The organism is Flavobacterium esculini, from assembly GCF_048284325.1.
Lineage (GTDB): Bacteria > Bacteroidota > Bacteroidia > Flavobacteriales > Flavobacteriaceae > Flavobacterium.
In genome coordinates, this window is record NZ_JBLVPI010000012.1 from 57,672 (window position 1) to 115,342 (window position 57,671).

The window sequence follows — 57,671 nt, forward strand, 5'->3', positions numbered from 1 at the left end:
TAGAATGGAAAATTTCAGAAACAAAATTTCCGTCTTTATCTAGTTCTCTTTTATCTGTAAATGTGATTGTAATTCCTTTGTTCAAGTATGACAATTCACGCATACGAGCCGACAACGTATCGTAAGAAAACTCAGTAGTTTGAGTAAAAATGGTTTCGTCCGGGTAAAAAGTGACAATCGTCCCTCTTTTTGTAGTTACACCGATTTGTTTTACCGGATATAGCGCTTTTCCTTTTTCATATTCTTGTTCGTATACTTTTCCGTCACTACTATGAACAGTAGCTCTCAAATGGTTTGACAATGCATTTACCACCGAAACCCCAACACCGTGAAGTCCACCAGAAACTTTATAGGAATCCTTATCAAATTTTCCTCCGGCACCAATTTTAGTCATTACAACCTCTAATGCCGAAACTCCTTCTTTTTTATGAATCCCTACTGGAATCCCACGTCCGTTATCTTCAACAGAAACAGACCCGTCTTCATTTATATCAACTATTATTGTATCACAATGGCCTCCCATTGCCTCATCGATAGAGTTATCTACTACTTCATAAACTAAATGATGCAGTCCTCGAACACCCACATCTCCAATATACATCGATGGACGCATTCTTACGTGCTCCATTCCCTCTAATGCTTGAATACTATCTGCTGAATAATTGTCCTTCTTGATTTCTTCGCTCATATATTTTATTCTAAAAAAATGTAATTTTTGTCTAACACGCAAATATATAAAAACGCAAATTATATTACCGTTAAAATCACTTTTTAAGCAGTTAAGTTATTAACATTATGTTGATTTTTTAACACAAAAAAACGCTCTCGAAATGGAGAACGTTTTCTTATTTGTAAATTCTAAAAGTTATTTATACCAAAAAAATATTTTTATGCTTTTACATAGGCATCATCATGTACACTCGCAACTGCCCTTCCTGAAGGATCATTCATGTTTTTGAATGCTTCATCCCATTCTAATGCAATTTTTGTGCTACAGGCCACACTTGCTTCTTGCGGTACACACAATGCTGCGGCATCGCTCGGAAAATGCTCATGAAATATAGAACGATAATAATATTCTTCTTTAGAAGTTGGCGTTTGCAAAGGAAACCTGTATTTAGCATTTGCTAATTGTTCGTCTGAAACTTCCACGGCCACTACTTCTTTCAAAGTATCAATCCAACTGTAACCAACTCCATCGCTAAATTGTTCTTTTTGTCTCCAAGCTACACTTGGTGGCAACATATCTTCGAAAGCTTTACGAACCACCCATTTTTCCATTGGATGCTCTTTGTTTATCATTTTATCTTGTGGGTTGATTCTCATCGCCACATCCATAAATTCTTTATCTAAAAATGGCACACGTCCTTCAATTCCCCATGCCGCTAAACTCTTGTTTGCACGCAAACAGTCATACATATGTAATTTACCTAATTTACGTACGTTCTCTTCGTGAAATTCTCTTGCATTTGGCGCTTTATGAAAGTATAAATAACCTCCAAACAACTCATCCGCTCCTTCACCTGACAATACCATTTTAATACCCATTGATTTAATAACTCGCGCCATTAACCACATAGGCGTTGAGGCTCTAATCGTAGTGACATCATAGGTTTCCAAGTTGTAAATTACATCTTTAACCGCATCCAAACCTTCTTGAATAGTGAATTTTATTTCGTGATGAATGGTTCCAATATGATCTGCAACTATTTGAGCTGCCGCTAAATCTGGAGAACCATCTAATCCTACCGAAAATGAATGCAATTGAGGATACCAAGCATCCGCAACATCACCAGATTCTATTCTTTTTTGCGCATATTTTTTGGCCACCGCCGAAGTAATAGAAGAATCTAACCCTCCTGAAAGCAATACTCCATAAGGCACATCACTCATCAATTGTCTGTGAACCGCTGCTTCTAGCGCTACTTTAATTTCGTCAATGCTAGTTACGTTGTCTTTTACAGCATCATAATCAACCCATTCTCTTTTGTACCATTGTACAAATTCTCCGTCTTTGCTTGACATATAATGTCCAGGAGGAAACAATTCGATTTTTGTACAATATCCTTCTAAAGCTTTCAATTCTGAAGCTACATAAAAAGTACCGTGTTGATCCCAACCGATGTACAATGGAATAATTCCCATGTGGTCACGAGCGACAAAATACTCATCTTTTTCTACATCATAAATAGCAAATCCAAAAATTCCGTTCATTTCATCTATAAAATGAGGTCCTTTTTCTTTATAAAGTGCTAAAATAACTTCACAGTCACTTTCCGTTTGAAAGTTATATTTTCCTTCAAATTGTTTACGCAATTCTCTGTGGTTGTAAATTTCACCATTAGCTGCTAAAACAAGTTGTTTATCTTCACTAAATAAAGGTTGTTTCCCTGAAGCTGGATCAACAATTGCCAAACGCTCATGAGACAAAATAGCTTTTTCATTACTGAAAATTCCACTCCAGTCCGGTCCACGGTGACGGATAATTTTAGACATTTCCAATACTTGTGGTCTTAAAACTTCCGCTTTTTGTTTTAAATCAAAGGCACATACTATTCCGCACATAACTATATATTTTAATTTGTTTTTTCAATTTGATAAGGCAAAGATGCAGCAACAGTTACATTCCTAAAACACTAATGACTATTTCAGTTACAAATTTAAAATGAAAATTATATTTTACATTTAAAATGTAACTAAAAATACTTAAAAAAACAGTTTTTGAAGTTAAAAACTTTAATTTGATTCCAATCAAAACTTCTTTATTAAAATCTAACGCATCTAAAACAAGCTAAATGAAATGTATTTACTGAATCTCTTCAATCAAATACTTCGTATTATTAATTTCGAAGGTAAATCCAATTGTATTTCCCATTAGTTTATTTCCCAAAGGCGATTGTGGTGATAAAGCGATAATATTGATTCCTTCTACACTAATTTTAGGAAGTGCCGCACTTAAATAGAGATAAATTCCATTGGCTTTAACCAAACTGCCCAGAATGATAGTTTTAGCAATTGTAGTCGAATCAATTTTATCTAAAACAGCTTTTTGAGTCAACACTTCTCTAAGTTTGGCATTGAGTTTCTCCTGCTCAATATGCATCATGGACAAGGCTGTTTCGTGTTTGTCTCCCGCGGAACCTTTAGCATCGTTTTTAGAATCTTCGGTAAGTGCAACTATCATGTCTTTGAAAACATCGATTCGATCCTGAACTAATTGCAGATAATGAGTATGTATTTTTTGTTTGAAAGTCATAGTTAAATGGGAAAATAAAAAAATCACCACAAAAAGCACAAAGAAATTAAAAAAGACACAAAGATAGTTTCGTTATTTTGAATTATCCTTTTGCGTCTTTTGCGTTAAACTTTGTGCCTTTTGTGGTTAAAAAAACCTAAAAATCAAATTTATAGTTCGCTCCTACAATCACTTGAAAACCTTGAACCGGATAATTCAACCATTTTTCATAGGCTTTATTGGTAATATTATTGGCTTTTAAAAAGGCTGTCAATCGGTCGCTATATTTGAATCCAACATTTGCATTTACATCAAAATAGGAAGGCAAAGTAAAAGGATCCGGCTGAACTGCATATACGACATCAGTATTCAACTTTTGATCTTTACGCTCGCCTACGTAAAATACATTTGCACCAGCGAACCATTTTGGCGTAATATTAAAGTTAATGTTTGAATTTATTTTTACGGTTGGTAAATTCCAAGCTTCACTTTGAAAATCATTGGTATAACTATTAAAAGTCCCGTTGACTCCAAAAGATACCGTTGAAGAAAAATCAGCTTTTAATTCCCCATAAAAACTCAATGTTCTCATATCGTCATAAACCACTTGAAAGGAATTCCCAAAAGCGTACTCCTGATTTGTAGCATTTTCATTATAGTCATTGCTTTTAAACAACGCTTTATTTCTTTCATTAACATACGAAGCTTTAATATTATAACTCACGTTGTTAGTCAGTTTCCCTTTTAATCCTGCAAAAATATCATATTGCTTATCTGTTGGCGCAATATTTAATGTTGGCGATAGAAACGGATTTTTATTAACAAAATCCATGTAAGAGTTTTGCTCTAAGTTTCCTTCGGCTCCAGCGTAGAAAATCATTAAGTCGCCAACGACTTTGTAAGAAGCATTGAATCTTGGATAAACTAAAAATTTATTATTGCTGTTTTGGTTGTCCAAACTATAAAACACAGCCGCTCCAATATTCAGCGTCCAATCCTCTTTTTGCATTACAAAACTTGGTGCAATTCCAAAATTAGTAAAACCATATTTCACAGCTTGCGTATTCGTATTAGAGTAATCTTTCTTGAAGCTTCCACCAACATAATCAACAATTAAATCTGTTTTTACAGCGCTTTCCATTACATCAAATTTCACTATTGGCTTAACATAAAATCTATTTTCAGAAGATCCGAAAAGATCCGAAAAATGATTGAATTTAACACTCATTTTATTTAAGATACTCTCGTTAAAATCTATTTTACCTCCAAGTGATATTGTATTATACGTTTGTTGTGGATTGATTCCATTAATCAACGTCCTCCTATCCTGAGGTGTCAAAGTAGTCCCAAAATCGGCAGGCAATCCGTACCAATTGTAAATTTGATTTTGATAACCCAAATCTAAATTCCATGAAACCTCTTTTCGATTTGATCCGTACGTTAAATCAATCGCAGTATCATAAAAACGATCATCTAATGCCACACTTTTAATACCGCCTTGTGACGAATGATGACGAAACATTCCGCCAACATAATCCGTACTATTTAGATCGTGATTTACAAATAATTCCCCAATGAAGGTTCCGTAATTCCCCACGCCAAAAGTGGCATAATTTTTAAACAAATGTTCCTGTTTTTCTTTCTCCACTCCTTCTGCTTTCCCTTTAGACGGAGTAAAAGTTGAGGCTACCGGAAAAGAGAAAATGGTGTATTTTATCGTTTCTTTTTTGGCATTTCCTTCCTCTTCAAGTGCAGGAGTTTCTTTTACTTTGAAAGCATCCGAAATTGTTGGCGTATAAGGCTTCACAACATTTACCGTTTCTGTTCCTATTTGCTCCTTTTTTTGTGCAAACGAAAATTGAAATGCAATAAGCAACAGACTGATAATTATTTTATTTTGGAAATTGATTCTCATGTTTTATTATTGTTTTTTTTGATAAAGAAGAAAGAAACAAGATTTTTAAAAATTGTTTAATCACTACCCTTCCTTCTTGTCTCTTGACTCTTTTTTACTTCTTATTTATAACTCGTAACCTTGTAATTAAACTTCCCATTCGCCTTTTGCAATAAATTGCGTCTTCCCACCAATCTTTATATCAAAATGATTTTCCGTTAATTTTCCGTCAAAATAAATTTGAGATGATCTATTAATAAAATCGCCCTGATGATTGACAATCTGAATTTCTGCGGAATGATATTTTAAAAGAAAAGCTTGTAAACAAGTACTGGCACTACCGGTGGCTGCATCTTCTTTAATTTGATTATCTTCTATATACAACATTCTACTACTGAGCTTTGTTTCTTCTAAACAATAAAAATACAAGGCTCTATGATTTGTTTTACAATGCCCATGCAACCATTCATTCATTTTAACCTTGTCAAGAATTAAATTCTCTAATGCTTTTTTATTTTTGATAGGAACAATTACAAAAGCACTTCCTGTAGTAACTTCCTGAATTGGGAATTCATCATCAAAATCAACACTCTTTAAATTGCTGAAGGATAAAAAATCTTCTGCTAAAAAAGTATCCAAAAACTGGGGTTGAGCCGCCTGCAACCATACTAAATCTCCCGATTGATGAATTGGAATTTCGCCAATTGGAACTGACAAAGCAATTTTTTCAGGTTGATTTTCAAATATCTTATTCATCAAAACCCAAGAAGTTCCTATAATTGGATGTCCCGCAAACTTCATTTCATGCTCTGGAGTAAAAATTCTAATTTCTGCAACGCTATTTTCCGGCTTAAGCTTAGTTATAAAAGTACTTTCCGCAAAGTTGATTTCACGGGCAATTTTTTGCATCTGCTCAGAACTTAAGGTATCAGCACCTAAAAAAACAGCCAGTTGATTGCCTGCGTATTTTTTCTCTGCAAAAACATCAACGATGTAAAAAGGTATATTCATTCCGTTTATTTTTTGGCTTTCAATTATTTTAAAAACTTCACGCCTATTTTTCTTGTTTTCTTGGTCCAATCTCTTACTTCAGAATTCTTTACTTGGAAATTGATGAATTTGTCTTGGATTCTTCCGTTTTGATATAGTCCAATTCTGTTTGTGCTTCTGAAATAACATCTGGAAAATCAGTGAAATTTTGAATCACATTTTCTAAAATGTAGGTTGCCTGATAACTGTCTTTCAATCCGTAGAAATTCTTTGCCATCAAGACTAACCCTTTGGCCCCAAAATATTTATAACTCGAATAATTCTTCGCTAATTTTTGAACCGCAACATTTGACACTTCAAATTTTCCATCTTTATTTTTAAAATAAGCGTCATAATACAACGCTTCGGCAGCTAATTCTCCTTTGGCAATCGTCATTAGTTTTGCGTAAGCAGTTCGGGCTTTTGCCGCATCACCCGTTTGAATTGCGGCGCGGGCGATGATGATTTGTGCATCACTTTTTACATTATCATCCGTTTTAGGGTTCATTAAAACCTTCTCAGCATAAATAACTGAATTTGGATAATCTTTCTTCTCGTAATACGACTTCATCAAATTCGATTGTGCGAATGTTTTATTCTGAGAAATGTCAGCTTCGGTTTCTAAACGAGATAATACCGGTATTGCTTTGTCATAGTCTTTATTTTTAAGAAAAATTTGAGCCAATCGCAACAACGATTGTTCCGTATATTCACTTCGGGATTGTGCAATTACAAATTCATAATTAGGAATAGACTTGCTTTCTGACCCATCGGAAAAATAAGATTGCGCTAAGTAATAATTAGCCTGTAAAGCATGAATCCCTCGTGGAAATTTAGAAACATAACCACTAAATCCTGCAATCGCATGCTTCGTGTTATTCTGTTGAAATTGTTTTTCAGCAGCTTCATAAGTATCATTATCAAGTTCTGCATCAGTAACAGCGACAAAATCCAAAGTACGAACCCAGTTCGCATATTCATCCACTCTTCCGCTATCTACATAAATCAATCGAGCAGTTGCAACAGCTTCCAATGCCTCCGGAGTTCTAGGAAAATCAGCGGCTACTTTTTTAAATTTAACCAATGCTTGTTCATCTTTATCTGAATTGTAATACACTAAACCTTGTCGCAAAATTGCTCTGGAAGTAAAAGAACCTCTTTTGAATTCCGTATTTAGTCGGTCGTATGTTTTTACAGCAAGATCCGTTTTATTTTCAGCTACGTATGTATTTCCAAGTTCAAAAAGGGCGTCATCTCTGTATTCTGATTTTGGATACAATTGTAAAAAAGCATTCAGTTCTTCTATTTTCTTCTCATTTTTAGCAATAAATCCATAACAAATTGCTTTTTGGAAATACGCATAATCCGCATCAACACTTTTAGATTCAATCACTTTAACATACGCATCCATGGCTGGACCGTATTTTGAAGTCACAAAACGACAATCCGCTAAACGCAAATACGAATCATTCAAACGCACTTTATCTCCGGGTGCTTTTTCTATTTGACTTTGAAAATAATTCCCCGCCTGGTCGTACTCTTTCAATTTGAAATACGTGTAAGCAATATTGTAATTACTGTTTTTATATTCCGGTGTAGTTGCGGCTTGCGATGAAGCTACAAATTGTTTAAAACTCAACAAAGCACTTTTGAAATCATCCAAAACATATTCTGTTTCTCCTTTCCAGAAAGTAGCTCTTGCAGTAAAAATTGCATCTCTTTGTTCGCTAACAGATTTCGAAAACATTTTCAACGCTTCTTCATAATTCCCATCGGTATATAATTCTAAACCTCTGTAAAAAAGTACTTTTTGGTAGGCTAATTTATTTTCTGGTGATTTATTTTTTTCTAATAAAACCAAGGCTTCCTTGTAGTTTTTAGAAGAAATATAAGAATCAATCAACAATTTCTCAATCTCCGAACGGCTTGCATTATCAGGGTATTTATTCAAGAAAGCTTGTAAAACTGCCGGTACACTCTGATAGGAATTCCCTAATTCATAACTCAATTTTACATAATTTAAACTAGCATCTTCTTGAATAGCGGCATCAAAATTCATTTCTGAAGCATTTTTAAACGCATTCAAAGCTTGTTGTTTCTTATCGGTATTCAGGTAACTTTCCCCCAAATGATAATAGGCATTTTGTGCCACAAAATCTTTTCCTCCTATAATTTTATTAAACTGAGAAATGGCATTTTCGTAGTCTTTCTGTTTGTGATACGCATAGCCCAATTGGTAAAAATCTGTATTATTCCATTTTCCTTTTTTCCCTTTATAGGCAACCAAATAAGGGATTGCAGTATCGTATTTTTTTAAATTAAAATAGCTTTCGCCAATGATTTTATTCAATTCTGATTTTTCAGCAGGATTTGATTTAGCCATGGCTTTTCCGCCTAAATCAATTGCTTTTTGAAAATTTCCCAACTTAAAATTCATATCGGCTTGGTAATACGAAAGCTTTTCTTTGTATTTTTCTTCGCCTGAAACTTCGTCGAAATATTTTGTGGCTTGTTTGTAATCGTCTCCTTCATAAGCCATGAATCCCAAGTAATATTTGGCTTGAGAACCATATTCAGCTGAATTAACCACTTTATTAAAATAGATTGTTGCTTCTTTTTTCTTTTTGGCATTAAAAAAACTATAGCCTTTCTGGAAGTTAAATTTATCTCGGTCGCTAGTGCTCAATTGGCTTTCATCCACTTTATCAAACCATTGTAAGGCTTGCGGATAATTCCCTTGATCAAAATGATAATGAGCCACTTCTATATACGCCTGATTCTGTTTTACGCTTGTTGGATAATCCGAAACAAATCGTTCCATCAATTCATCAGCGTTGGCTTGATTGGTTCTGATGGCACAATTAGCGGCATAATACGCACAATCCGATTTCAGTTCTTCAGTAGTGGCAGTTTCTTCAACTTTATTAAAAATAATTTGCGCAGATGCGTATTGCGCATCATTAAATAAGGAAACCGCTTTATTGAAATCTTTTGAATCGCTAGTATAAATAGTTGATTTTTGTGCTGAAATAGTAGCAGTTATAATGAAAAGTGGTAAGTAGAAGAGCCAAGAAATTTTACGCATTGTGATTTTATTTTAATAATTCAAATGTATTATATTCTGAACTCTATAACGAATCGCAATTCGTTTTTATTATGAACATTCTTTTAAACACTGCAAAATTTAACTTTCATGCAATACATTCATCGCTTTAAACTATTTGGCTTTCCAATAATTATTATAATTACCGGAATTCTATTTAATTGAACAGAATTTATTTTGAATACAAGCGTTATCTTATTACTTTTACCCCATAAACAAACGCTAATTATGTCACAATCCGTACTGTCTCTACAAAATGTAAACATTTATCAAGGAGGAAAAACTATTTTATCCCACGTAAACTTAGATGTAAAACATGGTGAATTTCTTTACATCATTGGGAAAACAGGTTCCGGAAAAAGCAGCTTAATGAAGACTTTGTATGCCGATTTACCTTTGACTGAAGGAGAAGGTCATATCGTAGATTTTGATTTAGTGACTTTGAAAGAAGATGATATTCCATTTTTGAGAAGAAAGATTGGAATCGTTTTTCAAGATTTCAAATTACTGCCAGACAGAACTGTAAAAGACAATATGTTATTTGTTCTCAAGGCTACAGGCTGGATTGACAATGACGAAATGCAACGAAAAATTGACGAAGTTTTAGATAAAGTAGGCATGAAAGAATTTGGCAATAAAATGCCACATCAACTTTCTGGAGGAGAACAACAACGTGTTGCAATCGCTCGAGCTTTACTTAACGATCCTGAACTTATCCTTGCAGATGAACCAACAGGAAACCTTGATCCTCAAACCAGTGTCGAAGTATTGGAAGTATTAAAAAACATCAATGCCAACGGAAAAACCATTATTATGGCGACTCACGATTATGCTTTGTTAATGAAGTTCCCTTCAAAAACATTGAAATGTGAAGATGAAAGAATTTTTGAAGTGGTTCAGCAGCGAACCGCATAATGCTTTCTATTCTTGTTCCAATATACAATTACAATGTTTATCCTCTCGTTTTAGAGCTACACAAACAATGTACAGATTGCGGAATAAATTTTGAGATTTTATGTCAGGATGATGCCTCGCAATCAGGTTTGAACGTATTCAATGAAAATATAAATACGTTATCAAATTGTAGTTTTGTTTCCTTAAAAAAAAATCTGGCGCATCGCGAAAACAGAAATTCACTTGCTGAAAAAGCAAAATTTGATTATTTGCTCTTTATTGATGGCGACTCCATAATCATTCATAATAATTACATCCAGAAATACATCGAAAATTTTACTGATATTGATGTTCTGTACGGAGGTCGTTTACATCCTGAAAAATGCCCTTCGGATAATCAAAAACTACGATGGAAATACGGACGACTCATTGAAGATAAAACTACAGCAAACAGAAATAAAAACCCGTACCAATCGTTACTTTTTAATAATACCGTAATTAAAAAGGAGTGTTTTAACAAAGTAAAATTTGACAAAAACATTAAGAAATACGGTCATGATGACACCCAACTTTCGTATCAGTTAAGCCTCTTAAAATCAAAAGTAAATCATATTGAAAACCCAGTTGAACATGGAGCTATTGACAGCAATTTAGATTATTTAAACAAAAATAAAGAGTCGTTAGAAAATTTGATAACGCTGTACAAAGAAAAAAAAATTGCTATCGATTTTATAAAACTGATTCAACTGTATCATTTTTTAAAAAGAACAAAATCAACTTTTATAGTTTCGAAATTATATTCAATCATTGAAAAGCCACTATTTAAAAATTTGACGGGAGACAATCCAAATTTATTGGTTTTTAATCTATTTAGAGTCGGATATCTGTGTACGTTAGATTCAAAATAACAGTTCAAATTTCACCTCTTTTTGATTCCAATAAATAATTGATTCCAAGATTGCATAATTTCATCGATGTTGTATTTTTTACCAGATAATTTTGCCTTATTTCCCATTTTTATTCTTACTGCCGCATTTTCGATTAAAGTTTCAATTGCTTTAACATAATCCGATTCGCTTCCGTTTTCAATCAAAAACCCGTCTACATTTTGAGAAATTATTGCTCTTGGTCCGCAGGGACAATCATAAGCAATACAAGGCAATCCGGAAGCCATTGCTTCAATTAACACCATCCCAAAACCTTCAAATCGAGAAGTCATTAAATAAAAAGAAGCCTCTAAATATTTCTCGTTTATATTGTGAACCGGTTCATTAAAAATAACATTTCTAGAAATATCCAGATTTTTAACCAAAACTCTTAAATCAATATTTTTATTTGATTTTCCGTAAATTTCCAATATCCAATCCGGATGTTTGGCAACCACTTTTCCCCAGATTTGCAACATTCTGTCAAATCCTTTTTCATAGGTATGTCTTCCAACAGCAATCACTTTTTTACTTTCTAAAGTGCTGAATTTTCCTGTAGTGAACCATAAGGGATTCGGAATTACAATTGTGTTTTTTACTTTCCATTCTGAAATGCTTTCGCTAGTCTCAACAACAAATCGATCGTATTTTTTTATTCCATTTTTTTTCAAAACAAAAATAAAATTGGACAGCAATTTGGTAAAAACATTTTTCTTAATTTCTCGTTCCTCAATAAATTTAGAACTGTGTATTTCTAATATAAGGGGGACTTTATCTCTTAAAATAAAAGGAATAGCATATGCTTTTAAACCATTATCACAAACAACAATAATGTCCGGTTGAATTGTCTTGATTTTACTTTTTAACCCTTTTGAAAAGGATTTAAAAAACTGAAAAAAATTACCTTTCAATAGTAAATCATGAAAAACAATATTGGAATTAAAAGAATAAAACAATGGAGAAAACCCCTTGTTTTGAGTCAGAATATGTACTTCGTATCCCAATTTTTCAACTAAATAATTGGCTTTTATCGAAAGAACTCTGGCTACACCACCTTCGTTATTTATGTTTGGAACAATGTATAGCAGTTTCATTTTTTGGACATCAAAAATTCATCAAAATCCCTGATATAATCGTCTTCATTATAAATATCAGAGGCAAAAACTAAACAAACTGCTCCTGATGAAAAATTTTCTAACTCACGCCACATTCCTGTTGGAATGAACAATCCAACATTTGGTTTATTCAAAAAAAATGATTTTTTTTCGAATCCGTCATTTAGAACAACCTCGAAACTTCCACTCAAAGCAATTAGGACTTCGCTTTGATTAATATGAGAATGACTGCCTCGAAAAGAATTGCTGGGTACATCAAAAAGATAATAAACTCGCTTAAATTCAAATGGCAAAACCTCATTTTGAATAAATGCCAGATTCCCGCGGGTATCTTCTACAACGGGTAATTTAAGTAATTGTATGTCTTTTAATGTGGTCATAATTGTGTTATAAACTAATTTTCATCAAATCCAACCATTGTTTTCCAATAGTCGAAATGGAAAAAGACTGCACGCTTTGTGGTGCATTTTGTTTGCAATATCGATATAAATTCCCATCTTCAACAAATAAATTCATGGCTCCAGTAAGTTTTTCAACATTCTGATTTTCGACTAGCAATCCATTTTCTTGATGCTGAATCATTTCACTGGGTCCTGACAAACAATCGAACGCAACAATTGGAGTTCCACAAGCCAGTGATTCTAAAATAACATTGGGCAAACCTTCATTTAAACTACTCAAAACGAAAAAATTCGCTTTTTTTAAATACTTAAACGGGTTATTTTGATATCCTAAAAAATGTACTTTATCATCAATATTTTTCTCTTTAGCTAACTTTTGAAGTATCAATTTTCTTTCTCCTTCGCCCAATAAAACCAAATGAATGTTATTTTTTGGCAAGATAGATTTCGAATACGCTTCTATCAATTTATCGAATTGTTTGATGTTTGTTTCCATTTGGCCTACGCCAATAATATAATCATAAGGAAGTTCATTTAACTCCTTACTTTTTTCTACAATAGCATCAATATCGATTGGATTGTAAATTCTGGCAACGTTTTTAAGTTGGTGTTTTATTTCGATTAACACCTTGGATTCATCAGTGATGCTCACCATTTTATAACAATCTCCATACATCATGCGGGTAAGAAAAGACCAATTAGGCATATAATGATCGATTAAATAACTATGAACCATGAAAATAGATTTCGTTTTATAGAGCCATTTTGCTATTATCAATTCCTGAATGGGTTTTATTCTAAAACGGAAGTCAATAATAAAATCAAAATTATTTTCGTCGAGATATTTTTTAAGAAACACCAACCGATTCCATTTATTAAAAAGTCCGTTGGAAGTATTTTTCATTTTACCCAAATTGACTAATTTCCCTGAATAGGAATAGGAAACCTCATCGAGAACAATAATATTGTGAATTTCTATTCCTTTTTTTTCAAAAAACTGAGACAAGACAGCCATAACTTTTTCGGCTCCACCATGACTTAATCGATAACCAATTAAAGCAATTTTAATTTTTTTGTTAGGCAAAATCATTATCGATTTGTTATTTTCGTATCAAATATAACTCTTTTAAAAAAATATGCAAGACAATCCATTGGTTACCATTATTTGCTTGTGTTACAATCAGGAAGATTATGTCCTGGAGAGTTTGTTTTCTGTAATCAATCAAAATTATCCGGCTGTAGAGCTTATTATTGTTGATGATTATAGCACTGATAATTCTAAAGCAGTAATCGAAAAATGGGGTCTTAATTATCCCGAAATTCAATTTATTTCAAACGAAACTAACTTAGGCAACACAAAATCGTTCAATAAAGCACTCAAAAAAGCCACCGGAGAATATATCATTGACTTGGCAGCAGATGATGTTTTATTACCCAATTGTATTACTTCTCAAATATATGCTTTCAAGAACACAACCTACAAAAACATTGGAATTGTATATGGAAATGTCGAATTAATTACTGCAAAAGGTAAATTTGACGCGTACTATTTCCCTGTTGATAGTTTTCAAAAAGTAATTACCCCGAGAATAACAGGTGTTATTTATACATCCGTTCTTTCAGGCGGAGATAGCATTTGTTCCGTTTCGGCGATGATAAAAAAAACTGTTTTTGATCATTTAGATGGCTATGACGAAACGCTGGGTTACGAAGATTTGGATTTTTGGATTCGTGCTTCCCGAATTTATGATTTTGATTTTATAGACGAAATCCTAATGCAAAAAAGGATTGTCGCTACTTCTTTAGGAACCAATTTTTTCAAAAAAAATGATTCGCGAGCCAGAAAAATTAATCACTCTACGTATTTGATAGTAAAAAAAGCAATTGCACTCAATAAAACAAAAGAAGAAAATAAAGCCGTATTAAAACGAATTCATTTTGAGATGATTTTAGCTTGTAAAACATCCAATCTTAAACTATTATTAAAGTATATTTTGCTGGAAGTTAAGCTGAGAATTCATTTAATGACTTCCTAAACTAGACGATTAAATAAGCATCTAACGAATCTTTTTCCCCTTCCCAATCTCGGGAAATAGAATCTTTTATAAATTTTGCCGGAATACCGCCAATTAAAATATTCGAACCAAAGGAAATATAATCGGTATTACACAAACTATTGGAAGCAACGGTGCAATAATCCGGAGTTTTAGTATTCTGCATCATAGAAACTCTACTGCCTACATAATTATAATTTCCAATCACGATTGGAGCTGTCATTTTAAACTTTTCTTCCGTAATTGTATTCATCATGGGATGAAAATTAGTATCAATAATTTGACATTCAGATCCAAAACGAGCATAATTACCTAGTACAATTTGTTCTATACAAATCAATTTTACATAAGATCCCAAAGATGCCATGTGACCAAATTCACAATAACCATTCTCACCGATATAGATAAAATAATCTTTACCAAATTGAACATGTCCTTTGAATACTATTTTTCCCAAAATATTAATTTCGGCAATCCCCTTATGGAGCGTATTCAGTTCATAAGGCTGTCCAAAACCAATCATTCCTTTTTTAATTTTTCCTTCAATTTCTATTTTACCGGCTATTGAGGCAAATTTTACATTTCCATAAAAAAATACAGGTAGTTTTTTGGCGGTACTGAAAGGAAATTTTTTAAAATTAAAATATATAGTTTTAGTCCAATTTACAGCATAATACAACTGAAACTTTTGATAACCTGATTTTGCTTTTCTATAATTATTTTTTAAAATTTCAATCATTGCGCTTTTTAATTATAGTATTAAACAAACTTTTCAGCTCCATTTTTTTATTCATTTGAAACAATACAAAAACTATTGAAAGCACTACCATTATTGACATTAAACTATATTTTATAGTCGGATTTGGAATATATCGAAATAAAAAAGTAGTCATGCACATCAAAAAGCAAACACCATAAATATTATAAAAATCGGAGTCAAAATAAAAGCCATATCTTTTTTTAGTAATTATTTTTAATCCAAAAAAATGAATCATATAAAAGACAAAAAAACTAATTCCAAGTCCTTCTAATCCATAAAAATGATATCCTAAAACATTTAAAATTAATGAAATCAGGTTAAAACCAAAAGCCGTTTTGACAAACATTTTTGAATCTCCTTTGGCAATCAAAATATAACCCATTGACCAGGAAACTGCTCTGAATAACATGGCTACTATCCCGAAACAAACCATTGGAATAATCGAAATGAATTTTGGCGTGTAAATAATTTTTACAATGAGCGGAATTAGCGTTAAAAACAGGATAATTATAGGTGTTATAATCAATATTGAAATGAAAGATTGCTGAACCACACTTATTCTGACTTTTTCATTTTCATCACTTATTGAAGCCAGTCTTGGGAAATAATCGGTACTCATTGCTGTAAAAATTATTCCAACATAAGAATTCAACAACGTAAAACCAGCGTTATAAAATCCCACTTGTTCTAAACCTCCTTGTTTCCCAACGTAAATTTGAATTAAATAGGTTGAAAGTAAAGTAAACAAACCACTTAATGTCAAAAGAATTCCCAGTTTAATGATACTTTTTCCTTCAGTAGTCAACTGCTCGTTGGAAATGACAATTTTATTCAATTTTATCTTTTTCGAATAAAAAAAGGATAATAATAATGACGAAAGTGAAGCGATAATAATTGTGGGAACTATAGCGTCAATTCGGTAATAATAATACAGTGGAATTGAGAATAGCAATCCAAATAAATTTCCGTAAAAATTGGCTTTCGCCAAAAGTCTCATTCTCCTTAAACCTTGTAAAACCACAAATTCCCCGATCATTAATTGTCTGAACAACAGCGTAATTGAAATAAAAACAAACGAAAATACATGGCTTGAATTCCCAAAAGTTAACTGACTCAACCAACTGGAAAGAAAAACAGTAGCAAGACATCCTAGAATCCCCGTTAATAATGCCAGCCTTTTTACTATCGCTACAATAGTTGCTATACTATTTAAATCATCATTTTTATAATTGCTCGAAACATGTTTAATCCCACTAGTTTCAATTCCTAAACTCGTAATCCCACCTACAACATTTATAGCTGAATTCAATAAAGTAACAATTCCCATTCCTGCCGGACCAATGAAAATAGCAATTAATTTGGTACGAATTATAGAAATAAGAATAGTGAAAAATTGTACTCCGCCAAAAAGCGAAGTGGTTTTAATAATTTGATGATATGCTGCTTTACTATCAGGCACTATTGATACTTGTTTAAAATTGAAATAATGAAATCCACTTCATCCATTGTCAAAATGGGACTTATAGGTAAACTCAATACTTCGTCATGAATTTTTTGGGTAATCGGAAAAGACAAATGGTTCCATAATAATAAAGCCTTTTGATTGTGTGGTGGAATTGGATAATGGATAAACGTTTCTATTCCATTTTGATGTAAATATTCCTGTAAATCAAGTCTGTTTGGTGTTCGAATCACAAACAAATGAAAAACATGGTTAGATTGCTTCGTTCCTCGCAATGAAACTGTTGGAAGAATTATTTTATCATTATTAATTTCAGATAAATAGCGTTTGGCAATTACTCTTCGCTTTTCATTTTCAGTGTCTAAATTGGGTAATTTTACATTTAGGAAAGCAGCTTGCAATTCGTCTAATCTTGAATTTATACCAATATGATCATTGTAATATTTCGTTTCTGAACCGTAATTTCTAAGTGACTGAATGACTTTAGCTAATTCCGAATCATTTGTGGTAACAGCACCGCCATCGCCCAATGCGCCCAAATTTTTTCCGGGATAAAAACTATACGCGACGCTCGATTTTTGATTCTTGATTTCTGATTCTTGATTTCTGATTGTTCCATGAGCCTGAGCCGCATCTTCAATAACCAGTAAATCATTTGCAACCGCAATTTTATTTATCACATCCATTTCTGCCAGTTGTCCATACAGATGAACCACTAAAATCGCTTTGGTTTTTGAGGTAATCTTTTCTGAAATTAAATCGGGATTGATGTTGTAGGTTTCTAGCTTTGGCTCGACCAAAACAGGAATTAAATCTGCTTGTAAAATAGCTAGAATACTGGCAATATAAGTGTTTGCAGGAACAATAACTTCATCTCCTTTTTGTAATTTCCCAAGCTGAATGTAACCTTTAAAAATCAAAACTAAAGCATCAAACCCATTTCCTGTCCCAACACAATAGTCTGTCCCGCAATAGTTGGCAAAATTGGTTTCAAATGCTTTGACTTCATTCCCTAAAATATACCAACCCGCTTCTAAAACCGATTTCAATTTTTCTTGAAAAGCGGTTTCATAAGGCTCGTTTATTTTTTTCAAATCGAGAAATGGTATCATATAAGATTCATTTTATAAAAATCCTGACTATAAACAGAGCAGCCTAATTCTTCTTTTTGTTTCAAAAGTCCTGTGTGATACCCTTTTTCATTGTCATCATTAACGATACCCATATCAAAAAAAAGCTTCCCTTCTCTCTTGTATTTTCGCATTAAATTGATAAATAAAAAATCCAATGCGCGCAACTCCTCCCCTTTTTTAGTTGTGGCGCCATATTGCGATTTCACAACAGTTTCAGTTTCGAATAGTGTAATGCCTGCAATAATAACACCTTCATAATACACTGAAAATTGTTTTATATTATTAGGGAAATTTTCTTTTAGTTCAGTTATTTCTTGTAGTGTATGTACTGGTTTGGCATCATATTTCTCCAATAGTCTTGGCGCTAAAACCAATTCCCAAAATGGTTCAAATTGATATTCTTCCACCAGTTCTAAATCGAGTTCTTCAATTTTCCTAAAATGCTTTAATTTACTTTTTGAAATCGTCAATGGCATTGCTAAATAGATGGCTAAATTCATCTCTTTTTTATCCAAAAACGCTCCTTTTTTAAGCATGAAAAAATCCATTTCAGCGTTGCCTTTTGAAGAATAGAATGAAGGAATTGGTTTAAAATAAAAAAAATGTATCCCATTTCCTTTAAAAAAAGACAAAAGGGAATCCAAAATATCTTCTACTTTTTCTCCATTTATTTTATGGGAATAAACCAATCCACCGTAAGTCAATCCTTGATGGGAATAAACTATTGCTCCAACTTTATTTGCTGGCAGAACAGCTACTAGTTTTTCGTTCTCAAAAATCATCAACGAGAAATCCTGAAATCGATCCTTATGATATTCTATAAAATCACGATGAAATAAGAAAGTAGCATTTTTGGCTTGACCGATAAAGGCATTCCAATTTTCATAATCACTTTCCTGATATTGTTTAACGGAATAATTTTTCACCCTTTGGTTTTAGACTTCGTGAAATTAAGCATTTTTTATTTATGTTCTAAAGTAGGCAAATACCATTTGTATTTCACGGCCATCAAGCGAACTGAAATGATAACTAAAGAAGTGGTTAAGTATAAAACATCATTATCCAAATTCAATTTTCGAAGGAGAAAAAAAACAATTCCACCTAAAATACAAATCGTGGCATAAATTTCTTTTCTAAAAATAACAGGAATTTCAGTACACAAAATATCGCGAATAACGCCTCCAAAACAGGCCGTCATAGTTCCTAATGCAATACATATAACGGGATGAAGTCCAATATTTATTCCTTTTTCAAGTCCAATTAAAGTAAAAACGCCCAATCCAATCGTGTCAAATAAAAATAAAGAAGTACGTAAACGATCGAATTTTTTTCTGAAAATGATGGCTAAAACAAAGCCCATGATTATTACATAAACATACTTTAAGTCCAGCATCCATCCCACCGGCGTTCTGCCAATCATGATATCCCGCAACGTTCCTCCACCCACAGCGGTTACAAAAGCAATGATAAAAACGCCAAAAGGATCCAGCTTTTTATTCATGGCCGTCAATGCGCCAGACATGGCAAAAGCCATTGTACCGATAATATCTAATAGATGAAACACTTATAATTTAGGATTTAGATTTTTACAAATTTAAAGAAAATACTCCTTAATAACTGCAATAAGCGTGTTTTCTAATACAGCAGTTATTGCATTTTAGAATTTAAAAAAAGGTAGTAACTTAGCACCTTAGTAACCAAGCGACTTTTCCATTGAAACAAATTTCTTCCGTACAAAATCCATTTATAAAATCTTTAGTGTTATTGCAAGAAAAAGCAAAAGCACGCAAACAATCCGGAACATTCTTAATTGAAGGAAAACGTGAAATTTCGATTGCCATAAAAGGTGGTTACGAAATGGAAACACTATTGTTTTTACCTGAAATTTGTTCGGAAACGGAAGCTCGTCAATTATCCAAAAGTGCTGACTTAATAGAAATCAACAAAGAAGTCTATCAAAAACTGGCGTATCGTGATACTACCGAAGGTATTTTGGCTGTGGCCAAAACCAAATCGTTACAATTATCCGATTTAAAATTATCTAAAAATCCATTGATTTTAGTTGCTGAAGCTCCTGAAAAACCAGGGAATATTGGTGCTTTATTACGTACTGCCGATGCTGCAAATCTGGATGCCGTGATTATTGCCAACCCAAAAAGTGATTTATACAATCCAAATATTGTGCGTTCCAGCGTAGGTTGCTTGTTTACCAACCAAATTGCTACAGGAACAACATCAGAAATTATTGCTTTTTTGAAAGAAAGAAAAATCAATTTTTATTGTGCGACTTTGCAAAATTCGACTTCCTATCATACACAAGATTATACTACGCCTACCGCTTTAGTTGTGGGTACGGAAGCAACAGGTTTGACAGAAGAATGGCGAAAAGAAGCGACCCAAAATATTATAATTCCAATGCAAGGCGAAATAGATTCCATGAATGTTTCGGTTGCAGCAGCGATTTTGATTTTTGAAGCCAAAAGACAAAGAGGGTTTTAGATTCAGAAAATAAAAAATTGAATCAATCTGAAAATGAATCCAATACCTATATTAATCGATTTTAGTTATGTTTTTCAAGATTTAGAGCCCGTAATAATCTCAGTAATTCAATTTTGGATTTTATACCCAGAAACCTTTTTTACTTGCATATCTCCTAACTAATTTCTATTTTTAGGAATTGAACCATGCCGTTATGATAGAAATAGATATTGAAAAAGAAAATAAAGCAATTGCTCAAGAATACAAAGAGTTGCTTCGCATCAGTTATCAAACCTTAAGTGATGAAGATAAAAAACTGATCCGAAAAGCTTTTGATGTTGCCGTAGATGCCCATAAAGAACAACGAAGAAAATCAGGCGAAGCCTACATTTTCCATCCTATTGCTGTGGCAAAAATTGTCGCTTCAGAAATAGGTTTGGGAGCCACATCTATTGCTGCAGCATTGTTGCATGACGTAGTCGAAGACACTCCGATGACCGTACAAGATATAGAACGTTTATTTAATCCTAAAGTAGCACAACTTGTAGAAGGATTGACAAAAATTTCGATGGTCCAAAAGGATTTAAATGCATCAATACAAGCGGAAAACTTCCGTAAAATGATTTTGACACTCAATGATGATGTCCGTGTAATTCTTATAAAATTAGCCGATCGTTTGCACAATATGCAAACAATGGATTCGATGCAAGAAGACAAACAAACCAAAATTGCATCTGAAACTTTATACATATATGCCCCCTTAGCACACCGATTGGGTTTATATAACATCAAAACAAAACTCGAAGATTTAGGATTAAAATATACCGAACCTGCTATTTACAATGAGATTGTAAGCAAGATAAAAGAGACCAAAGAAGAACAGGATGCGTACATAAAAGATATCTCTGATGTGCTAAAAACTGCATTGGATGCAGAAGGAATCGATTATATCATAAAAGGCCGTCCAAAATCAATCTACTCCATTCGCAGAAAAATGAAAGCGCAAAACGTAAGCTTCGATGAAGTTTATGATAAGTTTGCTCTTCGTATTGTATACAAATCAACTCCGCACGAAGAAAAATTTCTTGCTTGGAAAATCTATTCCATAGTAACTGATTATTACAGACCTAGCCCCAGTCGTTTACGGGATTGGATTTCTTCGCCTAAATCTACTGGTTATGAAGCCTTGCACATCACCGTTATGGGACCAAAAGGCCGCTGGGTAGAAGTTCAGGTACGTAGTGAGCGCATGGATGAAATTGCTGAAAAAGGCTACGCAGCACATTACAAATATAAAAATGGAGCTACTGAAGAAAATGAACTCGATGCATGGCTGAATTTATTAAAAGAAGCATTAGAAAGTTCAGAAACCAACGCGGTGGATTTTGTAGAAGATTTCAAAATGAATTTATATTCTAAAGAAATCTTTGTATTTACTCCAAAAGGAGAAATAAAATCATTGCCAAAAGGAGCCACTTCTCTTGACTTTGCCTTCAGTATCCACTCCGAAATAGGAATTCGTACCCGAGGAACGCGTGTCAATGGGAAATTAGTTCCTTTGAACTTCGAATTAAAAAGTGGCGATCAAATTGAAGTTATCACCTCTCAACATCAGAAACCAACAGCTAACTGGCTTGATTATGTTACGACTTCGAGAGCAAAAACGAAAATTAAAAACGTTCTAAACGAAAATACCAAGAAAATTGGTGAAGAAGGAAAAGAACTGCTTACCCGAAAATTAAAGCATTTAAAAATAACGTTAAACGAATCCGTTGTTAACGAGTTAGTCAATTTTTTCAAATTAAAAACAAGTTTAGACTTATTTTACAGAGTTGGAATTGGCGCCATAGAGAATCAGCAACTCAAGGATTATGCAGCTCAAAAAAGCAACACTTTTATTAATTTTTTCAAAAATAAAATAAAACGTTCCACAAGCAGCACAGCCGATGAAGACATTCATAGACCAATAATAAGCAGTAATTACGATTTGCTTGTTTTTGGGAAAGAACATGACAAACTGGATTACAAATTATCTCCGTGTTGCAACCCGATTCCAGGTGATGACGTATTTGGTTTTGTAACTATCAATGAAGGAATAAAAGTACACAAAAAAGATTGTCCAAACGCTATTGGGATGCAATCGAATTACGCTTATCGAATTATGACAGCCAAATGGATTGACTCTTCACAAGAAGAATTTAAAGCCATAATTAACATAACCGGGATGGATGTCTTAGGACTGACGAATCAGTTAACAAAGGTAATTTCGAACAATATGCATGTAAATATTCAGAGTATTTCTTTGAGTACCGATGCAGGAATTTTTCATGGTCAAGTGGCAGTAATTGTTCAAAATAATACTATTTTGAAGAAAATGATCAACAACATCAAAAAAATTGACGGAATTGATAAGGTAACAAGAGTATATAAAACTTAGAAAAGTTTCAAAAAAAAATATTTCAAGTTAGCGGTTTTTCCACTTAAAACTAAAAAAACTTGAAACTAAACAAAGGCGAAACTTTAAACTTTAAACTAAAAAATTTATCTTTGCCCACATATGACACTCATTTCCACAGATAACACCAAAAACCAAGAAATTGTAAAAAATGTTTTTACAATGTATCTTGAAAAAAAAGGACATCGCAAAACACCTGAGCGTTATGCTATTCTTCAGGAAATATACGATAGCGAAGAACATTTTGATGTAGAGAATCTTTATATCAAAATGAAAAACAAGAACTATCGTGTCAGTAGAGCAACCCTTTACAATACTATTGAATTGCTGTTGGATTGCGCTTTGGTTCGTAAACATCAATTTGGACAAAATCAGGCACATTACGAAAAATCGTACTTTGACAAACAGCACGATCATATTATTATGACGGATACAGGCGAAGTAATTGAGTTTTGTGATCCAAGAATTCAAAGTATTAAAAAAACGATCGAAGAAATATTCGACATTGAAATTACCAATCATTCCTTGTATTTATACGGAATAAAAAAACAAAAATAGTATAGACAGCTTCGAGTTGTCTTTTGAAAATAAAAACTAACTACAAATAAAACACATAGAATGACCGCAGATTTATTACTAGGATTACAATGGGGAGATGAAGGAAAAGGAAAAATTGTTGATGTTCTTACTTCAAATTATGACATTATTGCTCGTTTTCAAGGTGGACCAAATGCAGGACACACTTTGGAATTTGACGGAATAAAACATGTTCTTAGAACTATTCCTTCTGGTATCTTTCATAAAACTGCCATAAACATTATTGGAAATGGAGTTGTAATAGATCCTGTAGTTTTTCAAAAAGAAATTGAAGGTCTTGAGAAATTTAATTTAGACATCAAAAGCAAATTAATCATTTCAAGAAAAGCACATTTAATTTTGCCAACGCACCGTTTATTAGATGCAGCTTCTGAGGCATCTAAAGGGAAAGCAAAAATTGGTTCTACATTAAAAGGAATTGGCCCAACTTATATGGACAAAACCGGAAGAAATGGTCTTCGTGTAGGAGATATTGAATTAGAAGATTTTGCAGATCGTTACAGAGCTTTGGCTGACAAGCATGAAGCCATGATTGAATTCTACGATGTTGCTATCCAATACAACTTAGAAGAATTAGAAAAAGAATTCTTTGAAGCAATCGAAGAAATAAAAAAACTAGACTTTATTGATAGTGAGGAATATTTACACCAAGCTCAAAAAGCGGGTAAATCAATATTATGTGAAGGAGCCCAAGGTTCCTTATTAGATGTTGATTTTGGAACTTATCCATTTGTGACTTCATCAAATACAACTGCAGCTGGTGCCTGTACTGGTTTAGGAATTGCTCCAAACAAAATAAAAGAAGTATACGGAATTTTCAAAGCGTATGTAACACGTGTAGGAAGTGGTCCGTTTCCAACGGAACTTTTTGACGAAGATGGTGCAACTATGGCACGTGTAGGAAATGAATTTGGATCCGTTACAGGAAGACAAAGACGTTGTGGATGGTTAGATTTAGTGGCGCTTAAATACGCTATTCAAATTAATGGTGTAACACAACTGATGATGATGAAAGGGGATGTACTTTCAGGATTTGAAACTTTAAAAGTATGTACGGAATACAACTATAAAGGCAAAAACATCTCTCACTTTCCTTATAATATCGAACCGGAAAATGTAACTCCAGTTTACCAAGATTTCAAAGGATGGCAAGCTGATCTAACTGGTATGACAACATATGATGAATTACCGATCGAATTGAAAGAATACATTGAATTTATAGAAAAAGAAGTTGAAGTTCCTATCAAAATTGTTTCTGTAGGACCGGATAGAAAACAAACTATCCTTAAATAAGATTACTTAACGCTCTGAAAATTCAGAGCGTTTTTTTTTCCTCACCCCAACCCTCTCCAAAGGAGAGGGTGTCGAGACCGAATTATTTTTTAATAATAATTCTCTACCTAAACAAAAAAATTCTTTGAAATGCATCCCATGAAAAATCCAGCTATTAAAATACAAAAAACCGAATTACTTTCTGACAATTGGTATATTTTAAACAAAGTAACTTTTGATTATCAAAAAAAAGACGACTCTTGGATTACCCAAAAAAGAGAAGTTTATGATCGAGGAAACGGTGCTGCCATTTTACTATACAACACCCAACAAAAAACGGTTATACTAACCCGACAATTCCGCTTGCCAAGTTACCTTAACGGAAATGAAACAGGAATGATGATTGAGGTTTGCGCAGGACTTTTGGACGAAGACCATCCAGAGCAATGCATCATTCGAGAAACCGAAGAAGAAACAGGATATCGTATTACTAAAGTTGACAAAATAATGGAAACGTATATGTCACCTGGAGCAGTAACTGAAATTTTATATTTGTTCGTAGGAGAATACGATGAATCCATGAAAGTCAGTGACGGTGGCGGAGTTGAACATGAAGAGGAAAATATAGATGTCTTAGAAATGACCTATGATGAAGCTTACGCCATGATTGAATCTGGGGAAATAAAAGATGCCAAAACAATTATGTTATTACAATATGCTAAAATAAAAAATCTAGTTTAATTTAAATGAGCAATCAAACTAAAGGAGCATTTTTCGCTTTATTAGCCACTTTACTTTGGTCCGTAAATATGGTAATCGCCAGTGGAATTAAAGGGCATATTCCTCCTATTGGATTGGCTTTTTGGCGCTGGACAATCGCTTGCATCGTTTTGGCTCCATTTGCGATTAAAAGTACCGTTGAAAGTTTTAGCATTATAAAGAAACACATTCGGTATCTTCTGGGTACAGCGGTTTTAGGTATCACTATTTTTAATACACTGATTTACTTTGCAGGAAAAACAACTAGCGCTGTCAATTTATCATTAATAGCCATTTCGATTCCGTTGTTCATTGTTGTTCTCTCCAGAATTATTTTTAAAGAGAAAGTCTCCACTGTAAAAATAATTGGAATCACAACCATAATTACAGGTGTTCTTGTTCTTATTACCAAAGGATCTCTAGAAGCGTTGCTGCATATCAACTTTACAATTGGGGATTTGTTGATGCTTGTGGCCTGCTTCTTTTTTGCCTATTATACGATACTAGTTCGACAAAAACCAGATGAATTAACCCCAAAAGTATTTTTATTTAGTGTCTTTGTTATCGGCACAATTTTTCTTTTTCCTTTTTATATTTGGGAACATTTATATTATAAAAAAGTAATTTTTGATACTAAAACAGTATTGGCAACTACTTATGTCGGCATTTTTGCTTCACTGGTTTCTTATTATTTGTGGAACGAAGCAATTCGGTTGATAGGCACCTCAAAAACAGCATTAATCTATTATTTAATTCCGGTGTTCAGTGGAATTTTAGCGTATTTTTTTCTGGATCAGGCAATTGTAATCAATCAAATTATAAGCATGGGAATCATTATTACCGGTTTATTGATAACCAATAGGAAAGATTGATTTTTAGAATTGAAAAAAACAATTTATTTCTGCCATCCGCGATGCAAACGCTACGATTTTTCTTCTTATTTAAGTAGCTACTCGTCGCAGACAAGCACCAGAGGATATAGAAATAAAAAAAGGTACAATGAAAATATTTTCATTGTACCTTTAAAAGTTCTTACTAGAAAAAATAATTACTTATTGGGTTGCGGAGTCATTCTCAAATATGGTTTCACTCTTTCATATCCTTTTGGAAATTTAGCAGCAATATCTTCATCTTTAACTGCTGTTGAAATAACCACTTTTTCTCCATCTTTCCAGTTTGCGGGTGTTGCAACGCTATAATGTGCTGTCAACTGTAAACTATCAATTACACGAAGTAATTCATCAAAATTTCTTCCGGTTGAAGCTGGATAAGTCAATGTTAATTTTATTTTTTTGTCAGGTCCAATTATAAAAACAGAACGAACTGTAAAACTTTCATTCGCATTAGGATGAATCATATCATACAATTGTGCTATATGTTTGTCTTCGTCAGCAATAATTGGAAAGTTAACCGTTGTATTTTGCGTTTCATTGATATCTTTAATCCATTCCATATGAGAATCTAATCCGTCAACGCTCAATGCGATTACTTTTACATTTCTCTTTACAAATTCAGGATAATAATTAGCTACAGTCCCTAATTCAGTAGTGCAAACTGGTGTAAAATCAGCAGGATGCGAAAATAATACGCCCCAAGAATCTCCTAACCATTCATGAAATTTTATCTTTCCTTGTGTAGTTTCTGCTTCAAAATCTGGAGCTATATCGCCTAATCGTAGTGTTGCCATAATAATTTCTTTTTTTTTGATTATTAACAGTCTAAGTTATTGAATTAAGAGTAATAAAAATTAAAACAAATCTTAAAGTTCTAATAAAAAATTAACAAGAGGAAGCTGATGATTATTCTCCGTTACAAAAAAACATTTTCGATACCGAAATCCCTAGCCCCGATAAAAGTGGAAATCCTTTATAGCAGTAAATCCTGAAAGGTTTACTGCTATAAAGATTGCAACGGATAGCGGGAAAAAGCTCCAAAAAACAAATAGTTTAAGAAGGAATATTCTTTTTCATATTGGGCAAGAAATAAGTAAAAACGCCAATTAGCGGTAGAAAAGAACTTAATTTATAAACGTATTCAATACTGGTTTGATCTGCAACATAACCCAAAATCGCCGAACCTAAACCTCCCATTCCAAAGGCAAAACCGAAAAATAGTCCGGAAATCATCCCTACTTTTCCTGGCATTAATTCTTGTGCAAAAACTAAAATTGCTGAAAACGCCGAAGCGATGACAATTCCGATGATAACCGATAATACGCCTGTCCAAAATAAATCAGCATAAGGCAATAATAAAGTGAATGGTGCAGCTCCAAGTATTGAAATCCAAATGATATATTTTCTTCCAAAACGATCACCTAACGGCCCGCCTATTAATGTTCCTGCTGCTACTGAAGCTAAAAACAGAAACAAATGAAACTGCGATTCTTGTATCGTAAGCCCAAATTTATGCATGAGATAAAAAGTAAAATAGCTTGACATACTTGCCATATAGAAAAACTTAGAAAATATCAACAACAGTAAAACTGCTAATGCTATATTAATTTTTCTTTTGGACAATGGAACAGCAACCTCTTCCGTATTTATTTTTTTTGCAGCTCGAAGATTCAAATGATTTTGGTACCACAGCGCGATTTGAAACAAAATAATAATTCCCAAAATGCCCGCTATCACAAACCATACTATATTTGATTGTCCAAAAGGAGCAACAACCAGTGCGACTAATAAAGGACCAATTGCACTTCCTGAATTTCCTCCCAATTGGAAAATAGATTGTGCCAAACCTCGCTTTCCTCCTGAACCTAAATAAGCAACACGAGATGCTTCCGGATGAAATATGGAAGAACCAATTCCTACAAATGCAACTGATACCAACAACATCCAAAAAGAAGTCGAAATTGATAAAAAACCCAATCCGGTAATAGTAAATAACATCGCAATTACTAAAGAATATGGTTTAGGATATTTATCCGTATAAAAACCTATAAAAGGCTGCAGAATAGAAGCTGTAAGTTGGAAAACGAATGTTATCAATCCAATTTGAGTGAAACTAAGATTAAAATTCTCTTTTAATATTGGATAGGTCGATGGAATAACTGATTGCATTAAATCATTTAACAAATGAGCAAAAGCTATTGAAAATAAAACCGAATAAACTGTTTTTTGAACGATTGGAGCGTTGATGGTTTGCGAAGCTGTTGCTGAGGAAATATTCATATTCTAAGTAATAAAAAGGTCTAAAAAATTATATAAACTTTGCCACAAAATACCAAAATACTAAAGTTACGAATGACAATGGTATTCCAAAACCAATCATCATACTACTCAATCTAGGTTTTAAACCATGGGAAGTAGCCAAAATACTTGCTGTAATCATTGGAGCCATAGCCGCTTCCATGATAGATACCTGAATCGTTTTGGAATTTTGGTCTAAAATTACGACATACAATAAATAGATTAAAGCCGGAGTCAAGATTAATTTGTACAAAAGTCCCAATCCTAAGAATTTCCAATGTTGGCTTTTCCTATCAAATCGCAATTGCAATCCTACAGAAAACATTGCTAATGGAGTCATTACACTTCCCACCTTTTGTAAACCAAACTGAATATTTTCGTGGAAATCAAAATCGAATACATTCATTAAACAGGCCAACAAAAAAGTAATAAATGGAGGAAAGAACAGTATTTTTTTTGCAATATGAAATCCATTGGGACTTCCACTAGAGAATAATGTAGCCACAAGAATTCCTAATGTTGAAAGCACTACAAAAGTACCCGGCTGATCAACCAAAATGGCAGTTTTCAACCCCTCGTCACCATATAAAGCTTGGATAATTGGAAAACCTAAAAAGGAAGTATTTCCCAAACCGGCAGTTATAATCAAACAACCCGTAAGTTTTTTTGACCATCCAAACCTATTTCCTAAAAAGCTAAAAAACAAATACGAAACTGTAAAACCAATCCAGGTTACACCAATAGGAAACAGCAACTTATTATCCCACTCTATTTTCGGGATATAATACAACGCCAAAGCAGGAAGACAGATATAAATAACCACATTATTTAAAATCTTGTACGTATTGGACGGAAAACGTTTCACTTTTTGCAATACGATTCCAAGAAACAGACAAACGAAGATTAGGATAATGTTATTCATAGTGTAGAATTGAATGCAAAAATACTATTTAAATTTATTTAGAAAAGAAGTAAATCACCATTTTGATTTTTCCATTATGTTAAAAAAATAAAAAACTTGCTTATTTCAATTTTACTCGTACATTTGTAATATATTTTATTACAGTATGATTTCAGGTAAATTTGCAATAACAATCCATATCCTTACTTTACTTTCTAAATTTCCAGAGGACTATTTATCTTCTGAATTTATAGCGGGAAGCATGAATTTACATCCAGTTTTAGTAAGAAAGGAAATAGCAAACCTGAAGAGAAACAATATTGTAGAAAGTAAAGAAGGTAAAAATGGAGGAACGAAATTGCTGAAATCTGCATCAAATATTTCATTAGACGCCATTTTTAAAATGACTTTTGACACGGTAAATTTAGGTTTCTCAAAAAACAAACCCAATCCAGATTGCCTTGTAGGAAAGAAGATCAATGAAAATTTAGAAAATTTATATGAAAATATCAACGAAAAAATCAGCTTGCAATTAAGCGGCATTTCATTGGAAGATTTTTCGAATAAATTTTAAACTATTTTTTTGAGTTAAACTGTAACATTTTTTATTACTTTTAAATACATACAATTATGAAAATCGCAATTATTGGAGCCACAGGATTTGTAGGCTCAGCTATTTTAAATGAATTGGCAAATCGCAATCACGAGGTTACTGCCATAGCCAGAAATCCTAAAAATGATGGAAACACAACCATCAAATGGGAAAAAGCAGACATAAATAACGTAGATGAACTTTCTAAGATTATTGCCGGAAATGATCTGGTAATAAATGCTTTCAGTGCTGGATGGACCAATCCAAATTTATATACCGATTTTCTTGAAGGATCAAAAGCGATTCAGGAAGCGGTTAAAAAATCAGGCGTGAAACGTTTTATCACCATTGGTGGCGGGGGAAGTTTATTTGTTGCTCCAAATTTACAAGCGGTAGACACCCCCGATTTTCCTAAAGAATATTATACAGGAGCGACAGCAGCAAGGGATTATTTGAACATTATTAAAGAGGAAAAAGAGTTGGATTGGGCATTTTTTAGTCCTGCTTTTGAAATGCACCAAGGAATCACGACAGGACGAACCGGAAAATACCGTTTGGGATTAGACACACCCGTTTTTGACGAAAATCAAAGAAGCATTTTGTCCGTGGAAGATTTAGCAGTTGTTATTGCTGATGAAGCGGAAAATCCAAAACACCATCAAGTACGTTTTACAGCAGCGTATTAATTAGTACCAATAATTTTAAACAAAACAGTTTCATATGGCAATCGCTTTTTGAAACTGTTTTTGTTTTCACTACTTTTACTTTTCAAATAAATCGTTTTGTCGAATAAAAAACAGCATCCTAGCGCCTTACACGAAAAACCTGGAATTTCTGCCCCAGAAATTATCAGTCCACTCGCTGTTGCGCACATTAAAAAATTCAGAAAAATCCAACCTTCTCCAAAAGAATTGGTCGAGGGGATTTTAGCAGGAAATATAACGGCGCTGAGTCGAGGAATTACATTAGTTGAAAGCACGAACAGCGATCATTTGGCGAAAGCCAACGAAGTAATAAATGCTTGCTTACCTCATGCCAATAAATCCGTAAGAATAGGTATAACTGGAGTTCCCGGCGTAGGTAAAAGCACCTTTATTGAAGCTTTTGGAAAACACCTGACCAGTTTAGGAAAAAAAGTGGCAGTTCTCGCCGTTGATCCCAGTAGCACCATTTCGCATGGAAGTATTTTAGGTGACAAAACTCGAATGGAAGAATTGGTTAAAGATGAAAATGCCTTTATTCGTCCTTCGGCATCAGGAGAAACATTGGGCGGTGTTGCCCGAAAAACTAGGGAAACGATTACGCTTTGTGAAGCTTGCGGGTTTGACACCATAATCATTGAAACTGTGGGAGTTGGTCAAAGCGAAACCGCTGTTCACAGTATGGTGGATTTCTTTTTACTGCTAAAAATTTCTGGTGCCGGTGATGAATTGCAAGGTATCAAACGCGGCATTATGGAAATGGCAGATGCTATCGTAATCAACAAAGCCGATGGCGATAATATTAAAAAAGCCAACTTAGCAAAAGTAGAATTTAACAGAGCTTTGCATCTTTTTCCAGCTAAAAAATCAGGTTGGTTTCCAACCACTTCTACTTGTAGTGCGATAACACATGAAGGAATTAGCGCTGTTTGGAAAACTATTGCGCAATTTCTTCAGCTGACAAAAGAGAACAATTATTTCTTTGAAAAGCGAAAAGAGCAAAACCAATATTGGATGTTAGAAACAATCAATGAACAGTTGAAATTGAACTTTTATAATCATCCCGAAATTCACCAATTATTGGATTCCACTAAAAAAGCGGTTTCAACTGATGAAATTTCACCCTTTGCAGCCGCTCAATTATTATTGGAAAAGTATTTTAAATTTTAATCCTGAATAACTAAATTTCAGAACTATTATTTTTTAACGAATGTTACCTACTGAATTTTTAGCCGTATCATGTTTCGTTTTTAAAACCCCATTTTCTATGGTAAAACCAATGCGAACCTGAGTTTTCAAAGTGTCTTTTAAACCCGAAGTTGCTTTTTTAACTATAACAAATGCTAATTCAAAATCACCTTCTGACAATTCCAACATCGAGTCATTATTATCCTTATCTTCCATTTTCCAAACTAATTTTCCTGTTCTTGCATAGGAAGCTGCAGCTGCACCACCACCAGCACCTCCTGCTAAATTACCCACACTGGAAACTGCTGCCGAAATAATAGCACCTCCAGGCAAAGCACCACCCAATAACGAAGCGCCTTGTGATAATACACCGCCAGCAGCATGTAACCCCTGATTTACTTTTTCGCCAAAAGCGAGGCTCTCATTTCTGGATAATTCAGCTATGTTGCTATTGGCTATATTCACCTTGTATCCTGCATTAGAAGGAAATAAAACGACACAACCTCCATCCGTTAATACCACATTTATTTTACCAGCATTTACTTTCTCGCCAAATGTTGCTCCTTGAGTTTGTTTTGGAACGGTAACATTCATCGAAATTCTATTTGGCATTCCTCCATTTATGTTATTTATATTGCTTTTTGCATTTCCTATCGTCACGGGGTTTGTCTTTGGTTCTATTTCATTTAAAGAATTGTCTGTTTGCACCTTTTTCTCTTTTATGGATGCATCTAATTTTTTTAATTGAGCAAAACTATTTTGCGCCAATAAAAGCAGAACAATAATAACTTTTGAAATTGTTTTTGAATTTTTCATCACAGTTTAAATTTAATGGTTTATAGTAGTATATCAATAGCCGCTAGTATTTGTTACCCCTATTTTTATTGTTTTTTAGTTTTACATATTCTAAAATCCAGTTAGTTAAAAATATAACTATTTTTTTAAAAAAAATTAATTTTATTTTCAGCAATACAAAAACATAAAAAAATGACCGTAAATGATAAATTTCATCATTTACGGTCATTTTTTTATTTTTAGAGAGTGTTAAACTAAACTTACTCTTTCTCGTAACGTTCCATTTCCCTGTCGTAAAATTCATTCGCCAGAACAATCAATCCTTCCATTTCAGCATTCAATTCACCTTCATCAAGATCTTCTGCTTCTTCCATGAACTCTACCTCATCATCTTTTAGATTGATAATAAATCTTGGATAATCTAAGTGTATGATGAAAATATCTTCCGGAAAATCAGTATTGTCGCCTAGTAAAAATTTTGGTAATTCCATATTGTTGTTTAATCGTTAATTTGGTTATTTGGTTAACCGGTTAAACGAATTGACGATTAACCAGTTAAATTTTAAAAAATCTATTTATCAGAAAGTATAACTGGTGCATTTCCCCTGCCGTTCATAAAAATGATTTTAGTATTAGGAGAAGCTGCCAGTTCTTTTTGCGCTTTTATTTGTTCGTATTGCAATTGTTTATCTGATAAGCCAGTTGAAATAATTCTTTGATAATCAGCAATACCTTGTGCTTCCACTCTTTTTCGTTCCGCTTCCTGTTTTTCTTTTTGAAGTACAAAAGTCATTTTTTGAGCGTCTTGTTCGGCATTAATTTTACTTTCAATAGATGCTTTTACTGATGTAGGAAGATTAATGTTTCTAATTAACAATTGCTCTAAAACCAATCCTCTGGTTTTAAAATCAGCTTCTATCGTTTTGAAAATTCGTTGTTGAAATTCGTTTCTTTTGGTAGAATATAAAGCGACTGCATCATAATAAACAGCATTATCACGAATACGGGTTCTTGTTACAGGACGAACAATTTTATCGGAATAATCAACACCAATTTGTTTTAAAATTTTAGGAGCTGCTTCTGGTGAAACACGGAATAAAACGGTCAAATCAATTACCACTTCCAACCCGTCATTTGACAAAACACGAATCGCATCGTCACCAGCTTGAGCACCTTCTCCATGAACTGCTGACATGGTGTAGTTTTGGGTTTGAATATCAAAATCGGTTACATCCAATAATGGATTTATCAAATGCAAACCACTTTCCAAAACATCAGGCTGAACACTTCCGTACAGCGATTGAACTCCCACTTTTCCTGCATCAATCTGTTTGAACATCGAAGAAAAAAGTCCTAATGCAATTACTAAAACGCCAATAATTTTTAAAACATTTGCGAATTTTGAAAACGGATTTACATTACTTTTTAATGAAAAACTGGTAATCAATAAAATTATTCCAAGAATAATAAATAGTATCATTTTTTTTTATTTGGTTGGTTAGGTTTTGTTTGTATGCTTATTATACGAGGAAAGAAATTAGAAGTTACATTGTAAGAACATTATTATTTATGATTCTTTAAAACTAATTTTCTTGTTAATCTCGCAAAGCGAATATACAAAAATAAAGCGGCAGCTGATAATCCTGCCAAAAGCCCAATCCATATTCCTACTGCTTGTAAAGAAGTATATTTTCCTAAATAATAAGAAATAGGAAAACCGATAACCCAATACGCAACAAACGTAATATACATAGGGATTTTCACATCTTGCAAACCTCTTAAAGCACCCAAAACCACTACTTGAATACCATCTGAAATTTGGAAAACTGCAGCTACCAAAAGTAATTTAGCTGTTATAATTATTATTTCATTATTATCTAATACCTGTGCCGAATCCGTCATATTCAAAAATAAGTGTGGCAAAAAATTATGGAAAACAACAAAAACAATCCCGAAAAGTATTTCCAGCATAATTGCTAATAAAAAAATAGAGCGGGCAACAATTATCAAATTTTTATAATCATTCATTCCTTTGGTATGACTCACTCTAATCATCGCAGTAACACTTAAACCCATGGCTACCATAAATGTTGATGAAGCAAGAGTCAGTGCTATTTGATTGGCTGCCTGACTGTTTTTTCCCAAAGAACCGGAAAGCCATATTGCCGCAGTAAATAAAGTGACTTCAAACAGCATTTGCATCGCTGAAGGCAAGCCCAGATTTATAATTTTTTTCAAAACTGGTTTTCGTATTTCTTTGAAACTAAAACTCTTGAAATAACGTTTCAAAGCTTCATTTCTTTTCATAAGATAATGCATAAAAACCACCATCATAATTCTTGAAATCACCGTTCCTAAGGCTGCACCAAGAATTCCTAATTTGGGAAAAATCCAAAATCCATAAATCAACACATAATTAAAAAACACATGCACCACATTTGCCATAAAAATAGCATACATCGAATATTTTGTTTTCGCTAAACCATCTGCAAATTGTTTGTATCCTTGATACATGATAACCGGAATTAAAGAAAAAGCCACCCAATCAATATAAGGAGCTGCCATATCAGCCACTGCTTTGGGCTGGTGCATCAAGTACATTATTTGTTTAGACAATACCGTCAAAATGAATAACGCTACTCCTAAAACCGTACACAACAATAATCCATGATGAAAAGTAGTTCGGATTTTTTTATCGTCTTTTTCGGCATCAGCCTCAGCAGTCAATGGGGTTATAGCTGTAGAAAAACCTATTCCTAAAGATAATGCAATGAAGATAAAACTGTTACCAAGGGAAACAGCCGCTAACTCAGTAGAACCAAGATTACCCACCATGAAATTATCTACAATTCCTATTAATGTATGACCGAGCATTCCTAAAATTACAGGATAAGCTAATCTGATATTATAAGAAAACTCTTTGGTATATTGAGATAAATTCACTTTCTATTTTTTTGTTGGCAAAGATAATTAGAAGGTTTCAATTGTATCGATACAATTGAAAATATAAAGCCTCTCTTTCAGTTATTATTTACACCAACCAAGGAATTCTATAACAAAACCCATTAATTCTATAACATCCCGAGCAATTACGGGCTATACATTTGTAATGTTGTTTTGAATCAAATAAAAATCAAGACAGCACCAAAAAAAATTATTAATAAAAAAATTACAATTATGAAAAGCACAGGAAAAATCAAAATGTTATTTGTATTCGCAATAGCAATGATGTTTGCTAGCAATGTACAAGCACAAGAAACTAAAGAAGCGACAAATTATGACCAAGGATTCCGTTTAGGATTTGGTGTAAATGCAGGATACTCCGTTAGTGATCCATACAAATTGGCATTAGGAGCTGATGCAAGAGTTCAATACGATTTGTCAAAAAGATACTCTTTAACTTTGACAACTGGTTATACTAACTTATTTGTAAGTAAAGCAGACGGTAATGATTTAGGATTTATCCCAGCTAAAGCAGGTTTTAAAGCTTTCGTATGGAATGACCAATTTTATGTAATGGGAGAAGCAGGGGCAGCTTTTGCAGTAAGCAATGGTAACAACAAAACGTCTCTATTATTATCACCTAGTATTGGTTATGCTTCAAAATACATTGATGTATCATTGCATTATGAGCACTATTCTGACTTTGCAAAAGTAAACAACAACGGTTCCATAGGAAAAGGTGTTGGACAGGTAGGAGTTCGTTTAGCTTATGGTTTTGAGCTATAAAACATATATTCTTTAAAAAAATGCCCTGAAATTTCAGGGCATTTTTTGTTTATAAAACTTTTTATCCGTTAAAGTCTTCATAAATACAATAAGCTGCTGTTTTTCCAAGTCTGTTAAATTCAGTTTATCCTCAGGCAAAGTTTGATTTGGCAAATTAAATCCCAATCCATTTCCACCACCTTCATTGTAAAAATCAATTACTTCTTCCAAAGTTTTAAAAACACCATTGTGCATATAAGGAGCTGTTAACGCAACATTCCTCAAAGTAGGTGTCTTGAAAGAATTCCTGTTAATTTCAGCTTTCGTCAATTCGAATTTTCCTAAATCAGCATCCATTTTTTTAGTTGCATCAGGAACACCCAATACTTCACTTTCGGATTTTACAAAACTCGGAGGCACCGTTCCGTTAGTTAATGGAATAAAATGGCAAGTAGCACATTTTGCTTTTCCGGCAAATAAATTAAATCCGGCAATTTCATCCAAATCAAACGTTTCATTTCCCCGCATGTATTCATCAAATTTTGAATCATAATCACTCAAAGAACGGATATAAGAGGCTAATGCATTTTTTATTGCAAATTCATCCATTTCTGTTTTTGGAAATGCTTTTTTGAATTTAGTAACATAGCTCACCTCTTTTTTTAAAGCCAAAACTGACTTTTTCAAAGAGCCGTGCATTTCATTTTCATTCGTAATTACAGCTACGGCTTGGTCTTCCAGATAAGTAACTCTGGAATCTGAAAAGAAAACACGTTGAAAAGCGATATTAGACAGTGTTGGCGTATTTCTTTTAACCAACGATTGTCCATCTAATGAAACTGCTTTTTCTAATCCATCTGTAAAAGCTTTGTCAGCATGATGACAGGAAGCGCAGGAACGCGAATTATTTCCGGACAAAACAGGATCGTTGAACAATAACTTCCCCAACTCAATTTTTTCTGGAGTTGTTTCATAATCTGGAAATGCGGAAAACGCTTCGGCATCAAAAACAGTTGCATCAAAAAGTGTTTGGGCAGTTGTTTTTAATCCTCTCGTTTCTTTAATCAAAGGAATTTTTAAATCCATTTGAGTTTTATACAAACCTTTACTTAACGGATTTAAAAAATTTCGAATAAAAACGGCTCGGTCAAATTCATTAAACTTGGTATTCTTTTTCAAATATTCTTTGCCTTCTTCAATTGCTTTTAAAACTGATTTAGAAGTCGAGTCATCTGAATTATCAACATAAATTTGATAGTATTTTTCGATACTTTCTAATGATGATGATGCTTCCGGAATGGAGTTTTGAGCAATTGGAGAATCAAATCCGGTAATTCCCAGAGTAATTATTCTAAAAACTTCTAAACGCATCGCATCAAAAACATGAGAATCTGTTAATTGATTCGTTTGCGAAACTTTATCTAATCGTTTTAAATTAGCAGAAAGGATTCCTATTTCTTTTAACAGTTCCTCTTTTGATCGATAGTCATACCTTGGAAAAAGCAATTCTTCAATTACTTGAAATCCTTCGGGAGGAACAGTTTTTCCCTCATCTTCTTCAAATTCATCTAATGCGGGTCCATTAATTGCTTTAGAAACAACCGGGAAATAATATTCACTAATCATTTCTACTTTTTTATAGCTTTTATGCGCTTCCAGAAATTGTTTTTGAACTTGTGCCGAAATCGAATCTGATTTCACCAAGAGTTCCAATCGAGAAACATCATGAATCAGGACCTGAATATCTGATTGAAATAAATCATTTATTTTTTCGCTTTTGGGTTGGTTTTCACAAGAGAAAAGGAACATCAATGGTAAAAGAAAAAAGAAATTTTTCATAATAAATTTTAAAAATGAGGAGAAAAGCAAAAACCACGGTTCCCAATAGAAACCGTGGATTTTTACCTATTTAATTTAGAGCTAAATTATCTTGCAAGTCCTTTGACAATTACAATTTGACTGGCTTGATCTTCATTTGGACGATTTGTTCCTCCATCAACTCCTTTATATTTTGTTCCTCTCCAAGTATGTGGTTGAACACTTAATAAAAAGGTATCGTCAATTCCTACTTGTTCCGATACGTCAATTAATGCTCCATATTCCCAATCTCCAAATTTACTTGTTCCACCTACATTATACTTTGCAGCATCAGTAGCGGTACGACGCTGATCTAACTCTACAACAACTTTTAATTGTTTACTTGCAATATCATACTGGTAAATGTAAGCATCATGCGTTTCATCTCCGTAACCATTCGCATCTTCCTGAACATATACATAATTTTTGGTCACACAAATATTATCTGGATTTTGAAATTTCCCTGCAATTCCTGTACGATCGTCACCGTCAAGAATCACTTGTAAAGTTCCTGTTAAAGGATTTGCAGCGTCTAAATTCAATTTGTAAACTCTACCATATTTGGTTCTTGAAGCATCTGCATTAACTCCTGAAGTATTTTGTCCTGTAGCATTAAAGTAGATTTCACGATCTGCGACTCCTCCCCCTTTTCTGTAATCCAGATCTTCAACTCTACCAAATTTTATTGCTTTTAGCGTATTTACCGATGCGTTAATTTGAGCCCCGGTCATTGTAGTATGATTCTCGATTTTTACAAACGAAACAGCATACGTTTGACCAACAGCCATATCTTTTTCTCTTTGATTGTCATCGGTTCTTTTCATCATGTACAAAGAACCGTTTGCTAAATCACCAACAGTGTTTGAAACATACATGAATACTTGACCTCCATAAGTTCCAGAATCATCATCACCTATTACAACAACAGTTTTTCCTGCAAAAGCAGTCTTTCTCAAAGGCAAAGCATTCTCTGCACTCAATCTTCCTAAACCGGATAATTCTTTAGAAACAGATGCTGACCCAACATCTCCATAAGGGTTTAAAGCATGGGTACGAGATTCTTCACCTGATTCACCAGAAGTTAAATAAAGTGGTCCAAAGCCATGTTCAGCAACAGTTGCCATAGTAGCACCGCACAATCTCCAAGTTCCTCCATTAGAATTCAACAAATACTCCCCTTTTGTAGGTTTGAATGTTTTGTCTAATGTAATTCTGGAAACCGCAAAATTATCTTCTTGATTTACTAAAAAAGTAAAAGTCCCATCTGAATTTTTCAACAATCCTGACCCGTCAGCTGAACCACCAAAAACATAATTTGGACTACCTGCCAAAACATCATCTGAAGTGATGAGTGAAAAAAGTTCCAAGCTTTCAAAACCTGCTTGCTTTTTCAACAATACTGGAGTTACTGATTGGTTTGCTAAAACTACAGCTGTAGTTTCTTTCGAAGATTTAGCATCATTCTCACAAGAGATTAATGAAGCTAAAAATAACATTGGTAAAATAATTCTTTTCATCTCAGTCGATAGTTTTAAATTCATGGCAAAGAAATACACTAAATTTAAACTTCAAATGAACTGAATATTAACAAAAAGCCAAGAGTTAACTAGGCTATCCAACTCTAAAAACAATAATTTTACATACTAACGGCAAAGTAATACAATGATAAACTTGAAATAACTTTCACGAAAAAATCATTCAAACTATTTTTCTTTCTTTAGCATTTCTTTATACATTTCGATATTTCCTCTAATTTTTTCATCCATTTCAGGTTCTTTAATATCAGTATGTTTTTGCATTTCTTCCCAAATAATTTTGGCAACGATATAACGGGCCATTTCTTTATCATCGGCTGGAATAACGTACCAAGGTGCATATTCAGTAGATGTTTCATTGATTGCCTCTTCGTAATACTGCATATAATCATCCCAACGTTCTCTTTCTTTCAAATCACCTGTTGAGAATTTCCAGTTGTGTTTTTGTTCTTCCAGTCGGCGCAATAAGCGTTGTCGTTGCTCTTCTTTACTCATATGCAAAAAGAATTTCAGCATAATAGTTCCGTTTTGAGTAACGTGTTTCTCAAAATTATTGATTTGCTGCATTCTGTTTTCCCAAAATTGCGGTGTAATATCAGCTACTTTTTCAATTCCCGGTAAATTTTCATTCATAATATATTCAGGATGCACTCTGGTGACCAAAACATTTTCATAATGCGATCTGTTAAAAACCGTAAACTTTCCTTTTTCAGGCAAAACCAAATAATGTCTCCACAAATAATCATGTTCTAACTCACTTGAATTCGGTGTTTTAAAACTATGAACTACCACCCCACGAGAGTTAAATTCCTTAAAAACTTCCCGAATCATACTATCCTTTCCCGATGTATCCATGCCTTGCAGACAAATCAAAACGCCATAACGATTGTGCGCATACAGCACATCTTGTATTTCACTCAATTTCACTTGTACCTTATCCAGTTTCTCTTCTTTATCATCATCACTGGAATCGTTAAACAAGTTCGTAGGGATTTTGGCCAAATCAATTTTGCCAATCACTTTAAAATCATCAGGATTTATAGACTTCATAAGAAATATTTTATCTTTGTAAACTCAAATATAACAAATTATAAGGATTAATCCTGATGAATTTCAGGAGCATTTTCCAGCTATTCGTTGCAATATTTTATTATTTTAAAGAATAATAATAAAAGGATTTCCACTGTTATCTGGGCTAGGCACTCGTTTTTAAAACAAATACAATGGAAAAATTCACACTCGAATTACTATTTCAAATCATCGGTATTGGTTCAGCATCAGGACTCATTTACAAAGACAATTCACTACTGATTATAGGTGACAACAGCGGTTTTCTTTACGAATATCAAATGGATTTCCAGAATTTAAAACGTCATCCGTTATTAGAAAACGCAACAGAGAATACTCTTAAAAAAGACAAAGCTGATTTTGAAGCCATAACCTATTTTGGTGATAGTTTGTATGTTTTTGGCTCCGGTTCCACCGAAAAAAGGAACAAAATGATACAACTCAACTCCAGCGATAAAAAGGTAATTGCCACAAATGACATCGCCGACTTATATGCGGTCATGCAAAATTTCGGAGAAATAAAACCCGAAGATTTCAATATTGAAGGCACTATCTATAATGGCGAAAGCTGGTTTTTATTGAATCGCGGTAACGGAAGTTCCAATAAAAATGTCCTTTTCACCATCGAAGGAAAAAACCTGACCAACGATTTTACTATTCTTTCAAACGCATACAAACTCCCTAAAATAAAAGGAGTACGCAGTAGTTTTACCGATGCCGTTTTAGTCGATGATAGCATTTATTTTTTGGCCACAGCCGAAGATACCGAATCTACTTATGATGATGGTGAAGTTTTAGGAAGTCTTATTGGGAGAATCAACCTGAAAACCATGAAAATAGATTTCACTCAAAAAATTAGTAGCACCCATAAATTCGAAGGATTGACTCTATACACCAATTCAAAAGAAAAAATCGAGTTCCTGCTTTGTGAAGACAAAGATACCGAAGTCTTAGAAACAGATATTTACAAATTGACTTTAGACCAAAAATGAAGTCCATTCCATTAAAAGATGTTCGTTTCAGTCAAAATAATAGAACGTTAAATTTAGATTAAATAGAAACCCAAAATAGATTTCAAATTTAAAACGAGGTACTTTTACAGTAACTAAGCCTTTTATTGGCATCAAATAATTAAAAAATGACTGACTTAAAAAATAAAAACGCCCTAATCACTGGCGCAGGAAAAGGAATTGGAAAAGCTATCGCCTTGGCCTTAGCCAAAGAAGGCGTAAATGTAATTCTAGTAGCACGAACACAAGAAGAAATAGACAGTGTAGCGGCAAAAGTGCGTTCTTTAAGAGTAAAAGCACTGGCAATAACCGCTGATGTTGCAGATATCAATTCGGTGAACGCTGCCGTTGAAAAAGCATTGACCGAATTTGGAACTATTGATATTTTAATCAATAATGCAGGAATTGCTGCTTTTGGAAAATTCTTAGAACTAGAACCAGCCGCTTGGGAACGTATTATTCAAGTAAACCTAATGGGTACTTATTATGTGACACGCGCCGTTTTACCAAATATGATTGAGAGACAAACCGGGGATATCATCAACATTTCTTCGACAGCTGGATTAAGCGGAAATGCTTTAACCAGTGCCTATAGCGCTTCTAAATTTGCAGTTTTAGGATTGACGGAATCGTTGATGCAAGAAGTTCGCAAGCATAATATTCGTGTGACAGCGTTAACGCCAAGCACTGTTGCTACTGACATGGCTAAGGAATTAAATTTAACAGACGGAAATCCTGATAAAGTCATGCAAGCGGAAGACATGGCTGAATTAATCATCGCGCAACTCAAATTAAACCGACGCGTTTTTATCAAAAATAGCAGTATCTGGTCTACGAATCCGTAATTTTTTTATTTTTAAACATAAAAGGCTTAAAAGATAAAACCATTAAGAAATTAAGTTTCATTAAGTTCTTCGCTTAATTTTCTTAATCGCTTAATGGTTTAAAAACTTAAATGACTTATATGGTTGAAAAAAACTTACACCAAAGCTGAAACAAAATCCATTCGCACGCTTCCGTCTTCATCAATTTTTGTCAAATTAATTTCGTGTAAGGTATTGACTAATTCTGGATTCCAAGGTGTTTTTACTTTTACGTAATTTTCTGTAAAACCGTGAATATAACCTTCTTTATTTTCGCTTTCAAACAAAACAGTTCTGTTTGTTCCCAACTGACTTTCATAAAAAGCACGGCGTTTTTTAACCGATAATCCACGCATCATTTTACTGCGTTTAGCGCGAACATTTCCGGCAACAACACCTTCCATCGCAGCAGCCTCTGTATTATCCCGTTCCGAGTATGTGAATACGTGTAAATACGAAATATTCATTTCATTCAAGAAATGATAGGTTTCCAAGAAATGCTCGTCAGTTTCACCAGGAAAACCAACAATCACATCCACACCAATACAAGCGTGCGGCATAACTTCGCGGATTTTATTGACTCTTTCGGTGTATACTTCACGTTGGTAACGACGTTTCATCAACTTTAGAATGTCATTACTTCCCGATTGTAACGGAATATGAAAATGCGGTACAAATGTTCTGCTTTTTGATACAAATTCAATCGTTTCATTTTTCAATAAATTCGGTTCAATAGATGAAATTCGCAGTCTTTCGATTCCTTCTACTTTATCCAAAGCCTGAACTAATTCTAAGAAGGTATGTTCGTGTTTTTTATTTCCAAATTCCCCTTTTCCGTAATCGCCAATATTTACACCGGTAAGAACAATTTCCTTAATATTTTGTTTTGAAATCTCAGATGCATTTTTCAATACATTTTCCAGTTCATCACTTCGCGAAATTCCTCTTGCCAACGGAATCGTGCAATACGTACATTTGTAATCACAACCATCCTGCACTTTCAAGAAAGCACGGGTTCTGTCTCCTATCGAATAACTTCCCACATAAAAATCAGCTTCGGCAATTTCGCAGGAATGTACTTCTCCAAAATCATTTTTGGACAAATCATTAATATAATCGGCCAATTTAAATTTCTCCGTTGCACCAAGAACTAAATCCACGCCATCAACGGCTGCTAATTCCTCCGGTTTCAATTGCGCATAACAACCCACCGCCGCAACAAATGCTTTATCATTCAATTTCATTGCTTTTCGCACTACTTGTTTGAACTGCTTGTCTGCATTTTCCGTAACCGAACACGTATTAATCACATACATATCAGCCACTTCCTCAAAATCGACCCGGTCAAAACCCTCATCTTGAAGATTACGGGCAATGGTAGAAGTTTCTGAAAAATTCAATTTGCAACCCAAGGTATAAAAAGCAACTTTTTTTCTGTTTTCCATAAGATAACTCAATTAATGAAATCGTTGTCAAAAATTTGAGTGCGCAAATTTACAAACAAAAATTTATACTTTAAAGCTCATATTATTTATATTTGTAGTATAAATAATTTATACTAAAATCATGCAATCAACTAATTTACAAAAAGATAAACTAGAGTTAATTGAAAAAATTATTCATTTAGATGACAAAAACACACTGGACTATATAAAAAGTATCTTGAATGATGAAACTTCTGAATATGAATTAACTAATGAACAGAAATTAGTTTTAGAAGAAGCTACAAAAAAATACTATTCTGGAGAAGAGCCTTCATTCACTTGGGAAGAGATAAAAATCAATGCCAGAAAAAGCTATAATGAAAAGAAATCTTAAATTTACTTTTCGAGCTAATATTGATACAATCGTTGCTTATGAATTTTATGAATCCAGACGCAAAAATCTAGGAGAACGATTTCTTGACGAATTAGAAAACTACTATAAATCAATCGTTTTAAATTACACTACATACAAAGTTGTTCATAAAAAATACAGGCAAGCAGTTGTAAAAAAATTCCCTTTTGTTGTTTTATACAGTGTTGATGAGAAAGACATTATCATAACAGCCGTTTTCAGCACCAACAAAAATCCAAGTAAAAAATTCAAATAGTTCCCTTTTTAGAATACTATTTAGATTTCAGAAAACGTATTTTTTCGTTTCTTAAAAAGATTATAGTGGTACAAATCCCTTTCAAACATAGTTTATCCACTTCTTTATAAAACAGTAGACAAATATTTCTTTCTTCGTACTATACAACAAGACAAGAACTGTTATTAAAATATCCGATAATTTACATAGCGTACCATGTAAATTATCGGATATTTTAATAACAGACAAATTGCATATTTGTATTATTTTCTAATTAAATGTATCTGCTGCACTTAAAATATTAGTTCAAAATAAACCTTCTCACTACCTCGGCCACACCGTGATCATTATTTGAAGCTACAATCACATCTCCTTTATCTCTTAATTCTGGATCTACATTATCTACCCAAACCCCTAATCCGGCATATTGAATCATCGTCAAATCATTTCCTGCGTTTCCAACGGCTATGATTTCACTTTGAAGAATATTTAATTTTTCTGCTAAAAATTTAATGCTGGCCCCTTTATCAATCCCGTTTTGAGCTACTTCCAGAAAAAAGGGTTTTGACATGCATACGCTAAGATGCGGCATGGCAAGTCTCAAGTCTTTTTCTACTTCTTTGAGATAGGCTGGCTCTTCCAATAAAATACATTTTATGGCTGCCGATTTAACTTCATCTTTAAAACTAAGGACTTTAATGTGTTCTAATCCGGTGATGTTTTTTTCGATTTCAATGTATTCAGAATCCGTCTCACTTACAATTTTCCCATCAAGGTACGTAATAATATGGGTCTTACTTTTTAAACTGTAATCATACAATTCATGGATTTGTTGCTGAGTCAAAGTTTGCTCAAAAATGATTTTATCTTCTTTTAAATCTGTAATAACAGCGCCATTATACGATATCATATAGGAATTATCCAATTGCAATTCTTTGGCGTAAGCAATCATCGCAGGAGTTGGTCTGCCAGATGCCAAAATAACGTAAACCCCTAGTTCCTGAGCCTTAGCCAACATTGCTGCATTCTCGTTTGAAATGGTATGATCATCGGTTAACAAAGTGTCATCCATGTCCAAAACTAACATTTTATATTTCATTCTGTTTTTTATTATGAATGCGGTTAAATACTCATTCTGAATTCTTCAATAACGGGATTTACTTTTGAAAACTCGGTTTCCTGAACGAACAATTCCACTGCTAAATCTGAATTTCCAAAACCTCCTAATCGAGCTGATTGTATGTTATTTTTTAAAACGGTATCTACTCCTATTGCTTCAATTCTCTGTTGCAGCGCTAAAGCTAAAATTTCACTTCCCGAAAACACTTTCATTAATCCCATCTTATTCTTTATTTAATTATTTATTACCATTTTCTTCATCACCTTCTTTCTCCTCGAAGTCATCTCCAGCTTCAGGTTCGAAATCTTCTATCTCCTCAAAATCTTCACCTTCTTCTTCGTCTTCATCTTCTCCATCAAAATCGAATTCAAAAGGCTCCACTAGCATTTTTTCAGCAAGGGCTTCAATTCGTTCTGTGAATTGTTCCGAAAAAATAATACGTTGGGTTCTGACTATGCTATTCGATATACGCATGATTTTAGTTTCATGACGCAATTTCAAAATTGGATCCGCATCATCAAGAATAAACATTTTCAATCGGTTTACATTGAAACCTGCTGTTGTGAACATTTCACTCAACTTATTTGGAGTCCCAATCAACACATCAATTCCGCTGGAAATATAATTTTTATCGTATTCCATATCCCCTTTATCATGAACACCATAGACTTCTAAATTAGAATTCTTTCCGTATTTTTCAAAAAGCGATTCCATTTCCAATACTTTGGCTTTGTCTTCCACAATAATCAAAGCCCTTGGTGATTCCTCGGTTGCGCCTGCCAATCTCTGAATTACATTCAGCACAATTGTAGTCGATTTCCCGCTTCCTTTTGGTGCAATAATAATACAATCCGAACCACTTTTCATTGTCGAAAATGTTTCTTTTTGCATTGTATTGGCCTCGGTCAAACCGTTTTCAATTAAGGCTTGCTGTAACTCTTCGTTTATTTTTTTTAGTTTCATTTCTTATGATTGAAAGATTAAAAATTGAAAAATTGAAAGATTAAAACTAGTGCCAAATCTTTAAATAATTAAATTTTCAAATCATTAAATTAATTTTATTTACTTGCGAATAACTTCACATCATTCTCGGAAATTTCGCTTCCGCCAAGGATAATCAAGCGCTCCACTACATTTCGTAATTCACGGATATTTCCTGTCCAATCGTATTCTTGCAACAAATGGATCGCTTCTTTTGAAAACTTTTTTATAGCATTTCCTTGCTCTGAAGCAATTTTATCGGCAAAATGCGAAATCAACATCGGGATATCCTCTCGTCTATCGTTCAACGATGGTACTTTTATCAAGATAACTGCCAAACGATGGTACAAATCCTCCCGGAACCGACCTTCGGCAATTTCTTTTTTCAAATCTTTATTGGTTGCCGCAACAACACGAACATCTACTTTAATGTCTTTATCCGCTCCCACTCTGGTAATCATACTTTCTTGTAAAGCACGTAATACTTTGGCTTGCGCCGAAAGACTCATATCCCCAATTTCATCCAAGAAAATAGTTCCCTTATCAGCTGCTTCAAATTTTCCTGCGCGGTCTTTCACTGCCGATGTAAAAGCTCCTTTTACGTGACCGAATAATTCGCTTTCTATCAATTCTGATGGAATCGCAGCACAATTCACTTCGATTAAAGGAAAATTAGCTCTTTCACTTTTTTCGTGTAATTGATGCGCAACCAATTCTTTTCCGGTTCCATTTGGTCCTGTGATTAAAACTCGTGCTTCGGTTTGGGCAACCTTATCAATCATCAGTTTGATGTGATTGATGGCTTCGCTTTCGCCAATCATTTCGTAGTTTTTACTGACTTTTTTCTTCAGAATTTTATTCTCTACTACGAGTTGTTTTTTGTCTAAAGCGTTTCGAACCGTATTCAATAATCGATTTAAATCCGGTGGTTTTGAGATGTAATCAAATGCTCCCAAACGCATCGTGTTGATGGCCGTTTCCATATCGCCATGACCGGAAATCATAACCATCGGGATTTCGGGTTTGATTTTTTTGACTGCTTCCAGAACCTCAACGCCATCCATTTTTGGCATTTTGATATCGCACAAAACTAAATCGTAATCGTTGTTTTTTATTTTTTCAAAACCTGCAGCACCATCTTCGGCTTCTTCCACCTGATAGGTGTCGTTTTCTTCGGAAAGTATTTTTGTGAGTACTCTTCGAATAGCGGCCTCGTCTTCTATGATTAGTATTTTTGACATATTTTTATTTTTTTAGCCCCGATTAAAGTGGAAATCCTTTTTATTTTTTCTTTAAAAATAAAAAGATTGCAACGGAAAGCGGGAAATAGCTCCATAAATTAATTAAATTTTAACGGAAGCTAAAACAAACCAAGGTATTAATATTTCAACCATCGGTATAATTCGTTCCATGTTGGTTTTTTGCCGTACATGAGTATTCCTACTCGGTATATTTTGGCAGCAAACCAAACCACTGAAAAGAACGTGCCGAATAATACTGTAATTGATATTGCGATTTGCCACCAAGGTACGCCAAACGGGATTCGCATGAGCATAACGATGGGAGAAGTAAGCGGAATCATTGAAAAAACTACGGCAATTGTCCCATGCGGATCATTTATAACGGTAAAAAAACCGATGTAAACACTCAACATTAATGGCATGATGATAGGCAAAAGAAATTGTTGTGAGTCGGTTTGATTGTCGACTGCCGCTCCAATTGCTGCGTAAAATGAACTGTACAGAAAATACCCGCCAATGAAATAAACCACAAATCCAATCAAAATACTTGCAATGGGTAAATTCCATAATTCCTTGATATACATTTGAGCGGTTCCGGCAAATTCTTGTTGGGCAGTATGCATTAATTCGGGTGAAATTCTAGCGGTTGGCCCTACATTTACACCAAAAAATAGTGACGCAGCAAACATTAAAGATAGTCCAATAATGGCCCAAATAATAAATTGCAGTAATCCTGCTAATGCAGTCCCAACAATTTTCCCCATCATGAGTTGAAATGGTTTTACGGAGGAAATGATAATCTCGACAATACGGTTCGTTTTTTCTTCGATAACGCTTCGCATTACCATATTACCGTAGATGATAATGAACATCATAATGAGATATCCAAAAGCACCGCCAATACCGATTTTTATTTCGTTAAGTCCTTTTACACTTTCTTCACCTGATGCTTTTGTTAAACTAATATTGACTTTAGATTCTGCATTTTTTATCGCTAATGTATCGAGATGTGCTTTTTCCAAATTGGTTTTGGTTAACTTCTTTGCAATAACATCTTGGACACTTTCAATGAACGAAATACTCGGGCTTTCATTCGAAATAAATTGAATTTTATTTTCGAAATCTTTCGAATTGCTTTCATTTGGAATGTATAATAACCCTTCGTAGTTTTCATTTGTGATACTGTCTTTCAGGAATTTTAAATCTATTTGAGACAAATCGAGGTATTTGTATTCCCCTTTCTTAGTATTTTGAGAAGTAAATTCCTTAGCAAACAAACCTGATTCATCGTGAATGGCGATTCGTTTGGTATCGGCTTTCATGGAACTTAAATAACCCACAAACGCTGCTATCCCCACAAATAGTAACGGACTTAGAAAAGTCATAACAATAAAGGATTTATTACGCACTTTGGCAATAAATTCTCTTTTTATGATTAAGGATATTATAGACATTTTAGATTGTTAGATTGTTAGATTGTTAAACATTTTAGATTACTCGAATTATAAACCTTCAGATTTTCTAAAAACCTAAAAAGCCTAACGAGGTCTATTGCGTTACTGTTTGTATAAAAATATCATTTACACTTGGTATTTTTTCTACAAAGTGCGTTACTTGTCCCCGTTGTGTAAGGATATTCAACAATTCATTTGGAGTTGCGTTTCCGAGTTGAATTTCCAGTTTTAATTCGTTGTTGAGCGATTTAAAATTAGCAGGTCCAACAGTGAATTTTTGTGTTATAGCATACATCAAGCCTTCTACATCATCCGATAAAATACCTACTTCAAAACTATTGGTTTTAAATTGTCTCTTGACATCATCCAGTTTTCCTTCAATCAGTTTATTTGATTTATGAATCAGCGCAATATGATCACATAATTCTTCTACACTTTCCATGCGGTGTGTCGAGAAAATTATCGTCGCTCCCTCTTCTCGCAACGCCAGAATTTCATCTTTGATAATATTAGCATTTACAGGATCAAAACCAGAGAACGGCTCATCAAAAATTAACAGTTTTGGTTTGTGCAACACGCACACCACAAACTGAATTTTTTGTGCCATTCCTTTCGAAAGTTCCTGAATTTTCTTTTTCCACCACCCTTGAATTTCTAATCTGTCAAACCAATATTCGAGTTGTTTCTTGGCCTCAGCTTTAGAAAGTCCTTTCATTTGAGCCAAATACAAGCATTGTTCCCCCACTTTCATCGTGTTGTACAATCCTCTTTCTTCGGGTAAATACCCTATATATTGAACATGTTTGGGTTGCAGTTTTTCACCATCCAAAATAATTTCACCACTATCAGGTAATGTAATTTGGTTTATTATTCGGATAAGAGATGTTTTTCCTGCTCCGTTTGGACCTAAAAGTCCGTAGATACTTCCCTTTGGAACAGTTAATGAAACCTCGTTAAGCGCCACATAATCACCATATTGCTTGACGACTTTATTAACTTCAAGTATATTACTCATGCTACATTTTTAATTGGTGTAAAAGTAAATAATTAGTACCGAAATACTTAGAATTGTTACATAAAAAACCCATCCTTATTTTAACAAGGATGGGGAATGTGTTTTTAAACATTAGACGCGATAAACGACATCTAAACACGTTTTATTATAAAAAGTTAGACGCGATAAACGACATCTAAACTCGTTTTATTGTAAAAAGTTAGACGCGATAAATCGCGTCTCTACCGTTTTTTATTATGAAAACATATCTTTTACTTTCTCGAAAAATGATTTGTCTGATTTTTCCGGACTCGGAATAAAATTTTCATCCGTAAGATTTTTTTCGAAAAATTGTTTTTGGTCCTTGTTAAGCGTTTTTGGTGTCCAAACATTTACATGTACCAGTAAATCTCCGTTGCCATATCCGTTTAAACTCGGAATTCCTTTTCCTTTTAATCTTAGAATTTTACCGGACTGAATTCCTTCTTCCAGTTTAATTCTCACTTTTCCGTTTATGGCTTCGATATCTTTAGAAATCCCTAATACTGCTTCAGCAAAACTGATGTATAAGTCATAATGTAAATTCTCCCCTTCACGTTTCAAAAATTCATGCTCGATTTCTTCGATTGCAACAATTAAATCACCAGGAATACTATTTCCCGGAGCATCATTTCCTTTATTGGAAACTTTTAATTGCATTCCGTCCACAACACCCGCAGGTATTTTTATTGAAACCGTTTCATCTTCAAGAATCATTCCTTGTGAATCCGCGTTTGCTGGTTTTTTATCTAAAATTTGACCGGAACCATTACAAGTAGGACACGTAGAAGCGGATTGCATTCTACCCAAAATTGTATTGGTAACTCGCATTACCTGCCCTTGACCGTTACAGGTAGAACATGTTTTATAGCTAACTCCAGGTGCCTGAACCTTACGTTTAACTTTTACTTTTTTCTCCACACCATTGGCAATTTCTTCCAATGTCAATTTTACTTTGATACGAAGGTTACTTCCTTTAGCACGACGAACACCGCCGCCTCCACCGCCGCCGCCAAAACCACCAAAGCCACCGCCGAAAATATCGCCAAACTGACTGAAAATGTCGTCCATATTCATTCCGCCGTGACCACCTCCACCAAAACCTCCTGAACCATCAAAAGCTTGATGACCGTATTGATCGTATTTGGCTTTTTTCTGAGGATCACTTAGTATTTCGTAAGCCTCGGCTGCTAATTTAAATTTTTCTTCTGCCGATTTGTCTCCAGGATTTTTGTCAGGATGATGTGCTATTGCTTGTTTTCTGTAGCCTTTTTTAATTTCGGCTGCATCAGCATTTTTTGAAATGCCTAATATTTCGTAAAAGTCTTTTTTCATTTTTGATTTTTCTTTTGTTGAGTCGCACTGCAGTGCGCCTTTACGCGTGGTATTAAAGACGCGATAAATCCGTCTCTACTACTGACCTATAACAACTTTTGGAAAACGAATGATCTTATCTCCCAATTTATATCCTTTTTCAAGAACATCGACAATTTTGCCTTTCATTTTGTCAGATGGTGCAGGAATTTGAGTTATTGCTTCAGCAAAATCTGCATCAAAAGTATCTCCAGCTTTAACCTCAACTTGTTCTAATCCTTTAGAAACTAATGTATTTTTTAATTTCTCATGAATAAGCTCCACCCCTTTCAATAGAATTTCATCTTCAGATTTGCTTATTTCCACAATTGCTCTGTCAAAATCATCTAAAACAGGCAACATAGCAAGTAAAACTTCTTGATTTGCTGTTTTAAACAACTCGATACGCTCTTTAGTAGTTCTTCGTTTGTAATTTTCAAATTCAGCAAATAATCGTAAATACTTATCTTTCTCTTTGGCTAAGTCTTGAGTTAATTGTTCTTCAACACCTAATTCCTCAACAATAAGCTGCTCACCATTCGCATTTTGTTCTAATGTTAGGTCATCTATTTCTTGATCGATTTCTGTATTTTCAGTAGTCATATTACTTGTGTTTTTAAAAAAATTCTTAAACTTCATTTTTTATTCTTTTCTTTGGATTGCAAAAGTACTGCCAAATCTTATAAAATGTCAAATTGTCACCTTACTATTGAAACACTCTTTTGTTTTTAATTCATTTCAGTAAAATATTTTTAATGCATCACCCTGAAATTTTAATATAATTTTAAGACTATATCGATAAAGATTACATAAATTTGTTAATGTTTTTTTGAAGAAAACACAAAAAGGTTGCCCACAAAAAATTATTAATTCATATTACCCTATATTAAAAAAAGCTTCGTTTTACAAAACGAAGCTTTTTTTATGCTTTAAATATTACTTATGAAAGCGCCTTTTTAAGACCTTCAAAATCAAGCAAAACCTGCTCTCCTGTCACTAAATTTTTAAGCGAGAAAGAATTAGATTCCATTTCTTGCGCTCCTACAATTACTGCAAAAGGAATTCCTCGTTTATCTGCATGTTGAAACTGTTTGGCCACCTTTGCATTATCAGGATACAATTCTACTTTTATTCCGGAAGCCCGTAATTTTTGTATGGCTTGTAAGCCATAAAATGCTTCTGTATCACCATAATTAATAAACAACGCTTTGGAAGTTGCCGTTACGGTTTCAGGAAATAAATTCAACTCTTCGATAACCAAATAAATTCGGTCTAATCCAAAAGAAATCCCAACACCACTCATGTTTTTGAGTCCAAAGATGCCCGTCAAATCATCGTACCGTCCACCACCGCCGATGGAGCCCATAGCAACTGATTTTGGTGGAGCCACTTCAAAAATAGCTCCTGTATAATAATTCAACCCTCTAGCCAATGTCACATCTAAATCTAAAATAGAAGTATTCAATCCCAATTTCATCACGTTGTCACAAATAAAACGCAACTCCTCAACTCCTTTTACTCCTTCATTGGATTCCGCAAGCAAAACTGAAAGTTGGTTAATTTTTTCCGAAATGGTCCCTGTGAAATTGAATAACGGTTGTACTTTTTCAATAGCTTCTTCCGAAATACCTTTCTCCATCATTTCTTTTTTCACGCCGTCTTCCCCTATTTTATCGAGTTTGTCTAACGCAACGGTGAAATCTATTAATTTATCTGATGCGCCAATTACCTCTGCAATCCCTGATAAAATTTTTCTGTTATTGATTTTAATCGTTACTCCTTCTAAACCCAAAGTCGTAAAAACAGTGTCATATAATTGAACCAATTCTACTTCCTGCCACAAGGATTTAGAACCCACCACATCAGCATCACATTGAAAAAACTCTCTAAAACGCCCTTTTTGCGGACGGTCAGCACGCCAAACAGGTTGAATTTGGTATCTTTTGAATGGAAATTCAATTTCGTTTTGATGTTGTACTACATAACGGGCAAACGGAACCGTTAAATCATAACGCAGGGCTTTCTCTGAAATACTTGCCGTCAATTTAGTACTATCTTTATTTTCTAAATGAGTGGCATTGACTTTGGCCAAATAATCTCCGGAATTTAATATTTTGAAAATCAAACGATCGCCTTCTTCGCCGTATTTCCCCATTAAGGTTTCGGAATTTTCAAATGAAGGTGTTTCTATAGGTTGGAAACCAAATTTCTCGAAATTACTTTTTATAATCTGAATGATATAGTGACGTTTTGCCACCTCAGTTGGTGAGAAATCTCTAGTTCCTTTTGGAATGCTTGGTTTTGATGCCATTTTTTGATTATTGTATTTTTATATTTTCAGATTTAGGAATTGTTGAAAAATCCCAAATTCTAATTCTTTGCAAATATCTTATTTTTAAAATAAATCTGTTTACAAATTTTCGCATTTTATTACCCGATGCCTAGCCCAGATTACTTCACTTAATTTTTATTTTCATAGGAGTTCAGTGAACTTCGTTTACAGCGGAAATCCGGAAGTGAAAAATAATATTGTTTTCTTGCCTGAAAGAGCGACCAAAGGAAGCTCCTTTCAGGCAATTAAAAACAAATTATTTTCATGAATCGATTACTTTACGTATTTTTTATTTCTATTTGAGTTCAGTGAACTTCGTTTATAGCGGAAAGCTGGAAATAACTCCTAAAAACAAATTAGGATTTTTGAAAAGAAAATTTGTAACAAAAATTGTATTTTCGTGTCAAACTCGTATGATGCTAAAATTATTCAAAGAAAATATCCGAATTGCCTTTGGTTCTATCAGAACACAATTGTTACGAACTATACTTACGGTATTGATTATTGCGATTGGAATAACTGCTTTGGTTGGGATTCTAACTGTAGTTTCTGCTCTAGAAAATACGATTTCGACTGATTTTGCTTCAATGGGAGCAAATACTTTCAATATTAATCAATATGAAAACGAAGTCCGAAACCGTGGCGGACAGGAACGTGAAATTATAAATCCGATTATTTCCTATCCGGAAGCCGTCGCTTTCAAAAACAAATATAACTATCCTTTCACTGAAACTTCTCTTTCCTTTAAGGCTACATCAGCAGCTGAAGTTAAATATGGAGCCATTAAAACGGATCCCGAAAATTCAATTGTAGGCGTTGATGAACATTTCTTGACCAATTCTGGTTTAGAAACTAGTGCAGGACGAAATTTTACCGGTTTTGACATCGATAACAATGCTTATGTATGCATTGTAGGCTCTGATTTTGAGAAAGGATTACTGAAAGATGTGAACCCAATTGACAAAGTGATATCGATTCGTGGCGCCCGATTTAGAGTTATAGGAGTATTGAAAGAAAAAGGATCTACGTTTGGAAATAGCCAAGATTTACGGGTTTTAATCCCAATCCAAGTCGCTCGTTCTCTTTTTACTGCTCCTAACATCAATTACACGATGAGCATCATGGTTTCTAAAAAAGAATTATTGGACCAAGCCATTGATAATGCGACCAGCACGATGCGCAGGGTACGCAAATTAAGTCCCATAAAAGACAATAATTTTGGTGTCGTTCGCAGTGATGATCTTATCAATAGAATCCTTGGAATCACTAAATATCTGGGGCTTGCGTCCTGGCTTATTGGTATTATCACCGTTTTGGGATCTTCCATCGCTTTGATGAATATCATGATTGTTTCGGTAACGGAACGTACTAGGGAAATTGGGGTTCGAAAAGCATTGGGAGCTAAAAAAACCACGATTGCTTTTCAGTTTTTCATAGAAACCTTACTTATTGGGCAATTAGGCGGATTTGTAGGAATTATTTTTGGAATCCTGATTGGTTTTGGAATCGCTACCGCAATTAATTTTGTGTTTGTAATTCCGTGGGGCGCTATCATGGCGGCATTTATAACCAGTTTTATTGTAGCAATCGTTTCCGGTTTATATCCAGCTATAAAAGCTGCAAAACTGGATCCTATTGAGGCGTTACGATATGAGTAGTTGGCAGATTAAAAAAATCATTGAATGCTGTTTTTTTTTGATTTTTTGAATGCTGTTTAACGATTTTTTATTTCAGAAGTTTAAACACTTAAACTTCCTTTCGTCATCCTGTCATTTCCGTAAATATCTTTTCGCAATTCAACATTCTTAAAATCTAAACTTTCAAGTAAATCGATCATTTCTTTCCCTAAATATTGATTAATTTCAAAATATAATTTTCCATTTGGCACAAGATTTTTTTGAGCTAATTCAGCTATTTTTTTATAAAAAATCAACGCATCATTATCTTCGACAAAAAGTGCCAAATGCGGTTCATTGTCCAAAACATTTTTCTTGATTTCCTCTTTTTCCAGATTGCGAACGTAAGGAGGATTCGAAACGACAATATCAAATTGCTGATGCAAATCTCCGGTTTCAAGAATATTTTGATTTATAAAAGTCACATTTACGCCATTGATTTGGGCATTTTTCTGGGCAGTAGTTAAAGCTTTTTGAGAAACATCAATAGCAAAAACCTGGGCATTAGGAATGTTTTTTGCCAATGAAATTGCAATACAACCACTCCCTGTTCCAATATCCAGAATTTTCAAACCTTGATTATTATGAGGAGTAGCTTTATCTTTAATAATCCAATCCACCAATTCTTCAGTTTCTGGTCTTGGAATCAAAACGTTTTCATTGACTTCAAATTCCAAACCGTAAAAACTGGTTTTACCTAATAAGTACTGTATTGGGATTTCTTTTTTTAATGGTTCCAAAATAAAATTCCAAACCACAATTTCCTCTTCCGAAAAAGCCAAATCAGGATGCAACGCCAAGTCTATTCTTTTCAATTGATGCTTTTCTTCTAAAATTAAATAGAAAAAACTCTCGGCTTCACCGGCATCGTAAATTGGAGTAAGCGCTTCAATAAATTGAGTTCTGTATTCTTTTATTTTCATTTTATTAGGGAATAGGTTCTGTGAATTAATGCTATCAATTCAAAACTTATAACTCTTTCAACATCCAAACAGGACAACTCGTATGACCGGTGCTTCCCATAGGGGAACAAATGTATTCGAAACCTACTTTTTTATATAACTTCTGGGCATCGTGCATAAATGGCATTGTTTCCAAGTAACATTTTTCGAAACCAAAACCCTTTGCACTTTGCAAACAGATAGCCATCATTTTGCTGCCAATTCCAAGACCTCGAGTTTCTGGAAGGAAATACATTTTTTGCAATTCACAAATAGTTTCCGCTTCATTTTCAAGCGGGGCTACTCCAGCAGAACCAATGATTTTTCCGTTCTTTTCAACAACATAATAAACCGATTTAGGCTTATTGTATTCTTCAAACATTAAATCCAAATAAGGATCTTCATACGCCGTTCCTACTTTTGGAATGTTCAATTCGTCAAAAACCGCTCGTATCAATTGCGCAATCGCTTGATTGTCTTCTTTTTTTATTTT

Annotated in this window: 54 protein-coding genes (2 of these 54 cut by a window edge); 18 read left to right on the forward strand and 36 right to left on the reverse strand. The window is 33.8% G+C overall.

The window, feature by feature from the left end; genetic code table 11:
* The 6 genes from gyrB to ACNQGG_RS11390 form a co-directional block, all read right to left on the reverse strand.
* Positions 1 to 688: the start of a DNA topoisomerase (ATP-hydrolyzing) subunit B gene (gene gyrB, locus ACNQGG_RS11365; RefSeq protein ID WP_416856855.1), read on the reverse strand. It extends 1,256 nt beyond the left edge of the window; only the first 688 of its 1,944 coding nucleotides appear in the window; the start codon lies at positions 686 to 688; the stop codon falls past the left edge of the window.
* Between the two features lie 200 nt (positions 689 to 888).
* Positions 889 to 2,565 carry an asparagine synthase B gene (gene asnB, locus ACNQGG_RS11370; RefSeq protein WP_416856856.1) on the reverse strand — a complete coding sequence of 559 codons (1,677 nt, stop codon included), beginning with the start codon at positions 2,563 to 2,565 and terminating at the stop codon, positions 889 to 891.
* A 241-nt stretch (positions 2,566 to 2,806) separates the two neighbouring features.
* Positions 2,807 to 3,256, reverse strand: a complete 450-nt coding sequence (locus ACNQGG_RS11375; RefSeq protein ID WP_416856857.1) for a hypothetical protein — start codon at positions 3,254 to 3,256, stop codon at positions 2,807 to 2,809.
* A 136-nt stretch (positions 3,257 to 3,392) separates the two neighbouring features.
* Positions 3,393 to 5,150: a TonB-dependent receptor gene (locus ACNQGG_RS11380; protein WP_417964061.1), complete on the reverse strand. Its 1,758-nt coding sequence runs from the start codon at positions 5,148 to 5,150 to the stop codon at positions 3,393 to 3,395.
* 126 nt (positions 5,151 to 5,276) lie between these two features.
* The gene (locus ACNQGG_RS11385) at positions 5,277 to 6,209 is read right to left on the reverse strand and encodes a PhzF family phenazine biosynthesis protein (protein WP_416856859.1); all 933 of its coding nucleotides are present in this window, start codon (positions 6,207 to 6,209) and stop codon (positions 5,277 to 5,279) included.
* A gap of 19 nt (positions 6,210 to 6,228) precedes the next feature.
* The gene (locus tag ACNQGG_RS11390) at positions 6,229 to 9,243 is read right to left on the reverse strand and encodes a tetratricopeptide repeat protein (protein ID WP_417964063.1); all 3,015 of its coding nucleotides are present in this window, start codon (positions 9,241 to 9,243) and stop codon (positions 6,229 to 6,231) included.
* Positions 9,244 to 9,489: 246 nt separating this feature from the next.
* On the opposite strand from ACNQGG_RS11390, the gene ACNQGG_RS11395 reads away from it, so the two are divergent.
* Both ACNQGG_RS11395 and ACNQGG_RS11400 read left to right on the forward strand, forming a co-directional pair.
* On the forward strand, positions 9,490 to 10,176 hold the full coding sequence (locus tag ACNQGG_RS11395) for a cell division ATP-binding protein FtsE (RefSeq protein ID WP_416856861.1): 687 nt from the start codon (positions 9,490 to 9,492) through the stop codon (positions 10,174 to 10,176).
* A complete protein-coding gene (locus tag ACNQGG_RS11400; protein ID WP_417964066.1) occupies positions 10,176 to 11,063 on the forward strand; it encodes a glycosyltransferase family 2 protein in 888 nt (295 codons plus the stop codon). The genes ACNQGG_RS11395 and ACNQGG_RS11400 overlap by 1 nt, the downstream gene beginning before the upstream one ends.
* An 11-nt stretch (positions 11,064 to 11,074) precedes the next feature.
* Here ACNQGG_RS11400 and ACNQGG_RS11405 read toward each other — a convergent pair whose 3' ends face one another.
* The 3 genes from ACNQGG_RS11405 to ACNQGG_RS11415 are packed head-to-tail and all read right to left on the reverse strand — an operon-like array spanning position 11,075 to position 13,687.
* Positions 11,075 to 12,175: a glycosyltransferase family 4 protein gene (locus ACNQGG_RS11405; RefSeq protein ID WP_417964068.1), complete on the reverse strand. Its 1,101-nt coding sequence runs from the start codon at positions 12,173 to 12,175 to the stop codon at positions 11,075 to 11,077.
* Positions 12,172 to 12,576 (reverse strand): sugar 3,4-ketoisomerase, encoded by a 405-nt coding sequence (locus ACNQGG_RS11410; protein WP_417964070.1) that lies wholly within the window; start codon positions 12,574 to 12,576, stop codon positions 12,172 to 12,174. The genes ACNQGG_RS11405 and ACNQGG_RS11410 overlap by 4 nt, the downstream gene beginning before the upstream one ends.
* Positions 12,577 to 12,583: 7 nt before the next feature.
* Positions 12,584 to 13,687, reverse strand: coding sequence for a glycosyltransferase (locus ACNQGG_RS11415; RefSeq protein WP_417964072.1), 1,104 nt, complete (start codon positions 13,685 to 13,687; stop codon positions 12,584 to 12,586).
* Positions 13,688 to 13,733: 46 nt separating this feature from the next.
* On the opposite strand from ACNQGG_RS11415, the gene ACNQGG_RS11420 reads away from it, so the two are divergent.
* The gene (locus ACNQGG_RS11420) at positions 13,734 to 14,633 is read left to right on the forward strand and encodes a glycosyltransferase family 2 protein (RefSeq protein WP_417964074.1); all 900 of its coding nucleotides are present in this window, start codon (positions 13,734 to 13,736) and stop codon (positions 14,631 to 14,633) included.
* A 1-nt stretch (position 14,634) separates the two neighbouring features.
* Here the strand turns inward: ACNQGG_RS11420 and ACNQGG_RS11425 are convergent, their stop codons facing one another.
* The 5 genes from ACNQGG_RS11425 to ACNQGG_RS11445 are packed head-to-tail and all read right to left on the reverse strand — an operon-like array spanning position 14,635 to position 19,570.
* On the reverse strand, positions 14,635 to 15,390 hold the full coding sequence (locus ACNQGG_RS11425) for an acyltransferase (protein ID WP_417964076.1): 756 nt from the start codon (positions 15,388 to 15,390) through the stop codon (positions 14,635 to 14,637).
* On the reverse strand, positions 15,383 to 16,870 hold the full coding sequence (locus tag ACNQGG_RS11430; RefSeq protein ID WP_417964078.1) for an oligosaccharide flippase family protein: 1,488 nt from the start codon (positions 16,868 to 16,870) through the stop codon (positions 15,383 to 15,385). The genes ACNQGG_RS11425 and ACNQGG_RS11430 overlap by 8 nt, the downstream gene beginning before the upstream one ends.
* A complete protein-coding gene (locus tag ACNQGG_RS11435; RefSeq protein WP_417964080.1) occupies positions 16,870 to 17,985 on the reverse strand; it encodes a DegT/DnrJ/EryC1/StrS family aminotransferase in 1,116 nt (371 codons plus the stop codon). Before ACNQGG_RS11435 ends, ACNQGG_RS11430 begins: the two co-directional genes overlap by 1 nt.
* A complete protein-coding gene (locus tag ACNQGG_RS11440; RefSeq protein ID WP_417964082.1) occupies positions 17,982 to 18,932 on the reverse strand; it encodes a FemAB family protein in 951 nt (316 codons plus the stop codon). Before ACNQGG_RS11440 ends, ACNQGG_RS11435 begins: the two co-directional genes overlap by 4 nt.
* Before the next feature lie 35 nt (positions 18,933 to 18,967).
* Positions 18,968 to 19,570 (reverse strand): trimeric intracellular cation channel family protein, encoded by a 603-nt coding sequence (locus ACNQGG_RS11445; protein ID WP_039109995.1) that lies wholly within the window; start codon positions 19,568 to 19,570, stop codon positions 18,968 to 18,970.
* 149 nt (positions 19,571 to 19,719) lie between these two features.
* Between ACNQGG_RS11445 and ACNQGG_RS11450 the strand changes: the two genes are divergently transcribed.
* From ACNQGG_RS11450 to ACNQGG_RS11475, 6 genes are all read left to right on the forward strand, one after another.
* A complete protein-coding gene (locus ACNQGG_RS11450; protein ID WP_417964084.1) occupies positions 19,720 to 20,505 on the forward strand; it encodes a TrmH family RNA methyltransferase in 786 nt (261 codons plus the stop codon).
* 193 nt (positions 20,506 to 20,698) lie between these two features.
* Positions 20,699 to 22,921 carry a RelA/SpoT family protein gene (locus ACNQGG_RS11455; RefSeq protein ID WP_417964086.1) on the forward strand — a complete coding sequence of 741 codons (2,223 nt, stop codon included), beginning with the start codon at positions 20,699 to 20,701 and terminating at the stop codon, positions 22,919 to 22,921.
* Between the two features lie 120 nt (positions 22,922 to 23,041).
* Positions 23,042 to 23,497, forward strand: a complete 456-nt coding sequence (locus ACNQGG_RS11460; protein ID WP_035670620.1) for a Fur family transcriptional regulator — start codon at positions 23,042 to 23,044, stop codon at positions 23,495 to 23,497.
* A 60-nt stretch (positions 23,498 to 23,557) separates the two neighbouring features.
* Positions 23,558 to 24,829, forward strand: a complete 1,272-nt coding sequence (locus tag ACNQGG_RS11465) for an adenylosuccinate synthase (RefSeq protein ID WP_416856874.1) — start codon at positions 23,558 to 23,560, stop codon at positions 24,827 to 24,829.
* A 138-nt stretch (positions 24,830 to 24,967) separates the two neighbouring features.
* Complete coding sequence (gene nudK, locus ACNQGG_RS11470) at positions 24,968 to 25,549, forward strand: GDP-mannose pyrophosphatase NudK (RefSeq protein ID WP_416849057.1); 582 nt, start codon at positions 24,968 to 24,970, stop codon at positions 25,547 to 25,549.
* Positions 25,550 to 25,554: 5 nt separating this feature from the next.
* Complete coding sequence (locus ACNQGG_RS11475) at positions 25,555 to 26,439, forward strand: DMT family transporter (protein WP_417964089.1); 885 nt, start codon at positions 25,555 to 25,557, stop codon at positions 26,437 to 26,439.
* A 176-nt stretch (positions 26,440 to 26,615) separates the two neighbouring features.
* Here the strand turns inward: ACNQGG_RS11475 and ACNQGG_RS11480 are convergent, their stop codons facing one another.
* The 3 genes from ACNQGG_RS11480 to ACNQGG_RS11490 form a co-directional block, all read right to left on the reverse strand.
* Positions 26,616 to 27,254, reverse strand: coding sequence for a peroxiredoxin (locus ACNQGG_RS11480; RefSeq protein WP_039110002.1), 639 nt, complete (start codon positions 27,252 to 27,254; stop codon positions 26,616 to 26,618).
* 259 nt (positions 27,255 to 27,513) lie between these two features.
* The gene (locus ACNQGG_RS11485; protein ID WP_417964092.1) at positions 27,514 to 28,740 is read right to left on the reverse strand and encodes an MFS transporter; all 1,227 of its coding nucleotides are present in this window, start codon (positions 28,738 to 28,740) and stop codon (positions 27,514 to 27,516) included.
* Between the two features lie 28 nt (positions 28,741 to 28,768).
* A complete protein-coding gene (locus tag ACNQGG_RS11490) occupies positions 28,769 to 29,680 on the reverse strand; it encodes an AEC family transporter (protein ID WP_417964094.1) in 912 nt (303 codons plus the stop codon).
* 145 nt (positions 29,681 to 29,825) lie between these two features.
* On the opposite strand from ACNQGG_RS11490, the gene ACNQGG_RS11495 reads away from it, so the two are divergent.
* From ACNQGG_RS11495 to meaB, 3 genes are all read left to right on the forward strand, one after another.
* Complete coding sequence (locus tag ACNQGG_RS11495; protein ID WP_417964096.1) at positions 29,826 to 30,233, forward strand: Rrf2 family transcriptional regulator; 408 nt, start codon at positions 29,826 to 29,828, stop codon at positions 30,231 to 30,233.
* Between the two features lie 56 nt (positions 30,234 to 30,289).
* Positions 30,290 to 30,937 (forward strand): NAD(P)-dependent oxidoreductase, encoded by a 648-nt coding sequence (locus ACNQGG_RS11500; RefSeq protein WP_417964098.1) that lies wholly within the window; start codon positions 30,290 to 30,292, stop codon positions 30,935 to 30,937.
* A 96-nt stretch (positions 30,938 to 31,033) separates the two neighbouring features.
* Entirely contained in the window at positions 31,034 to 32,122 is a 1,089-nt protein-coding gene (gene meaB, locus ACNQGG_RS11505; protein ID WP_417964100.1) for a methylmalonyl Co-A mutase-associated GTPase MeaB, read from the forward strand.
* Between the two features lie 33 nt (positions 32,123 to 32,155).
* On the opposite strand, the gene ACNQGG_RS11510 is transcribed toward meaB, so the two are convergent.
* The 4 genes from ACNQGG_RS11510 to ACNQGG_RS11525 all read right to left on the reverse strand — a co-directional run bounded on the left by ACNQGG_RS11510 (position 32,156) and on the right by ACNQGG_RS11525 (position 35,878).
* A complete protein-coding gene (locus ACNQGG_RS11510) occupies positions 32,156 to 32,956 on the reverse strand; it encodes a hypothetical protein (RefSeq protein ID WP_417964102.1) in 801 nt (266 codons plus the stop codon).
* Positions 32,957 to 33,195: 239 nt separating this feature from the next.
* Positions 33,196 to 33,426 (reverse strand): hypothetical protein, encoded by a 231-nt coding sequence (locus ACNQGG_RS11515; RefSeq protein WP_039110009.1) that lies wholly within the window; start codon positions 33,424 to 33,426, stop codon positions 33,196 to 33,198.
* An 80-nt stretch (positions 33,427 to 33,506) separates the two neighbouring features.
* On the reverse strand, positions 33,507 to 34,415 hold the full coding sequence (locus ACNQGG_RS11520) for a prohibitin family protein (RefSeq protein WP_417964104.1): 909 nt from the start codon (positions 34,413 to 34,415) through the stop codon (positions 33,507 to 33,509).
* Between the two features lie 83 nt (positions 34,416 to 34,498).
* Positions 34,499 to 35,878 carry an MATE family efflux transporter gene (locus tag ACNQGG_RS11525; protein WP_417964106.1) on the reverse strand — a complete coding sequence of 460 codons (1,380 nt, stop codon included), beginning with the start codon at positions 35,876 to 35,878 and terminating at the stop codon, positions 34,499 to 34,501.
* 234 nt (positions 35,879 to 36,112) lie between these two features.
* On the opposite strand from ACNQGG_RS11525, the gene ACNQGG_RS11530 reads away from it, so the two are divergent.
* Positions 36,113 to 36,664, forward strand: coding sequence for a hypothetical protein (locus ACNQGG_RS11530; protein ID WP_416856883.1), 552 nt, complete (start codon positions 36,113 to 36,115; stop codon positions 36,662 to 36,664).
* Positions 36,665 to 36,697: 33 nt separating this feature from the next.
* On the opposite strand, the gene ACNQGG_RS11535 is transcribed toward ACNQGG_RS11530, so the two are convergent.
* The 3 genes from ACNQGG_RS11535 to ACNQGG_RS11545 form a co-directional block, all read right to left on the reverse strand.
* Positions 36,698 to 38,482: a cytochrome-c peroxidase gene (locus ACNQGG_RS11535; RefSeq protein ID WP_417964108.1), complete on the reverse strand. Its 1,785-nt coding sequence runs from the start codon at positions 38,480 to 38,482 to the stop codon at positions 36,698 to 36,700.
* 86 nt (positions 38,483 to 38,568) lie between these two features.
* Complete coding sequence (locus ACNQGG_RS11540; protein ID WP_417964110.1) at positions 38,569 to 40,017, reverse strand: PhoX family protein; 1,449 nt, start codon at positions 40,015 to 40,017, stop codon at positions 38,569 to 38,571.
* A gap of 186 nt (positions 40,018 to 40,203) precedes the next feature.
* Positions 40,204 to 41,085 carry a PPK2 family polyphosphate kinase gene (locus tag ACNQGG_RS11545; protein ID WP_417964112.1) on the reverse strand — a complete coding sequence of 294 codons (882 nt, stop codon included), beginning with the start codon at positions 41,083 to 41,085 and terminating at the stop codon, positions 40,204 to 40,206.
* Between the two features lie 173 nt (positions 41,086 to 41,258).
* Between ACNQGG_RS11545 and ACNQGG_RS11550 the strand changes: the two genes are divergently transcribed.
* Complete coding sequence (locus ACNQGG_RS11550; protein WP_417964114.1) at positions 41,259 to 42,095, forward strand: DUF6929 family protein; 837 nt, start codon at positions 41,259 to 41,261, stop codon at positions 42,093 to 42,095.
* Positions 42,096 to 42,241: 146 nt separating this feature from the next.
* The gene (locus ACNQGG_RS11555) at positions 42,242 to 42,958 is read left to right on the forward strand and encodes a 3-ketoacyl-ACP reductase (RefSeq protein WP_417964116.1); all 717 of its coding nucleotides are present in this window, start codon (positions 42,242 to 42,244) and stop codon (positions 42,956 to 42,958) included.
* Positions 42,959 to 43,092: 134 nt separating this feature from the next.
* On the opposite strand, the gene mtaB is transcribed toward ACNQGG_RS11555, so the two are convergent.
* A complete protein-coding gene (gene mtaB / locus ACNQGG_RS11560; RefSeq protein WP_417964118.1) occupies positions 43,093 to 44,421 on the reverse strand; it encodes a tRNA (N(6)-L-threonylcarbamoyladenosine(37)-C(2))-methylthiotransferase MtaB in 1,329 nt (442 codons plus the stop codon).
* Between the two features lie 121 nt (positions 44,422 to 44,542).
* Between mtaB and ACNQGG_RS11565 the strand changes: the two genes are divergently transcribed.
* Both ACNQGG_RS11565 and ACNQGG_RS11570 read left to right on the forward strand, forming a co-directional pair.
* Positions 44,543 to 44,794: a hypothetical protein gene (locus tag ACNQGG_RS11565; protein WP_417964120.1), complete on the forward strand. Its 252-nt coding sequence runs from the start codon at positions 44,543 to 44,545 to the stop codon at positions 44,792 to 44,794.
* The gene (locus ACNQGG_RS11570) at positions 44,778 to 45,068 is read left to right on the forward strand and encodes a type II toxin-antitoxin system RelE/ParE family toxin (protein WP_417964122.1); all 291 of its coding nucleotides are present in this window, start codon (positions 44,778 to 44,780) and stop codon (positions 45,066 to 45,068) included. Before ACNQGG_RS11565 ends, ACNQGG_RS11570 begins: the two co-directional genes overlap by 17 nt.
* 280 nt (positions 45,069 to 45,348) lie before the next feature.
* On the opposite strand, the gene ACNQGG_RS11575 is transcribed toward ACNQGG_RS11570, so the two are convergent.
* The 9 genes from ACNQGG_RS11575 to hisS form a co-directional block, all read right to left on the reverse strand.
* Positions 45,349 to 46,146, reverse strand: a complete 798-nt coding sequence (locus ACNQGG_RS11575; protein ID WP_417964124.1) for a Cof-type HAD-IIB family hydrolase — start codon at positions 46,144 to 46,146, stop codon at positions 45,349 to 45,351.
* Positions 46,147 to 46,169: 23 nt separating this feature from the next.
* The gene (locus tag ACNQGG_RS11580) at positions 46,170 to 46,388 is read right to left on the reverse strand and encodes a DUF2007 domain-containing protein (protein WP_291249006.1); all 219 of its coding nucleotides are present in this window, start codon (positions 46,386 to 46,388) and stop codon (positions 46,170 to 46,172) included.
* Between the two features lie 16 nt (positions 46,389 to 46,404).
* Positions 46,405 to 47,130 carry a DEAD/DEAH box helicase gene (locus ACNQGG_RS11585; protein ID WP_417964126.1) on the reverse strand — a complete coding sequence of 242 codons (726 nt, stop codon included), beginning with the start codon at positions 47,128 to 47,130 and terminating at the stop codon, positions 46,405 to 46,407.
* A gap of 95 nt (positions 47,131 to 47,225) precedes the next feature.
* Entirely contained in the window at positions 47,226 to 48,389 is a 1,164-nt protein-coding gene (locus ACNQGG_RS11590) for a sigma-54-dependent transcriptional regulator (RefSeq protein ID WP_417964128.1), read from the reverse strand.
* 137 nt (positions 48,390 to 48,526) lie between these two features.
* A complete protein-coding gene (locus tag ACNQGG_RS11595) occupies positions 48,527 to 49,843 on the reverse strand; it encodes an ABC transporter permease (RefSeq protein WP_417964130.1) in 1,317 nt (438 codons plus the stop codon).
* A 94-nt stretch (positions 49,844 to 49,937) separates the two neighbouring features.
* Positions 49,938 to 50,858: an ABC transporter ATP-binding protein gene (locus ACNQGG_RS11600; protein WP_417964132.1), complete on the reverse strand. Its 921-nt coding sequence runs from the start codon at positions 50,856 to 50,858 to the stop codon at positions 49,938 to 49,940.
* A gap of 234 nt (positions 50,859 to 51,092) precedes the next feature.
* On the reverse strand, positions 51,093 to 52,211 hold the full coding sequence (gene dnaJ / locus ACNQGG_RS11605) for a molecular chaperone DnaJ (RefSeq protein WP_417964134.1): 1,119 nt from the start codon (positions 52,209 to 52,211) through the stop codon (positions 51,093 to 51,095).
* 78 nt (positions 52,212 to 52,289) lie between these two features.
* Entirely contained in the window at positions 52,290 to 52,868 is a 579-nt protein-coding gene (locus tag ACNQGG_RS11610; protein ID WP_417964136.1) for a nucleotide exchange factor GrpE, read from the reverse strand.
* Positions 52,869 to 53,169: 301 nt separating this feature from the next.
* On the reverse strand, positions 53,170 to 54,540 hold the full coding sequence (gene hisS, locus ACNQGG_RS11615) for a histidine--tRNA ligase (protein WP_417964138.1): 1,371 nt from the start codon (positions 54,538 to 54,540) through the stop codon (positions 53,170 to 53,172).
* A gap of 434 nt (positions 54,541 to 54,974) precedes the next feature.
* Here hisS and ACNQGG_RS11620 point away from each other — a divergent pair, with 434 nt between their 5' ends.
* A complete protein-coding gene (locus ACNQGG_RS11620; RefSeq protein WP_417964140.1) occupies positions 54,975 to 56,219 on the forward strand; it encodes an ABC transporter permease in 1,245 nt (414 codons plus the stop codon).
* An 80-nt stretch (positions 56,220 to 56,299) separates the two neighbouring features.
* On the opposite strand, the gene prmC is transcribed toward ACNQGG_RS11620, so the two are convergent.
* Both prmC and ACNQGG_RS11630 read right to left on the reverse strand, forming a co-directional pair.
* Complete coding sequence (gene prmC / locus ACNQGG_RS11625) at positions 56,300 to 57,160, reverse strand: peptide chain release factor N(5)-glutamine methyltransferase (RefSeq protein ID WP_417964142.1); 861 nt, start codon at positions 57,158 to 57,160, stop codon at positions 56,300 to 56,302.
* A gap of 46 nt (positions 57,161 to 57,206) precedes the next feature.
* Positions 57,207 to 57,671, reverse strand: partial view of a GNAT family N-acetyltransferase gene (locus tag ACNQGG_RS11630; RefSeq protein ID WP_417964144.1) — the 3' portion only. 21 nt of this gene lie beyond the right edge of the window; only the last 465 of its 486 coding nucleotides appear in the window; its start codon lies beyond the right edge, outside the window — the gene reads right to left on this strand; it ends in the stop codon at positions 57,207 to 57,209.

Coding starts and splice junctions, on each gene's coding strand:
- ACNQGG_RS11510 (WP_417964102.1), bottom strand. CDS start 32,956: ATGAAAAATTCAAAAACAATTTCAAAAGTTATTATTGTTCTGCTTTTA.
- dnaJ (WP_417964134.1), bottom strand. CDS start 52,211: ATGAAAAAAGACTTTTACGAAATATTAGGCATTTCAAAAAATGCTGAT.
- ACNQGG_RS11405 (WP_417964068.1), bottom strand. CDS start 12,175: ATGAAACTGCTATACATTGTTCCAAACATAAATAACGAAGGTGGTGTA.
- ACNQGG_RS11580 (WP_291249006.1), bottom strand. CDS start 46,388: ATGGGATTAATGAAAGTGTTTTCGGGAAGTGAAATTTTAGCTTTAGCG.
- ACNQGG_RS11425 (WP_417964076.1), bottom strand. CDS start 15,390: ATGATTGAAATTTTAAAAAATAATTATAGAAAAGCAAAATCAGGTTAT.
- ACNQGG_RS11390 (WP_417964063.1), bottom strand. CDS start 9,243: ATGCGTAAAATTTCTTGGCTCTTCTACTTACCACTTTTCATTATAACT.
- ACNQGG_RS11595 (WP_417964130.1), bottom strand. CDS start 49,843: ATGTCTATAATATCCTTAATCATAAAAAGAGAATTTATTGCCAAAGTG.
- ACNQGG_RS11490 (WP_417964094.1), bottom strand. CDS start 29,680: ATGAATAACATTATCCTAATCTTCGTTTGTCTGTTTCTTGGAATCGTA.
- ACNQGG_RS11465 (WP_416856874.1), top strand. CDS start 23,558: ATGACCGCAGATTTATTACTAGGATTACAATGGGGAGATGAAGGAAAA.
- ACNQGG_RS11550 (WP_417964114.1), top strand. CDS start 41,259: ATGGAAAAATTCACACTCGAATTACTATTTCAAATCATCGGTATTGGT.
- ACNQGG_RS11585 (WP_417964126.1), bottom strand. CDS start 47,130: ATGAAACTAAAAAAAATAAACGAAGAGTTACAGCAAGCCTTAATTGAA.
- ACNQGG_RS11480 (WP_039110002.1), bottom strand. CDS start 27,254: ATGGCAACACTACGATTAGGCGATATAGCTCCAGATTTTGAAGCAGAA.
- hisS (WP_417964138.1), bottom strand. CDS start 54,540: ATGGCATCAAAACCAAGCATTCCAAAAGGAACTAGAGATTTCTCACCA.
- ACNQGG_RS11540 (WP_417964110.1), bottom strand. CDS start 40,017: ATGAAAAGAATTATTTTACCAATGTTATTTTTAGCTTCATTAATCTCT.
- ACNQGG_RS11455 (WP_417964086.1), top strand. CDS start 20,699: ATGATAGAAATAGATATTGAAAAAGAAAATAAAGCAATTGCTCAAGAA.
- ACNQGG_RS11400 (WP_417964066.1), top strand. CDS start 10,176: ATGCTTTCTATTCTTGTTCCAATATACAATTACAATGTTTATCCTCTC.
- ACNQGG_RS11555 (WP_417964116.1), top strand. CDS start 42,242: ATGACTGACTTAAAAAATAAAAACGCCCTAATCACTGGCGCAGGAAAA.
- ACNQGG_RS11415 (WP_417964072.1), bottom strand. CDS start 13,687: ATGATTTTGCCTAACAAAAAAATTAAAATTGCTTTAATTGGTTATCGA.
- ACNQGG_RS11475 (WP_417964089.1), top strand. CDS start 25,555: ATGAGCAATCAAACTAAAGGAGCATTTTTCGCTTTATTAGCCACTTTA.
- ACNQGG_RS11460 (WP_035670620.1), top strand. CDS start 23,042: ATGACACTCATTTCCACAGATAACACCAAAAACCAAGAAATTGTAAAA.
- mtaB (WP_417964118.1), bottom strand. CDS start 44,421: ATGGAAAACAGAAAAAAAGTTGCTTTTTATACCTTGGGTTGCAAATTG.
- ACNQGG_RS11520 (WP_417964104.1), bottom strand. CDS start 34,415: ATGATACTATTTATTATTCTTGGAATAATTTTATTGATTACCAGTTTT.
- ACNQGG_RS11395 (WP_416856861.1), top strand. CDS start 9,490: ATGTCACAATCCGTACTGTCTCTACAAAATGTAAACATTTATCAAGGA.
- ACNQGG_RS11565 (WP_417964120.1), top strand. CDS start 44,543: ATGCAATCAACTAATTTACAAAAAGATAAACTAGAGTTAATTGAAAAA.
- ACNQGG_RS11495 (WP_417964096.1), top strand. CDS start 29,826: ATGATTTCAGGTAAATTTGCAATAACAATCCATATCCTTACTTTACTT.
- ACNQGG_RS11545 (WP_417964112.1), bottom strand. CDS start 41,085: ATGAAGTCTATAAATCCTGATGATTTTAAAGTGATTGGCAAAATTGAT.
- ACNQGG_RS11570 (WP_417964122.1), top strand. CDS start 44,778: ATGAAAAGAAATCTTAAATTTACTTTTCGAGCTAATATTGATACAATC.
- asnB (WP_416856856.1), bottom strand. CDS start 2,565: ATGTGCGGAATAGTATGTGCCTTTGATTTAAAACAAAAAGCGGAAGTT.
- ACNQGG_RS11575 (WP_417964124.1), bottom strand. CDS start 46,146: ATGAAATATAAAATGTTAGTTTTGGACATGGATGACACTTTGTTAACC.
- ACNQGG_RS11410 (WP_417964070.1), bottom strand. CDS start 12,576: ATGACCACATTAAAAGACATACAATTACTTAAATTACCCGTTGTAGAA.
- prmC (WP_417964142.1), bottom strand. CDS start 57,160: ATGAAAATAAAAGAATACAGAACTCAATTTATTGAAGCGCTTACTCCA.
- ACNQGG_RS11530 (WP_416856883.1), top strand. CDS start 36,113: ATGAAAAGCACAGGAAAAATCAAAATGTTATTTGTATTCGCAATAGCA.
- ACNQGG_RS11620 (WP_417964140.1), top strand. CDS start 54,975: ATGATGCTAAAATTATTCAAAGAAAATATCCGAATTGCCTTTGGTTCT.
- ACNQGG_RS11610 (WP_417964136.1), bottom strand. CDS start 52,868: ATGAAGTTTAAGAATTTTTTTAAAAACACAAGTAATATGACTACTGAA.
- ACNQGG_RS11535 (WP_417964108.1), bottom strand. CDS start 38,482: ATGAAAAATTTCTTTTTTCTTTTACCATTGATGTTCCTTTTCTCTTGT.
- ACNQGG_RS11420 (WP_417964074.1), top strand. CDS start 13,734: ATGCAAGACAATCCATTGGTTACCATTATTTGCTTGTGTTACAATCAG.
- ACNQGG_RS11485 (WP_417964092.1), bottom strand. CDS start 28,740: ATGAATATTTCCTCAGCAACAGCTTCGCAAACCATCAACGCTCCAATC.
- ACNQGG_RS11590 (WP_417964128.1), bottom strand. CDS start 48,389: ATGTCAAAAATACTAATCATAGAAGACGAGGCCGCTATTCGAAGAGTA.
- ACNQGG_RS11500 (WP_417964098.1), top strand. CDS start 30,290: ATGAAAATCGCAATTATTGGAGCCACAGGATTTGTAGGCTCAGCTATT.
- ACNQGG_RS11600 (WP_417964132.1), bottom strand. CDS start 50,858: ATGAGTAATATACTTGAAGTTAATAAAGTCGTCAAGCAATATGGTGAT.
- nudK (WP_416849057.1), top strand. CDS start 24,968: ATGAAAAATCCAGCTATTAAAATACAAAAAACCGAATTACTTTCTGAC.
- ACNQGG_RS11435 (WP_417964080.1), bottom strand. CDS start 17,985: ATGATACCATTTCTCGATTTGAAAAAAATAAACGAGCCTTATGAAACC.
- ACNQGG_RS11375 (WP_416856857.1), bottom strand. CDS start 3,256: ATGACTTTCAAACAAAAAATACATACTCATTATCTGCAATTAGTTCAG.
- ACNQGG_RS11380 (WP_417964061.1), bottom strand. CDS start 5,150: ATGAGAATCAATTTCCAAAATAAAATAATTATCAGTCTGTTGCTTATT.
- ACNQGG_RS11515 (WP_039110009.1), bottom strand. CDS start 33,426: ATGGAATTACCAAAATTTTTACTAGGCGACAATACTGATTTTCCGGAA.